Raw genomic sequence first — 40,848 nt, 5'->3', positions numbered from 1 at the left:
CCTCATAAGCCGACGACTCACCAGTGAATCCACTCCGAACTGGCGCGACACCTGAACCTCGAACCAAACAACCTCGCCGGGACAAAACACTCTTTCAGTCCGGGTGGACGACCCCTACCAGCGCAGACTGGGAGATGTCCGGCTTGGCGGGCAGAGCGTCGTGATCCACCTGACGGTCCGGCGTTTCGTCTGCGCTACGGTCGGCTGCCCGCGTCGTACCTTCGCCGAGCCGATCGCTCAGCTGACCGCCGCCGGGCGCCGGCCCGCCCGGCGAGGCGGGATGACCTTGCTGCGCAGGGTCATGGCATTGCCGGACCCGCAGCCCGGCACGCCGTGCGTGCTGGGCATGGACGACTTCGCCACCCCCGGGACCAGACCTATTCCACCGTCTTGACCTGCGGAGATACCCATAGTGTGATCGATGTGCTCCCGACACGCGAGTCCGGACCCCCGGCCGCGTGGCTGGCCACCCACCCCGGGGTGGAGATCATCTGCCGGGACCTGGCAGGCGCGTACGCCGAAGGCGCCCGGCTCGGCGCCCCCGACGCGCTCCAGGTCGCCCACCGTTTCCACCTGTGGCAGGGCCTCGACCGGGCCGTGGAGACCTGTGTCGCCGCCCATCGTGAATGCTTGCGTGCTTCGATACCGCCCAGGCCGTCGGACGGCTTGGAGCCAACCGGTCCCGACCCGACGGTCGGCGGGCCCAGCGCAAGAAGGCGGCGCACGCCCTGGTCCACGAGCTGCTGGCGCGGGGCTGCTCGTGCCGCGCGATCGGCCGTCACCTGGACTGGGGGCTCACCACCGTGCTGCGGTACGCGAGCGCCGCGCACCGGCAGGACACCCTGCGCGACAACCGGCCACGGCCCAGCCGTCTCGATCCCTACAAGCCTTACCTGCAGCGACGGTTCGCCGCGGGAAGCACGAGCGTCACACTCCTCCACGGCGAACTCCTCGCTGAAAGCGCCCCCGTCACCTACCAGATGTTCCGCACCTACATCGCCACCCTGCGCGCCGCCCCACCGCAGGCGCCGCCCCCACCACCGACGGTGCGGCAGGTCACCGGCTGGCTCACTCGCCACCCCACGGCCCTCGGCGAGGAAGAACGCGCCGCCTTGAAGGATGTCCTGGCGCGCTGTCCCGAACTGGACACCGCCGCCCAGCAAAACCGCGACTTCGGCGAGATCCTCACCAACCGCCTCGGTCCCACGCTCCCCACCTAGTCCAACGCCGTCGACGTCAGCCAACTGCCCGGACTCACAGGCTTCGTCCTCCACCACCTGCTCCGCGACCGCTCCCCAAGATCTGTGCCAGAACCGAGTTTTGAAGGCACCTGCTGGTTCCGTCGAGTCGGGTCGGCGGGCAGTGACAGGGCTGTCACGGGCTTCAGAGATCGCTTGACCTTGCCCCAGAGTGAAGGGCGACAGTGTCTCCATCGATCACTTGAGCGGGCAGTGTGTGCTCGCTGGTCAGGCCAGGACGAAGAGGGGAGTTCGCGTGACCGCGACCTGCGTCATTCTCGACATCGGTGGCGTGCTGGAGATCACGCCGAATACGGGATGGGTGCAACGGTGGGAAGAGCGGCTGGAGCTGCCGCTGGGCACTGTAAATGAGCGGATGCACGACGTGTGGCGGGCTGGAAGCGTTGGGAGCATCAGCGAACAAGAGGTGCACGAACAGGTGGCAGCCCGCCTGGGTCTCGACGCGCCCCAGGTTGAAGCCTTCATGGCTGATCTGTGGGCGGAGTATCTGGGGACGCCGAACGAGGAACTCATCGCCTATGTGCGAGGGCTGCGAGGAAGCTGCAGGCTGGGCATCCTGAGCAACAGCTTCGTTGGTGCCCGGGAGCGAGAGACGGCGCTGTATCACTTCGACGAACTGGTGGAGCAGATTGCCTACTCGCACGAGATCGGCGTCGGCAAGCCTGACCTGCGTGCCTTCGAGGCCGCTTGCGCCGGCTTGGACGTGCCGCCGGAGAGCTGTCTCTTCATCGATGATGTCGCAGTCAACGTTGAGGCCGCTCAAGCAGCGGGCATGCAGGCGCATCTGTTCGAGGACAACGCCCGGACGATCACGCGCATCGCAGCTCATCTGGATGCCGGGCCCTTGTTTCCAGGACGCGTCTCGCTCGGATGACGCCGGCCTGGCCGGTCTTCAGCGTTTGCCGGCCAGGCAGTGGAGCGGGTTGGTCAGCCCGCTTCGGCGTGCTCGGCTCGATCTCGGGTGCTGGCGAGCCGGTAGGAGTCGGTGCCGGTCTCGATGATGGTGCCGCTGAAGGTGAGCCGGTCGACGATGGCTATGCAAAGACGGGGGTCGGTGGAGGCGATGGCGACGCTGTTCTTCTCCTCACGCTCTGTCAGGACCCGGAACAGGAACTCAGCGCCGTGCCGATCCAGTTCCGTGTGTTGGGTCGGGGACGGGACGCCGTGCACCGTTTCCGGTGCCGGTTTTCCCGTCCCCGCCCGCCGAACCGGACGTGCCCGTTGGCCGAGCATCCGGCTCTCCACGTGATCCGATGAGTCAGGCGAGGTATTCACTGACCTGGCCGACGAAGGCCACATCGTCGTGGTTCGTCCGGCGGAAGCGTGCTCCGTCGGGATCGACCTCGTCGATGTTGTAAGGCGTGCTGATCCGCGATCCACGAAACGTGTATCGCTGGACCCGCATCTTCGCCGGGTTGTAGAGGACGATCCCGCCCTCGATGATGCGGTCCGCCCCGTAGTAGCGGCGCCGCAACTGTTTTCTGGTCAGGTGGGGGTGTTTGTTGCGAATCCAGAGAAGCATCCTCCACGACGCGTAACAGCCGAGGGAGGAGAACGTCCTCTTGGATGCCCCGTAGCGGAAATAGGCAGCCCAGCCCCGAAGGGCCGGGTTGACCGACCGCAACACCTCCTCCAACGAGAGCGAGGTCGTACTTTCGCCCCGTCAGTCGTCGATGTGGGTGATGTGGGTCTTCTCGACCGAGAGAATCATCTTCAGTCTGCGGGCCAGCAGTTCACCGATCTCCATCTTGAGCGTCCGGACCTCGGACTTGGTGCCGTGCACCAGCACGACGAAATCGTCGGCGTATCGCACCAGACGGTAGTTCGGCAGCCCCTTCCGGCGCCGGGCTCGCCGTTGCCATCCGGGACTCATCTCGGTGTTCCAGATCCGCGAGCAATGCCGGTCCAGAACGGAGAGATAGATGTTGGCTAGCAGCGGGGAGGCGACTCCTCCTTGCGGACTGCCCGTGAGGTCTCCGCGAATCCACCGTGCAACTCGACAACTCCGGCCCGCAGAAACGCGCTGACCAGCCGCAGGACCTTGCGGTCCTTGATGCGCTCGGCCGCCAGGTCCATCAGGACGTGATGGTCGACGTTGTCGAAGCAAGCCTTGATGTCGCCCTCGATGACCCAGTCATAGGTCGACGGCTTGCGGGTGAAGCGATGGATCTCGGCGATGGCGTCCTGGGACCGACGTCCGGGCCGATACCCGTAACTGGACGGGTATCGGCCTCGAAAATCGGCTCCAGGACCAGCTTGAGAGCCATCTGCGCGACGCGGTCCCGCAGGGTCGGGATGCCCAGACAACGGACCTTGCCGTTCTTCTTGGGAATCACCGCCTGCTTGATCGGAAGCGCGGTGAAAGACCCGTCCTTGAGCGATGAGCGAAGCTCCTCCAGGAATGGAATCACTGAAGCTTTCTCATCCTGATCGCCAGGCGGTTTCGATGGCGTGAACGGCGGCGACGGTCCGGCCGATCCGGTTCGGGCTGCAGCGGGCCTTGCGGAAGATCCACCATTGCTTTAGACGGGCGAAGGCTCGCTCGCCGGTGCCCGCAGCTGAGCGTGGTCCCGGTTGAACTGGGCGTACTTCTCGGGTAGGTCGCGGCCGTAGTAGGGGGTGCGGACCGTTGCGCCGGCCCCGCGGTACGCGAGGTCGGCGAGCACCAGGATCTGCCTGGTCAGGCACGCTTGGATCACTCCGTGAGCGCGAGCGGCCGTGAGGTCGTGGGTCCGCCCGGGTAGAGCGCGTGAGAACCACAGCGCAGTGCCGTCCGGGCGGGCCAGGACCTGCACGTTCGTCGACGGCCACGCGGTCAGTCCTGATCAGGGTGCCGTCCAGGATGAGGAGCTCGTTCGGGTCATGGTGGTGCAGCGCGTCCAGCAGGCTGGGAGCGTGATCGGCCAGGACGTCGACGGCCTCGGTCACATACCGGCCGGCGGTGGCGGTGGAGACGCCGAACCCGACTCCCACCTGCTGCAGTGTCTCGTTCTTGCGCAGGTGCACCAGTACGAGGACGGCCTGCTGGAAGCAGCTCAGCCGCCGCCGGCGCGAGCGCAGTTCACGCCTTCGGGCGTACATGAGCCAGGAGACGTACTCGACGACCTCATGTGGGACGTCGAGCATGGCTCGATACGGGACCAACAGGGCTCCTGTGTCCGGGCGTTGATGAGTGAGACCACCAGCCGAACGACCAGGAGCCCTGCCACGTCACGAACCCCCACCAGCCCTTCTCCATCAGCCCCGAACTTCAGGACGAGAAGGGTTTCACTGAGGCGGCACGCCGGGGGCCAGGTGGATCTGCCGCTGGTCAGCGTGGCCTCCACGGCGGGCGGGGCGCTGCGAGAGTCATCGTGCCCGGATCCTGCCGGACTCGACTAGTACTACGTACGACGCAGTATCGTATAACGTAGTAGTCGGGAGGGTGAAGGAGGTGCCTGATGCCGCGTCAACGGGACCGTGTCGGATGGGCGGAACCCGCGTTGCTGATCCTGGCCAGCCTGGCCGACGGCCCCAAGCACGGCTACGCGATCACCAAGGATGTCGAGGAGCAGACGTCCATCAGGCTGGGGCCGGGCACGTTGTATGCCGCCATCGCGCGGCTGGAAGAAAGCGGCCTGGTCGCGCCGCTGGACGAGGACGAGCGTAGGCGGCCCTACCGCATCACCGCGGAAGGCCAGACCGTGCTCGACGACAGACTCCGGGCGATGGCTCGCTTCGCACGCACCGGGTTGACCCGACTGGGGGTGGCAAACGCGTGATCAACATGGCGGCCCGGGTGGCCTTGCGGTCATACCCTCCCTCGTTCCGGGAGCGCTACGGTTGCGAGCTTGAAGCACTGGTCGAGGACACCGGCGCCGGCCCGAGCGTCGTCGCGGACCTTCTTGTCGGCGCGCTGCGGGCGTGGCTTCACCCGGTGATGCCCGAAGAGTCCGCCGAACGGCGCCGGCGCCGCATGCAGGCAAGCGTCGCCACCACCTGGGTCACCTGGTGCGCCGCACTCTATGCCCTGCCGATGCTGGGCTTCATCCTGTCCGAGGAACCCGGGCTGACTCCGGACCTGGTGCGCCGACTGCTCGACGTTGCTCAGTACGCCATGTACGGCGCTGGGCTCATCCTGCTGGCTGGCGCCCTCGCCCTCCTCGCGGAAACCTCCAGAACCGGCAACCGGGCCGCGTGGCGCCCGCTGGTGGCTCTTGTCCCGACGCTGCCCACGTGGCTGATCGCACCGCTCCTCCTGGCGTACGCCTCCATCGATCCGATCTCCTATTGGGTCGGCGCCTTGGCGGTGCTTGGGCCGGCAGCGTTCCTCATCACCATGGCGGTGGCACCGGCCGTCGTCGTCACCCGGTGCCGACCATCTGCCAAGGTCTTGCGGCTGCTTGCCCTGTCCGGGGTTGCGGTGGCGTTCGCCGTGACGACGACAGGCGTCGCCTGCGTCGCGGCGTTGACGATGACTACCGATGACGCGGCCCAGCTGGTCACGATGCCCATACTCGCCGTCACCGTTGCCGCTTCCACAGCAGCCCTGGTCAGCTCCGGTCGCGGTGCCAAGGCCGCACTCCATAGGGAGCACCCGGTGGATCTTGGTGGTGACGTGTGAGTGACGCTGCGATGCTCCCAGTCCAGGGCGTGCTACAAGTCCTTGTCACTTTCTGGCCTGAGACGCCATCCTCCTATCGTTCACGGGATCGTCAGGGGCCTGGCGCTTTCCGGACAAGTGTCTGACCGATACGGGACCAACAGGGCTCCTGCATCCGGGCGTTGATGAGTGAGATCACCAACCGAACGACCAGGAGCCCAGCCGCGTCACGCCCCCACCAGCCCATCGTCATCAGCCTTGATCCACAGGATGAGAAGGGTTCAGTGAGGTGTTTCAGCGAGGCCACCGATCGGGTGACAGCAACCTTGCTCGCAACGCACAAGGCTCCCGTGCCGTCGAGGGAGGTGTTCGAAGTCTCAACCCATCGGCACAGGAGCCTTGTTGGTCCCTCATCCTGCCGCACTCGACCTCCCCCATGCGCTCATCGAGTGGGTCACCATGCTCATCGTCACCCGCGAGGGTGACCGCCGCTGCAAGCTCCCACCGCACCAGCGTGCCCTGGTCACTCTGGTGTACCTGCGCAAGCACGAGCCCCTCGCGCAGATCGCCGCCGGTTTCGGTATCTCGGTCGGCACCGCGCATGCCTACACCAGCGCGGTCATCAAGCTGCTGGCCGCCCGCGCCCCCGGTCTGCTGCGCGCACTGCGCGAGGAGGACCCCGAGTTCGTCCTGCTCGACGGCACCCTGGCCGAATGCACCGCCTCGGAGAAGCCTGGGCCGACTACTCGGCCAAGCACCACCGCCACGGGGTGAACGTGCAGGTGGTCACCGACCCCCAGGGCGAGGTGCTGTGGCTCTCCCCGGCCCTGCCGGGGCACTGCCACGACCTCACCGCGGCCCGTGCCCACCGGATCATCAGGGTCTGCGAGCGCCAGGGGGTGCCGGTCCTGGCCGATCGCGCTTACATCGGTGCCGGCGCGTGGGTGACCACACCGGCCAGACGGCCTGCGGGAGGCGAGCTGACGCTCACCCAACAGACCACCAACCGAGCGCTGCCGAGGGCGCGGGCCCCGGTCGAGCGTGGAGTCGCACGACTGAAGTCCTGGCGGATCTTCCGCAGAGCGCGGTGCAGCCCAAATCGAATGGCGTCAATTGCAGCAGCGGTCCTCACCCTGGAGCGGCAACGCTGAAAGACCTCAGTGAGCCTTTTCTAACCTCACGTTGAGGGTGCGTGATGGAGAAGACCGCAGTGCTGCCTCGCATATGGTTGCCCGACTGCGTCGTGACGTCGGCGGCAGGGCGGCTTCAAGTTCCATGGTTGGGGGGCTGGTTGACGGTTCGTGGTGGTGGGGGTGGGGAGTAGTGCAGGCGCGGGGTTCGTGATCATTGTGGTGTCTAAGGGGCCCGTGGGAGACTTTCACTACGAGGTGCTTTGCCGTGAGCGGCGGATGGAAGCGTAGGAACTCCCATTCTCGCAGGTCAGCGGGTACCTCTTCTCATTTCGCCGTCCACAGGCCGACCGTTACGCGGTGGATCCAGGCTGAACAGCTGCCGCAGTGGCGCGATTCTTCCCATCCCGTTTGGCGCCGATCGTCGCGATGACAGCTCAGTCGCCGACTGGGAGCGACATGTCAACGAGCAACGCCCCTCCCATCGGGCAGGGGCGTTTCTCGAGATGGTCTGTTTCAGGATGCCTTTTGGTCGGCGGGCTTCTCGATCTCGGTGGTCACCCGTGCCCCTCGGAAGAGCACCGGGAGCCACAGGAGACATGCCAGCAGGGGGACCGCGGCGTAGGTGGCCATGCCCACACTGGAGCCCAACCCGTCCATGAGCGCGCCGAGGACGAGATAGCCAGTGCCGATGAGCGCCGACTCCACGAATGCGATCATCGACAGCAGGCTCGCCCGGTGGCGCGACGGCACGGCCTCGTTGAACACGTTGTCCACGATCACGGCGGTGATCTCGGGAATTCCGACCAGGACCAGGAACACGGCGATGGTGACCCAGACAAGGCCGAGGCCGCTCAGGCCGAGCGCCACGGCGAGCGTCAGGAGAGACACCGGGACGATGCCCCGATACCCGATGCGCCGGTCCGCGCGGTCCGACAGCAAGGGAGTGAGTCCGCCGACGAAGAATCCCGCCGATATGACCACGCTGACCAATGCAGTGCCCGCTCCCTGATCGGAGAGGGTCTTCTGCGTAAAAATGATGTACGGCGTCAAAGTCGCATGCATCAATCCGGACACCACGACAAGCGTCACGAGCGCCGGCGTGGCGACCCGAAGCATCGCCCGCCATGCTGTGGCGTCGCCGTGCTCCTCCTCGGCTCCATCCTGCTCGTCCACCGCGTCCGCGCCGCGGATCTCGGGCACCCGTGACATCAGCACCACCACGGCCAGGGTGACGCAAGCCGCCGATCCGACGTAGACGACTCCCCAGGAAAGCTGCTGCAGTTGGCCGCCGGAAACGATGGCGACTCCCGAGGTGACCGTCCCGAGCATGGTGAACCGAGACTTGATCTTGACGTAGCTGGCCGTTGCACCACGACGCACGAGCAGGTCGTACAGCAGGGCGTTGTCCGAACCGGACACACATGCCATGCCCACGCCCTGCCCGATGAACAGCGCCAGGAACACCCAGTAGTTGGAGAACGCCACCTGACCGAGTAGACATCCAGCCGTCAGCACCTGGCCGATCACGATGCTGGCACGCCTGCCGATTCGGTCAGCGATGACTCCCGTCGGCAACTCCGCAAGTCCGCTGACCAGGTAGAGCAGTGTCTGAAGGAGGGCCACTTGCCCGGCGGAGAAGCCTCGCTGCTGAAGGAAGAGGACGAATACGCCACGCTGGAACAGCGAGTTGGCGAGCACGGCGTATACGTAGAACGGGCGCGTGACACTTCGTGCTGCATTGTCGACTGCAGCCGACCCGCCAAGGACCTCCGTGGTGCCGGTCATGCTGCGGGCTCCCCCTGGTGACTCCGGTGATCATTAGTGTTGGGCCTCCGCCGCCGACCGGAACCTCCAGTCCATACTTCGCGCAGGACATTGGGCCGGCGTCCAAGCCCGATGATCATGAGAGTGTCCCGTGCCTGCTGTTGCATCTTCCCCTATCCCTGCCGTGCTGGAGAACCTGGGTCCGCTGGACGAGGGCCGGGTCGCTGACCTGCGCGTTCGCCTCGGGGCGGCTCCGGATCCGCGATCACGGCGCGGGCGGTGGTACCCGCTGACGGCGATCTTGCTGATGTGCGCCTGTGCGGCGGTCTCCGGCGCCAGAAGCATCGAGGAGGTCGCCGAGTTCGGTCAGCGGGCCTGCCGAAGCGTGCCGGCGGCCCTCGGGGTGCGCCGGCATCTGCTGCTCCGGCGCCGCTCGCCGTCGGCGGCGACCATCGGACGCGTCCTCGCTGCCCTCGACGGTGACGCCCTCGACCGGGCGGTCAGCGCCTACCTCGCCGGTCAGCACCGCGCCGCCGAGTCCGCAGCGACCGGCCCTTCGCATCGGGTCATCGCCGTGGACGGCAAGACCCTCAAGGGCTCGGCCCACTCAGCGCCCCGGGCCGGCACCTGCTGTCTGCCGTCACCCACGCCCCCGTCGTGACGATCGCTCAGGTCGAGGGCGGGTCGAAGACGAACGAAACCCGGCACTTCCGCCCGCTGCTGGCGCCCCTGGAACTCGCGGGCACCATCGTCACCTTCGACGCCCTGCACTCGGTCAAGGCCACCATCACCTGGCTCGTGACGGCCAAGAAGGCCCACTACATCGCCGTGATCAAGACGAACCAGCCCACGACCACCGGCAGCTCGCCGCCCTGCCCTGGAACGCGATCCCGGTGCAGCACACCGCCTCCACCGCCTCCACCGCCGCCCACGGCCGGCGCGAGTCCCGCTCTATCAAGACCTGCGTCATCGCCAACAACCTCGGCGGCATCAACTTCCCCCACGCCCGCCTCGCCCTGCGCCTGCACCGCCGCCGACGATCCGCCGGCCAGCGGGAGACTCGTACGACCGTCTACGCCGTGACCAGCCTCGACGCCCACCAGACGAGGCCCGCCGGCCTAGCGAACGCGATCCGCGGACACTGGGGTACGAAAACTCCTCCCCCAACATCCGAGATGTCACCTTCGCCGAGGACGCCTCCCGCGTGCACACCGGCACCGCACCCCGCGCCATGGCCACCTTCCGCAACCTCGCCACCGGCGCCCTGAAGATCCTGGGAGCCGACAACATCGCCAAGACCACACGAGCCATCCGCGACGAACCCGCACGAGCCCTCACAATCCCCGGCATCGCCAACACCCAGACCAATCACGGAACTTGAAACCGCCCTGACGTCGGCGCGGTACCGATGATCAGCTGCGGTCTGCAGTGCTGCTGTCGGTGATCGCCCGGAACAGCTCGCGAGCCCGCTCGCAGAACTGCTCGACCTCCGTGATGTCCGGCTCGTCACCGTCGGCCAGCATCCGGGCCTGCAGTTGCTCGGAGCGCAGCCCGCCGTAGCGGGCCCGCACCTCTGCGGTCACCGGCTGGACCGCGATGTGCAGGTGCTTGCGCGCGTCGCGGCCGTGCGACCACATACAGACGTAGGTCTGCTCGGGTCGGCACAACGTCTCCACGACACGAGCGGTATCGCGGAGCAAGGGGCCGAGTTCCGCCGCTGCCGTGTCGTCGAGTTCCGCAATGGCCACGACGTGCTCCCGCGGACCGACGATCAAGGTGCCGAGATTCATCGGACCGACGACGTGGTTCACCACCCACGCAGCGGTCTCGTGCAGGACGCCCCCGGGCAACTCCCGGCGCCCGGTCAGAAGGTCACACCCAAGACACCCCGTCACATCCACGTGCACCAGCCTATACAGAGCCCGCTGCGATGATGTCGAAGCCCAACTTGGTTAATGTAGCTTTCGGTTGACCCCGCATCGGGCGGCGTTCGGGACTCGGTGGCGCCGGCTGTCCGCCGGCCGCCAGGCGCTGCTGGTCCTGGCGCACCTGCGCCTGGGGCACACCTACGCGCAGCTCGCGGCCGGGTTCGAGGTGGGCGTGAGCACGGTGTACCGGTACATCAGGGAAGCCGTCGGTCTGCTCGCGGTGCGGGCGCCCGACCTCGCCACGGCGGTGACGGCCCCCTCAGCCAAGGTGTTCGTGATCCTGGACGGGACGCTGCTACCGATCGACCAGATCGCAGCCGACCGGCCCTTCTACTCCGGCAAACACAAAAAACACGGCATGAACGTGCAGGTCATCGCCGATCCACACGGGGATCTGCTGTGGGCCTCACCCACCCTGCCCGGCGCCGTGCACGACATCAAGGCTGCCCGCACCCAGGCATAATCGACGCCCTCACCAAGGCGGGCCTGGCCTGCTGGGCAGACAAGGGCTACCAGGGCGCGGGCGGCACCGTGCGGGTGCCCTTCCGCGGCCGGTGGGACCCGCTCTCAGCAGGCCAACGCGCGGTCAACGCCGCGCACGCCCGCATCCGGGCCCTCGGCGAGGAGGCCATGGCGACCCTGAAGACCTGGCGCCTGCGCGCTGCAGCAGCACCCGAATCACCAGCCACGTCCAAGCCGTCCTCACCCTCCACCTGACCTGCTCAAACTGAGGTTGGCAAAGGCTCAGTGAAGGAGGCGGCGGCGAGGCTCGCGCGTCACTCTCTGAGTCGTTCCGTGAGGAAGGCGATGATCTCATCACGGGCACGCACCGTCGGGTGACCCTGCTCGTCCACGAGATGTGCCGTGACGACGCTGTGGGCGCACCCGACGACGTCGCGGAAGAAGGGCGGAGGGTTCGTGTTCGCCACGTCGGGGGGAAGCACGCGGCCGTCGAACGCTTCGCCGAGAAGTGCTCGGTAGGCCGCGAACCGCTGGCCCGTGCACCACCTGTCGTTGTCGAAGCGGTAGGCGAGTACCGTCAATCCGTCTCGTTCGATGCGTTCGGCCAGGGCAACAGCGTCTTCGCCTCCGATCTCCAGACCCCCGGGGTCGTCGAGCGGCAGCGAGGGATGATTGACGACGGGGGCGATGACGGCCGGTTCGAGTGCCATGGTCAGCGCGAAGTTGCCGGTGAAGCACAGTCCGACGGCGCCGACGCCCGGCCCACCGCACTCCGTATGCGCGATACGGGCGAGGCCACGCAGCCATGCGACGACGGGGCTGGTGCCGCCCCCGGCGAACGCACGAAACTCGGCGCTGACGCATGCGCGCCGGACAACGGCCTCGCCTGCCTCGGTGGTTGGGTAGGCGCCGTCGACGCCGAAGAGAGAGGGCAGGTACACGCGGAAGCCGGCATCGCGTACCCAGCGCGCCATCCGAGCGACATCGGGGCTGATGCCCGGCATCTCGGGCATCAGGATGACACCGGGTCCTGTCCCGGTCACGTACACGGTCTTGCTGACGTCATCGACGGTGACGACTCTCCGGGCAAAGTCGTCCAAGGGGTCGTCGCGCCGCGTTCTCGTCGTTGTCATGATCGAGAGTGTGGTGAGACACTCGCCCCACGGGAACCGGCGATATCGCCACATGGTACGGCGATATCGCCACCCTGTGGGGAGCCGGAGGAACCATGAAACCGCTGCGCCTGGGTGTGCTGGCCTATCCCGGCTGCTTCGCCTCGGAGGTGTTCGGGATCCCCGACCTGCTGGCCATGGCCGATCACATCGCGGCGGCGCAAGGGTCGGACCGACCGCCGTACGAGGTGTCCGTCGTCTCGCCCCGGCGACGGGTGGTCGCATCCGGCGGCTCGGCCATCGAGGTCTCGGCGTTGCGGCCCGTCGATGTCCTGATCGTGCCGGGTTTCGAGTTCTCGCCCAGGCTCGATCTCGACGCGACGCTCGCGAACCTGAGGCCCGAAGTGGCATCGGTTCGGTCGCAGGCCGCATCCGGAACCGTCGTCGTGTCGATCTGTGTCGGCGCCTTCCTCCTTGCCGAGGCCGGCCTGCTCGACGGACGCGAGGCGACGACGTCCTGGCTGTTCGCGGATCAGTTCGCCCGCCGATACGCCAACGTGAAGGTGCGTCCCGAGCACCTGGTGCTCACCGACCGAGGCGTGACGACGACGGCCGCCTTCAGTGCCATGTACGACTTCGCACTCCAGTTGATCCGTGAGCACGACGGCCCCCGCGTCGCCCGCAGCACCGCACGTATCGCCCTCGTCGACGACGCACGCTCCACCCAGTCTCCCTACGTCGACCTGGAGCTGATGCCCGCCGTCGGCCGCGAGTTCTCACTCGGTGTGAAGCGGTGGCTCGACCAGAATCTCGGGGCTCGCTACGACCTGTCCGCCCTCGCCGAAGCGTTTCACGTGAGCACGCGAACCATGCTCCGCCGCTTCGGTCAGGAGGCTGGTCAGACCCCGCTCGCGTACCTGCAATCCGCTCGGGTCCGCCGGGCTCGTCATCTGCTGGAGACGACCGACAGGACCATCCTGCGCATCGCCGCCGACCTCGGGTACGCGGACACGAGCACCTTCAGCGCCATCTTCGCCCGTCACACCGGCCAGCGACCGCGGAACTACCGTGCCACGTTCCGCCGTCCTGTTCGCGAAGCGGGCCGCAACAGCGCGCAGGGCCCTGATCACCCAGAGCCCTGACGGACCCAATTCAGATCCCCACCCCCTCCCCACCCCAGATGGTGAACACCAAGGGCCTTTGGACGGTGGCGCGTGGCGCGTGGCGCTCCCAACTCACTGCCACGGACCGCATCCGGAACCAGAGCACCAGCACCACCCGGACCGCCAATCTCGGAATCCCGGAGACCAGGAACCGAGAGGAAACCTCTTGATCACCGATACGAATCTGCCTTTCAGCCTGGTTCGCGATCAGCCGGCCATAACCCGTGAGCCTTCGCCGCCGAGCACGTCGAGGATGTGCGGCCACGCGGCCTTGCCCAGGAGCACGTCGGCTTCGGGTGTGCCCCCGTACTTGAAGTGCGGGGACGCCGATGCCGGGCTCTCGCCAGGAAGGCGTGGTCGGTGGCCGGCGTCGTCGCGGACGATCAGACGCACGGTCGCCCCGGCCGAGCGCCGACGCTGAGCCAGCTGTTCGGCATAGGGAAGCGACGGCCACATCGCGTCGTCGCCCCCAGCGACCAAGACCACATCCGCTCTGGCCGCTTCCACGGGGATCTCCGTCGGCGCCAGCGAGTGAGCGAAGGTCCGCTCGCTCAGTTCGTACCATCCGCGGATGGCGACGGGGCCGCTGTCCGGCTCCGTGGGCGTCCAGGAATCGTCCATCGGGACAAAAGGCAGGGGCCGCTCCCGCCAGGTCCAAGACGAGCGATACGGATGGTGCGCCCCGTCGCGGCCAGGGCCGACGTTGCTCCAGACCCGCGAGGCGGGCGACAGCGCGATGGCCACGTCCACGCGTGAGTCGCGCACCGCCGTGAGCAAGGCGGCTTCAGCGCCCTTGGAAGTGCCGAGGATTCCGATGCGTTGCGCTCCGCCCAGTCGGAGGAGTCGACGGCGGCGGTGAAGGTCTCCAAGGGCACCTCGCAGATTCCTGGGGACTGCCCAGGCCCGCCGAACCAGCGGATCGCCAAGGTTGTGAAGCCTTGCTGAGCGAGGATGCGCGCTCGCTCACGTTCCACGCGCCCGCTGGATCCTGCCAAGACCAGAACGCCGACGTCACTGCCGCAAGCGGGAGCGAACAGAACGCCTTCCCAAGGATCAGTCAGCTCGCGCTCACTGATGTCCACCCGCTTCATCGAATCTCCTGATCGTCTGCAATCGGTTCGAGTCGTGCCCCCTGTCATCGCTCGGTGGGTGTCTCCGAGGTGAAGCAGTGGCCGAGTTCGGGGGCGAGGCTTTGATAGTGGCGGAAGTTGAAGATGAGCGGGCTCCAGCGGGTGGGGTTGATGTGCTGGGTACCGGGCACGACGATGCGACGGTCGGCGTGGACGCGTGCGACCGCGCACTCCACGATCAGGAAGTGGCCCTCCGCGTCCGGTGAGCTGCGCCGAACCTGGGCCTCGAGTTGGAGCGGGCACTCGGCGACGCGCGGAGCGCGTACCGTCTCGGACGGTACGGGCGTGAGGCCGGCCGCGGCGAACTTGTCGGGCTCGTAGCGGTAGCCGCGTGCCCGCTTGGCGGCCGGCACGGGGGCGGCTCGGTGAGCGGGGCGAGCCGCTCCACCGCGTCCCAGAGGCCGGGCGAGGGAAGGTTGATCACGAGTTCCGGCCGGGTGGCCAGGTTGGCTGCGGTCTGGCTGTCGGCGCCGAGGCCGAGCACCACGGTCTGCCCGAGCGCCCAGGCAGAGGAGACCGGGGCAAGGTTGGCCGAGCCGTCCTCGTTCTCGGTGGTCAGCAGGGCCACGGGGGTGCCGAAATAGAGGATGCTCGGGGTTATCGCGGTGTGCGAGGGTACGTGTGACGCCGTTGTCATGGACCGGAACCCTAGGGCCCGGACCCTTCGTCGGCGGCCGAACTGTTGCCGGGCGAGACTGTAGGGGTGACCAGCTTCGACGGACCTTATGCAGACGGCCCCGACCTCGCCGGGTTCGCGGGGCTGCTGGCGGACCGTACCCGCGCGGCGTTCTGTCTGGCGTTGCTTGACGGCCGTGCTTGGACCGCAGTGCAGTTGGCCCGCACCGCGGGCGTCGCCCAGTCAACCGCCAGCGCGCACCTCGACCGGCTGGTGCGGGGCGGTATCCTGGCCGAGGAGCGGCAGGGGGGAATCGGCTGCTACGGCTGGCGACCGCGGACACCGCCGAAATGATCGAGAGCCTGGCCGCCCGGTCCCCGTTCCGGCCGACCCCGGTGCGCTCGCTGACTGATTCCAACCGCCGCACCCTGGCGCACGCCCGTATCTGTTACGACCATCTCGCGGGCGCGCCGGCCGTGGCGATCACCGACGCGATGACCGAACTCGGGCTGCTGGCCTGGGACTACGGACCGGCCCTCACCGCGGCGGGCCGGGACTGGCTGAGTGAGCTCGGTATCGCCGACGACCGCCCGGACGCCTCCTGGCGACCCCACGTCCGTATGTGCCTGGACGGGACGGAACAGCGCCCGCACCTGGCCGGCGCAGTGGGCGCGGCGCTCTTCCGGCACGCGCTGGGCTCATCCTGGCTGGTGCACCGGAGCACGACCCGGATGGTCACCGTGACCGATGCGGGCCATGCCGCGCTGCGCACACGGCTCGCCCTCACGGATGATGTGCTCGCCTGCTCAGCGGCGCGGGCCGGGGTGCCGAAAGGACAGCGGGCTTCCCCCGGGCAGCCCATAGCGGTTCGCCGAGCAGGGCCTGGCCGGGCTGGACGACCGCAAGCGGTGGGCCGCCCGCCCGCGTTCACCGCGCTGCAGGCCGCCCGGGCCAAGGCGCTCGCATGCCAGCTGCCTGCCAAAACCGGCGCCCTGCTGGCCGGCTCGTCATGCCCGGAACTGGCCGCCGAACTCACGGCGCGCGGCATCACCGGCCCGATCGCGGCCTCCACCGTGCGGCTGTGCGAGGACGCGCTCAAGCCCGGCAGCACCGCTCCTGGATCTTCATCACCGACCCGGACTTCCAAGCCCAAGCGTGAGTTGGGGCTTTGCCTGACGGTACGGTCACCGGGTGGAGTCGAAGAGGTCGAGCGAGTGCCCATCGCACGGAGCTGGTGTGCGCCCTGATTACCTGGTCGGGCGGTGTCTTGTGGCGTGTGGTCGCGTCGTGGCACCTGTCTGGTACGGAAGCTCCGTCCGGCCCGCTGGATGTGTGGCTGATCGACAGGGAGGAGGTCGCCACCCACATCACGACCGGGTCGGACTGGTGCCTGGTCGTGGACCCATCGGCCCCTTTCGAGGGGTACGAGATGGCTGAACTGGGCCGCGTCGAGGTGGCACCGGTCAACGGCGAGACACCGTTCGCTGACCACCTCGGCGAGAGGGTCCTGGCGGTGCGCGAAATAGCGGCCTCGGATACCGGCCGGCTCGCGCTGGAGATCACCTTCGACTCCGGCCGCGTGCGGTGCAACACCTGGTCCGGTGAACTCCGCCTGTCCAGCAAGTGATCGGCGCACCAGTACCTGCGGGAACCGTGTGCGGATCTCGCCGTGGCTGGTGTGATCACGACATCGCAGCCTTCCTGGACACCCCGTTCACCGGGCTGAGCCCCCGCACTGCTTCGGCAAGTTGGTGACGATGCTGCGGCGTGAAGGGGCGAACACGGTCCGCAGGGGTCGGCCGTGGAGCCTGATGTTGGAAGACCGGGTGCTGCTGCTCGCGGCCTACTGGCGCACCAACTTGACGCTACGTCAGCTCGCCGACTACCGGTACTCGACGAATCACCAGGTCGTCATCGACGCCGACAGCCGGCTCGTCGTTGTGGTCGGTCAGCCGGTGCCCGGCAACCGTAACGACTGCAAGCCATGGGATCTCCTCGCGGAAGTCGCGCTGTTCGTCCTCCGTCAAACGCCCCAGCCCCGCGTACTTGATCAGCTTGCCGACCGCGCACCACCTCAGCGCAAAAGCGTGACTTGTGCCCGCAAAGGCCGTGTGCGGGTGATCCCGTGTGGTGATTGAGCAGGCATGTTGTCGCGGACCACCTTTGCCACGCAGGCAGCCGGAGGTGTTGCATTCCGAGACCGTCGATGTGATGTGGATCACTCGCCGACTGCTTCGGGTCGGTCGTGCGTGATCATGATTGGAATGGACACTCGTTTCGTTGGCATCACTGAGCTGGTCGAGGCCCCGTCCGTGGCGGTCGTAGTCGACGTCATGCGTGCTTTCACCGTGGCTGCCTGGGCCTTTGCCCAGGGGGCGGAAAAGATCGTTCTTGCTGAGTCGTTGGACGACGCTCTGGCCCTCAAGGCTCGCCACCCGGATCGGGTGGCGCTCAAAGACGGTCCGCCCGCGCCTGGGTTCGACATGGTCAACTCGCCGGGCATGCTGCGGTCTGTTGACCTTGGCGGACGGACCGTTGTGCAGAAGACCACGGCAGGGACGGTCGGCGCCCTTGCGGTCAAGGATGCGTCGCTGGTGCTGTGCGCCGGCTTCGTAGTGGCGGAGGCAACAGCTCAGGTCTTGCGGACACGCAAGAGTGACAGTGTCACGTTCGTGGTCACTGGCGAAGACGGACAGGCCGATGAAGATCTGGCGTGTGCTCAATACATCGCTCGCAGAGCCACCGAGGCTGGGACGGATGCTGCTGAGTTCCTCCGCCGCGCTGCCGAGTCGCGCGCCGCCGCCGAGCTGGCGGAGGGTGTGCGCCGAGGAGTCCATCCTGATGACGTTGCACTCTGCCTTGAGCTGGACCGGTTTCCCTTTGCCATGGTGGCGGCCCCAGAAGACTCGCTCATGGTCCTGCGTCCGTGCGCCGTGCCTTCGCTGGCCGACGAGGCTTCGATCTGATACGCGAGAGCCGGCATCCGGTCGGGTATGCGGCATCAGCTGCCTGGAGACGTTGCTCGAATTCGACGCGGAGGTGCGGGTGCCGTAGAAGGCGGTGCGGTCGACGCCCGCTTCGCGGGCGAGGGACTTGACGTCACACCTTCCGCCAGGCGGAACTCTCGCCCGCGGAGGAGCGTGCACTGATGATCGGCACTCCGGCGCAGACACCGCCCCCCAGCGTCGGAGGCGATGTTGTCGTCCACCGTCGAACCGGAAAGCGTGCAGTCGCTACGGTCAGGTTCTGTCGGGCCGGTTGCGGGCCTTGTAGTGCCAGTGAGCGGACACGCGGTGGTCGTCTTCGAAGCCGGGACCGAGCGGACCTATTTGTTCGTACGCGCCATCAGTGCGCGGGTCGTTGCGGACGGCGAGGGCGTAGGCCGCCTCCAGCCGCAGGTTCTGATCCTCCTCGTCCAACAGGGCGGCGAGAGCATCCATGACGGCGGCCGTCCGGTCGTGGGAGCCGGAGAGAGATGCGGCGGCACGGCGCCGGACGTCGGGGTCCGGGTCCCGGAGCAGGGTGAGCAGGGTCTCCCGGGTCGCCGGGGTCAGATCGCGCGGGTAGGCGAGGACCTGGGCGACGACGTACCGGACCCCGGAGTCGGGGTCCCGCGCCAGGGCGAGCAGGGTGGCGGCGGGCTCGCTCCGTGGGGCCCGGATCAGGCAGTACGGCACCTCGCGGCGCACGCGCGGGTCCGGATGGTCGGCGTAGCGGAAGCCGATGGCCTCCTGGTCGGGGTGGTCGTATTCCGTATAGACGTCCAAGACCCTGGCGAGCACCTCGCCATCCGGCTCGTCGAGCGCCCACTCCGCCAGGAACCCGACGTCCTGCGCGGTGTCTGGACGGACGTGGTGGTTCGCCAGGAAGTGCCGGGACCACAGGACGCCGGTGAGCAACCGACGGTGGACGGGAGCGGGGTGGTGGCGCAAGCCCGCCAGGTCCGACCAGGCCTGCGGGCTCTTGCGGAAGGCGAGGGCGTAGCTGACGGTGGACCAGTTGGCGTGCAGCTCGTCCGGGTGCGGGACGGCTCGTGCCACCAGTTCCGCCACCGGCGGCAGGAGGCCGAACGCCCGCTCCAGGTCGGTGAGGACGCCGCTGTGGCCCGCCCGGACGGTGAGCCCGCCGAGGGAGACCTCCTCGATGTCCGTGTACTCGTCGTCCTTGACCAGGCACCGGGTGGCCGGGCCCGAGGCCCCCGTGCGGCGGCGTAGTTCCTCCGCCTCCCCCGTCTCGTACCAGTCCCGAGCGAGGTCGAGCAGCCGCTTTCGCTCGGCCTCAGCGATCCGCAGCCGCGGGTCCTTGCCGAGCACGGCGCCGACCAGCGCCGGGGAGCCGAGGTCGACGGCCCGCAGGAGCGGTGTCGTACCGTCCGGCAGCACTACGTCCGAATCGGCGCCGCTGTCCGTCAGGGCGCTGGCGGTCTCGTGGTCGAACCCGCCCACAGCGGCGCAGAGCAACGGCAGGCCGTCGGAGCCTGGAGTGTTCGGATCGGCGCCGTCCTGGAGACATGCCTGTACCGCACGGGAGTCCTTGGCAATCACGGCTGCCACAAGCTGGTCATTCACGTCGTTCGGGTTGCGCAGGTCGTGCTGCGGTGCGGTCATCTTCCCCCCTGGTGATCCGTCGGACAGCACGCTATCCGGCGCCGGGCCCAGGCTGAGCCGATTACTTCGGCAGCGATCTTGCGGAGGCTGACACCACACTCACGAGATATGCACGCATGACACTCGCCCGAACGGGACGGCAGGCACGGGCCACCCCAAGCGGTCATCCGCGACCAGCATCTCCGGTCAGTGGCAAGGGTCAGTCCCTGCTGAAGTTGGTGCGGCAGCTGATCGAGTCGGCGAACGACACCCTCAAGGGCCAACTCGATCTGGAACAGCACGGCGGCCGGACGACTCGAGGGCGTCGCCATACGCGTCCCTCAGCGCGTGCTCGCGCCGGCCGCGGCGATCTGGCCCAACCGCAAGACCGGACAGCTCCAGCCGCCGCCGGATCGGTCGTGCGGTCCCTAGGGTCTGTCCGGTGGGTCGGCAGGGTCCCCTCTCCTGCCTTCTAGCCTGGCGCCATGGACAACGGGCTCGCTCACGAGGGAAGCGCCTTCATCAACTTTCGACACTACGTCCGGGATCCGAAGGAGCACGGGTTTCGGTGGGTCGACATCAAGCAGCTCCGCTTCCCTGCGGAGTCCCTGGACGACAGAGGGCTGCTTGCCGGACTGATTGGGCATGAGCAGTTCCGGGACGACTATGCGGGTGGTGGAGTGCTGCCGGACGGGCCCCGGCACGGTCCGTATTGGCTGCGGTTGATCACTCCCGACCTCTACGAGGCCATCAGCCAGGAGAGGGCCGTGCAGATCCTGCGGGAGTGGGTGGATCCGCTCTGGGACCCGCCCGCCGAGCTGGAGGCAGATCTGCAGCGGGAGGTGTTCAACCGCCTGGCTGCGGCCGATGGCATCCACTACCTCGGCGAGCTCGGAGATGAGGCGATTCATGACTGGGGACGTGTGCACGACTGCTTCCACGAGTTCGTGCTCATCGACCGCTCGGCTGGGCAGATCACCCTCGTCGTCGCGGCCGACGACTGAGCCGACCACCGGGGCATCCGCTGCGGTGGCTGAGGTCAGTAGCGGAGCCACAGCCGAACCGCGGCAAGAGTGACCGTGCCGTGGAAGACGTAGGCCCTCTTGTCGTAGCGAGTCGCCCCTGCTCTGGAGCCCTGGAGCGCGTTGAAGCAACGCTCGACTTCGTTCCTCCTTTCGCAGGTAGTGCTCTCGAAGCCGGTCGGCCGCCCCCCGTGGCTACCGCGCCGCCGGCGGTTGACGTGCTGATTCCTCGGCTCGGAGATGGTGTGCTTGATCTGGCGTCGCCGCAGGTAGCGGCGGTTCCGGTGGGAGCTGTACGCCTCATCGGGGCGATGTTCGGCCAGGCGGCGCCGACGCCCCAGCACCCGGGGCAGGCGGTGATGAGCCCCCGCCGGATGCTGATGGGCGCGGCAGACCGTCGAAACCCGCCGAAGCCCTGCGGCTACTCAACCCGCCGACGAGAACCATCGACCCGAAAGCGCTCTACCTGGCCACGACTGCCGAACTGAGCCGACGATTCGCCCGGATCTACATCACCCTCGGGACGCAGGACCCTCACCAAGGATTCCTCTGCCTTCAAGGCCGTCGCCCTACGGCGACGCGACAGCCACAGCAAGCTCAAGGCTCGCTCAAATCACGCGTATCCCCCGGCCAACAGGCACATACTCCCTGACAGGCACAAGCACGTACGGGGAGAACGCGCATGACGACCTTGCTCACTTTCATCCGGGACATCGTCTCCGGCCGTCGGCTACTGGCGAAGTACGGCGACCCCGAGGCCCACCGACGCAGCCACGACCGGGATGCCGGCCTCGCCCGCCACTACATCCCGGCGCAGCAGTTCCCCACATCAGGGCCCGGCGGTCTGTAATCGGAGCGTTGGCAGGAACACCCGAGCCTGCCACGAGGGCCAGATCGCTCAAGCCCACGGGTAGGTGGTCATCCACGTACGGCCGCCCTTGACTACGGGATGCTGTCCGTGCGGCTGCGCCGTCACCTGATTACGCCGTCGACCTCGGCCAAAGTGCAGGCCACACGGGCGGTGGTCTCGGTTGCATACGCCTGGGCGAGGTCGCGGCGCGGGATGCTACGCCGACAGTCGGCGTCGGATCGTAGGCGATGACGCTCCATAGGCCCTCGCCAGGGCAGCGAGCGTCTCGCCCGCTTTACGTCGACGCCGGAACGTCTGGTCAGGGAGCGCGATCGGCCGCTGTCCGAACGGAACGCGAACCCCGACATCACGGAGCCGACTGGAGATGGTCCTCCTCCGGCTGACTCCCGGCTCCACGGCGATGTCCTGCAGCAGGTGCCGCCTGCCGCGCCCCGGGCCCGTGCAGCGAGCCGGCGCTCTCGCGAAGGCCAAGGCCGAGGGGTGTTCCGGTGTGCGGCGGGAACAGCCGGTCCGGCCCACGCTGTTGCACCGGCCAGGAGACCGGCGCCACGCGGGCGGGGAACACAGAGACCGAAAGGCCGTCGCGACGTGATCCGGGCTCCTCGGGTCCGCGGTACGCCCGGTCATCCGACATCCGATATTGAGGGGTGACCGCTCATACGTCCGCCGCAGACTCGGACCGAGGCCTTTTCACATAGGAGGACTGTTTCATGAATGACCGGCCCTTGACGCTCATGGCGGTACACGCCCACCCCGACGATGAGGCCACTGGAACAGGAGGTGTCCTCGCGCGGTACGCGGCGGAGGGCATTCGCACGATCCTCGTGACGTGCACCGACGGCGGTTGCGGTGACGGACCGGGGGGTGTCAAGCCGGGCGACCCCGGACACGATCCGGCGGCCGTCGCCTTGATGCGGCGTCAAGAACTCGAGGCAAGCTGCGAAGTCCTGAAGGTCAGTCATCTGGAGATGCTGGACTACGCCGACTCCGGGATGATGGGCTGGCCGGCCAATGACGCCCCCGGCTCCTTCTGGCAGACACCTGTGGAGGAGGGCGCTGCCCGGCTCGTGGAACTCTTGCGGCGCTACCAGCCCGATGTGGTCGTCACCTACGACGAGAACGGCTTCTATGGCCACCCCGACCACATCCAGGCCAACCGCATCACGATGGCGGCGCTGGCGATGACCGCGCAGACACCGAAGGTGTACTGGACGACGGCGCCCCGCTCGATGATGCAGCGGTTCGGGGAGGTCATGCGCGAGTTCGGTGCGGACGTGCAGGAGCCGGATCCTGCTGAGGCCGCCGCGATGGCCGAGATCGGACTCCCTGACGAGGAGATCACCACCTGGGTGGACACCACCGCGTTCGGCGGCCAGAAGTTCGATGCGCTGGCCGCACACGCCAGCCAGGGCGAGAACATCTTCTTCCTCAGGATGGGCCGGGAGAGGTTCACCGAGTTGATGGGCGTCGAGACCTTCGTACGGGTCCAGGACACCACCGGAGCGGTCGTGCCCGAGAACGATCTCTTCGCCGGACTGCGCTGATCCGCCCGCCCACCGGGGGTCAGAGAGCCCATGGATGGTCCGTGCGGCTCGGTGACGTGCTCGCACACCCGGAGGCTTGTTCACGTGGGTTCCGCTCCGGCGGCCCTTGATCATCAGAGTGGCCCTGCTCGGTCGCGTGGCGGTTACGAGAACGCCAGTTTCCCCACCCGAGCAGGGCTGTTGAGCGGGAACGTTCGACAGGCCGGGCGGGGATCAACCGGATGGGCTGGTGGCCGGCGTCCACACCGAGCTGCGTGCCGCCGCCCCGCACAGCCCGTCCCCGGAGCAGACGCGGGCGCCGGGTCTGTACCGATCAGCAGCGCTGGTGTGGTGACCACCCATCCGACGCGCAAACCACATGCCGCGCTCACGCACGCATCCGCCGATCGGCAAGATCGCCAGTTTCACGCGCGTGAGCCGGCGCATTCGCCTCACCGCCACCCTGGCCGACGGCAGTGTGCTGGTGACGGACTTCGCCACCTCCGCCGAGACCGTGAAGGACCCGATCGTGCCCGCGGTCACCGTCCCCTGGTACGACCTCACGGTCTGCGGGCTGGACATCGTGCCCTTCGGCCGGTTCCACGTGGAGCCCGACCACGGCCTCGACCAACTCCAGGGCGCCGGCACCGTGATCGTCCCCGGCTGGGCCGATGTCGACGTGATCCCGCCCGCCGAACTGGTCGACGCGGTGCGCGCGGCCCACGACGCGGGTGCCCGCGTGGCCTCCCTGTGCACCGGCGCGTTCGTCCTGGCCGAAGCCGGTCTGCTGAACGGGAAGCGCGCCACCACCCACTGGGAGCACACCGCCCTCCTGGCCGCCCGCTACCCCGAGGCTGAGGTTGACCCGGACGTGCTCTACGTGGACAACGGGAGCGTGCTCACCTCCGCCGGCAAGGCCGCTGCGCTGGACCTGTGCCTGCACCTGGTCCGCCTCGACCACCGCTCGTCGATCGCCAACGCCGTCGCCCGCCGCCTGGTCGTCCCACCGCACCGGCCCGGCGGCCAGGCCCAGTTCGTCACCGCCCCGGTGCCCGCCCAGGACGACCATCCGCTCACTGCCCTGTTCCCCTGGATCATCGAGCGACTCGACCAACCGCTGACCGTGGAGAACCTGGCCCGCCAGGCCCGGATGAGCTCTCGCCACCTGGGCCGCCACTTCCGCGCGGCAACCGGCACCACTCCCCTGCGGTGGCTGCTGGCCCAGCGGATCCGCCACGCCCAGGAACTGCTGGAGAAGACTGACGACAGCATCGACACCGTCGCAGCGGCCACCGGCACGGGCACCGCCACGGCACTGCGCCGTCACTTCAACCGCACCCTCGGCGTCCCACAGGACACCTACCGCCGCACCTTCCGCTCACGAACCCAGTAGGTGCTGTTCGGGGTTCGGATCTGGGTGGAGTCAAGCGTTTCCCGTTCGGTTGGTTTGACCACCTGTTAGCGTGCGGAGATGGAAGATCTGGGAACCGTGGCTTGGCCGCCTGAGCCGATCAGGACCGAGAGGCTCGTGCTCCGTGAGCCCGAGACCCGGGACCGTGCGGCCTTCATCGAGCTGCTCGCCTCGCCAGAGGTACACACCTACCTCGGCGGCCCACGGGCGCGTGCCGAGCTTGAGCGCGAGACGCCTGAGGTGCCCGAGCGGTGGCCCGGGAGCTTCGTCGTTGATCTCGACGGGTCGATGATCGGCCAGATCCTGCTCAGGAGAGCAACGGGGCACCGTCGCCCGGCTGCCGCAGGGAAGGCCGATCTCGGCTACCTGTTCCTGCCGCGGGCGTGGGGCTGCGGGTACGCCGCCGAGGCATGCGCGGCGGCACTCGGCTGGCTCGCCGGCGCACTTCCCGGCGAGCCGGTGGTGCTCACCACCCAGACCGCCAACGTCGGCTCGATGCGTCTCGCGGCGAAGCTGGGGTTCACTGAGGTAGAGCGGTTCGAGGCCTGGGGCGCCGAGCAGTGGCTCGGCATGAGGTCCCCGGTCACGCCGTCCAGTTGAGCCCCCGCCCCGACGGAACCGCCGGGGAGTACCCGCCCATCCACGCGCGAGCGGCCTGCAACCGCGACTTGCCCGCGCGTATGCCGGGCGTCACCTCCAGGCGCTCTCGTTTGGATCACCGGGCGGACCAGAGGAAGATAGGTGCTCCGGCCGTCTCGCACCATGACGCGTCTCAGCCGACGACAGGGAAAGCGGGTGGACATCAACTCGCTCAGAAACGATCAGTCAGTCGGCGAAGGTGCCGACCAGCCGCTGCGGGGTGATCCTGACGATCACCCGCACCACCTCCGGCGGTAGTTCCAGGTACTCCTCACCCGCGTCGGGCCCCTCGTACTGCTCGGCCAGTGCGACGGCCAGCTTCCGGCCCAGATCTTCGGCCACCGTCGCGGTACCGCGTACCTCCAGGTATCGCAGCGGGTTGGCCCGGTCGTAGACCGTCAGGCTGACCCGTGCGTCGCGCTCCACGTTGGTGACCTTGCGACGGCCGCCTGCCGAGGAGATCAGCACGTCGTCGCCGTCCCGGGCGACCCAGACCACTGAGGTCTGCGGGCTGCCGTCGGGGTTCACGGTGGCCAGCACCGCGGGATTCACATCGTCAAGGAGCCTGCGGGCGGCATCGTTCAACTTGATCGTCATGCCCGCGACCCTAGCCAGGTCGTCAGGCGGCGTCGACCGACATTTCCCCTGCCGGCGCACACGCAGGGCACCCCCGCTGACCGAGATCGCAAACCGAGGTACCCGGGCTCGTCTCATTCTGTAACTATCAGTTAGTCAGAGAAAACCACTTCAAGGACATCAGCGACGGCCGCACCGCCGATGTAGCCGCCTGGGTCAGCGCCGCGACCCCGGACCTGATCGGGAGTCACGACCTGACCGTCCTACAGCGTGCCGCCGACGCGGCCCTGTACGACGACAAGCGCTCCGGCCGTGCAGCCATCGTCACCGCTGCGCACGTCACGGTGAGGTCCATCAACAGCCGCCGCGCCGGGCGCCATGGCAGGGCCGTGTGTGTTGGGGGGCGAACCAAGTGAGCGTCCTCACCCTGCCTGAGGGAGATCGTGTATGCGGAGGCGTGCTGACCTGGGGGGGGGGACATTGACCGGCGTGTTCCCTGGCCGCTTGCCGACGTTGCCCGCTGTTCCCCGCCGCTTACCCTCTCATCGGGCACGCCGGGGGCACGTGGTCACTCGTAGTGCCGTGCGGCGCTGAGCGCGCGGGCGAAGAGCGTCCAGTCGCCCTCGGCCGGCAGAGTCTGCTTGTGGTTGGCGTACCAGCCGGGCGCAGACGAGAGCCAGGCTTCCAGGGCCTCCAGGAAGGAGGCCAGTGTCTGATTCTCCCAGTGATCACCGCTCTCGTCGTACTCAGCTCGGAGGCGTGCCAGGAAGGCGCACAGGGCCTCACGATCGGCGATGTGATCGTGGGGTGTGAGGTGATTGGGCATGGAGAAGTCCCCGCCTAGACGAATAGTTCCGAACTACTGAGGGTTGATCACAAATCTCTGTCGAGCCGGTGGCCCAGCTCTGCAAGTGCCATTTCTGCTGCGACGGCTACGGCTGGGTTGGGGTCGTCGAGAGCCGAGCGGATCAGGTTGGCGTAGTCACTCTCGCCTACGGCTCCGAGCCCACGCACCGATGCAGCTCGCACCCGGGCAACCTCGTCCGTCACCAGAGCCGCCAACAGCTCGACCGACTCGGCCAGTTCGTGGATAGTTACCAGCTTCGCCGCTGTTTCCCGCACCCGCCAGGAAGAGTCGGTCAAGGCTCGTCCGATCGCCGGAGCGGCCTCGGGTGTCCATGCATAGCGCAGTGCTCGGACCGCCCACACACGCGGCCAGTGACTCTGATCGGGGCGGCCGAGCCGCCCTGATCGCAGCGCGGCCGCGGCGGGATTGCCACCGATCCAGGCCAAGGACGGTTGGCAGGGATCGTCGGGCGCGATCCGCTCCTCCAACAGGGACACACACCACTCGGACACGGTCTCACGCCCCAGCTGCGCGCACGCCTGGGCGACCAGCACTTTGGGGTGTAGCTCCACGTCGACGGGAACGGGAAGAGTCACAGCCACCGTCCTTCACAGCCATGCGTAGCAAGTTCCAACCCTTCCTGAGCCGCTGATCGGACACGTCTGCCAGTGGTCAGCCGGGGTTCGGGAGAAGTGCGGCGATGCTCCCGCCTGATCGCTGGTCTGGTGGTTGGCTCTTGCTCAGTTTGGCAGTCAGCTGGATCCAGCAGCTGAAGTCCCTGGCCTCCCCTGCGTCGAGCGGCCCCACAGGACAGGACGCGGCACCTCGTGATCAGTCTCGGCCCGGACGACCGGCCAGCGTACGACCTCAGGCAAGAAGCGTGGACAGGCGTGCCGCCTGCCGCTCGACCGTTCCCGGCGGATTGCGGGGATGGTGAGCGTCGTCCAAGGACAAGAGGAACAACCACACGAGCGCCAGCAACCTGCGGCATTCCGGCAGCCGCGCGCGTTCGGCGGCGGTCAGGTCGAACAGATCGAGAAACGCCTCCGCATCGAGGGGCGAGCCTACCCAGCTGGCCACGTGTTCCGTAATCTCCGCCAGCTCGAAGGGCCGGTCACTGAGACCGGAGTCCTCGAAGTCGACGACATGCACGCGAGTGCCGTCCCACAGATAGTTGGCGAGATTGCCGTCCCCCGGACCGAAAACCATCGGGACCTCTGGCCGGCTGGTTCGTTCCATGCCTGAACGGGCCAGCCATGCAAGACCGCGGTCCATGGCCTCGCCCACCTCATCACTGACTCGCGGGCGAACCTGCGGCACCCAGGCGTGGATCTGGGTGATGAGTTGATGCTGCTGGCCAGGCCGGACCGGGACCTCAGCCAGGACTTCCGCCGGCACAGCCGCATACAGCTCGCTCGCCGCCGCGGCCAGAGCCTTGAGCTGCCGATCGCCGAGCGGCACTCCTCGCAACGGCTCACCAGGCACGCGCGACATCACCACCATCGGCTCCTCCGCCGCAAAGTCCACGCTTTGAGGGACCGGGGCCAAGCCCGGTGCATACGCGGCGAGCAACGTCAGCGCGCGCCACTCCCGCTCGCACACTCCGCGACTCTCAGGCCGGAACCTCTTGATCACGCTGTTGGACCGGAGCTCGACAGAGTGAGTACTCCATGCAACGGAAGTCATGAGACGCGATCCTCCCAGCAGGCGCATGGTCACAGGCGCCTTACAACGGCCAACACAATGAGAAGAGTGGGAGCTGGTCACCGCGTCTGGCGCGGGAGTTGGGCGTTCGATCTGGTGTGGGGACGTTACCGTGGATCGTGACGGATGAACTGTGGTACCGGTCAGCCGTTCATCGTCGGCTCGGAGGGGCGGCACCTGGTACTGCGGTGCCTCACACTCGCCGGGACCCCTGGGGCAACAAGCGACCGTCACTGACGTCACCCGCGGGACGGGTGCTGGCGAACGGACGTTACACTCCGTGGCCCGCGAGAGTCCTACGTTCGTCGTTTGATCGCCTGGGGGGCCATGCACCGTACCGCCGCTATCGTCTTCGTCACCGCCGTCTGCCTCGCCATTTCGGCCTGCACGACGGAGACACCAGGCGCCCACACCCCCGTACAGCGGACAGACGCAACAGCCTCTCCTGGCCCCGAGGCGAAATTCACTGTCGGCAGCGGCAGCAGTCATGGGAGCGCGCCCGTTCCGGACCTCGCGGGTCAGAATCTGCAAGCTGCCCTGGACGAAGCACGAGCTGCCGGCTTCCAGTCGATCCGCACGTACGACGTCCGAAGTCGTGGGCGCAAACCGTCCGTTGCTCGAAGCTGGAAGGTCTGCACCCAGGTGCCCGGAGCGCTGGGGAGGGCCAGCACCGACACCGCGATCCTTCTCGGTGTCGCAAAGCGCGAGGAAAGCTGCTTCGACGACAACTAACGGCCTACAACGGCTGGCACAGTGAGCCGAGTTGCTGGTGGGCGCATCAGGCAGCAGGCGAGTTCGAGGAACGCTTCGTGGATGTCGGTTCGCCGTTCCGCGCGGGTGCGCAGGCGTCGGAAGCCGTGCAGCCGGGCGAAGGTGCGCTCGGCCCTCTAGCGGTAGGTGCCCGGCGAGTGCCGTGCCGGGTCCCGCGGCGGGCGATTGCGGCACGATGCCGCGGGCGCGGACCTGGTCGCGGTAGACGTCGTGGTCGTAGCCGCGGTCGGCGGACAGGGCATCCGGCCTGCAGAACGGACGGCCGATGCGGCAGGGAACGGACGGGATCGCGTCGAGCAGGGGCAGCAGCTGGGTGATGTCGTTGCGGTTGCCACCGGTCAGCAGGATCGCGAGCGGGGTGTCGTGCCCGTCAGTGATCAAGTGGTGCTTCGAGCCGGCCCTGCCCCGGTCGACCGGCGACGGGTCCGTGCAGCTCCCTCCCCCTTTCAACGCCCTGACGTGGGAAGCGTCGACCACACAGCGGGATCAGTCGAGCCGGGATGCGGCGTTGGGCTCGGGCCGGAGCACCTCGTGCAACGCTGCCACATGTCGGCCTCGCCGCAGCACGTAGATGATCCCGCACAGCACCTGCCGCTCCGGCAGCCGCCTGCGGCCTGGGTACCGGAAGCGCCGCTCCCGCTGCGGCAGTAGCGGCTCCAGGTCAGGTAGTCCCACAGCTCATCCGACACGATCCACGGCGACGTCCCCTCACCCGAAGCGCACCCGCCATCGGCGGCTCCATCGTCTCGCTTCCAGGAGACGGCTGCCCCGCTGACCGTACGCCGGCGCGCACATGAATCAGATCAGTCCCAGTCGGACGACGGGCTGTTGAGGCTCCTTGAAAACGGCTCTGGCCGCGCTTGCGTGAGCGCCCCTGTATGTTCTCCCGGACTCGCGGAGGGCGAGTCGTCGGAGGTTCAAAGGAGTGATCGTGGCTGATGAGCGGCTTGAGGCCGAGTGGGTCCGCGGCTGGTGCGAGCAGACGGAAGCGGCAGTCACGGAACTGATGCGGTCCTTTGAGGCGCGCCATGGCTTCCCGCCCGGCAGGAGCGTGGTCGGGCTCGCAACGCCTGCGAGTCACAAGGCGACGGATGCCCTTGTGGAACTGACGCCGATCCCTTCGGACCTGACCACGATGTACTGGGTGATTGACGAGGTCTCCCTGCCCGATGTCGACAGCGGCTACTTCGTCCACCCGGCCTCCACGGTCGCAAGTCATTTCCGTGAGTACGGGGCCATCGAGATCGAAGGGGAAGAGCCTGCTTTGGTGTTCGCCAGCGACGGGGGTGGCCACCTGTTCGCGCTGGCAGGCTCCGGGCGAGTTTGGAGGTCCGCCACCGCTTCGTGGCTCGCTCAGTTCGACCTTGCTGCCGCCGGCCTGCAGGAGTTCTTCGAAGGGTTGACTCAACGGATCAGCCAACAGCGCTGATCTGCAGTCAGGAGAGGGCTGGATCACGACTCGTCTTCCCATCTGGAAGTGTCCATGCCTCGCCGGCCACCGGGCGAGATCAGAACCGAGCAACTCCGCCGCAGGAGCGCCAGAAGCCGACAGGACATCCCTGGTTTGTCCGCTGCGACGAACCGGCAGATCGCACAGTTCGAAGCTCAGTACCGGTTGCCTTCCGGTCACGTCGCCCACGCCTTCCGGGCATGGGCTCTGGCGCTTCACTCATGGCCGAACCACGGACCCAATCACGGGTGCGGAACCACCGTCTGGAGGGACAGGCACGCCCGAACGCTGCTGCAAGGTGCGGCCTCGGCCATGAATCGCAAGGCACGCCGTGAACTACTCGGAGCGGTCGCACCCCTCGACGACCGCTTCATGGCACGAACATTGCCAGATCCGTTCTCGCCACCCACAGATCCCTGGTGGAAGCGCCGCCTCGCGGAGTGACCCCTCTCGACGATTCAGTCACACGGGCTGCCAGAGCTGCCAGAGCTGCCAGAGCATTGAAAGCGGCCACCGCCGCTCGCCATCCCCACTTGGTTACGGGCTCAACCAGGGGGGTGTCCACCTGACAGCCAACTGATTTGGGGTGTCGGTGCCATGTCGGAGCACTATCGGTCGGATGTCGGTGGCTCGTCGGCGGGGGCTGGCACTTTTCCAGAGACGGCCGGCCGGAGCTCACCGGGCGGCCCGATCCCGAAGGAGCCACCATGCACACCCCAGTCACAATCATCGGCGCCGGACTCGGCGGACTCACGCTGGCCCGCGTCCTGCACGTTCACGGAATCCCGGTCACGGTCTACGAAGCGGAGTCATCCCCCTCGGCGCGCGCACAGGGCGGATTGCTCGACATCCACGACTACAACGGGCAGCTCGCACTCAAGGCGGCCGGGCTGATGGACGAGTTCCACGCCATCGTTCTGGAGGGTCGCCAGGCGATGCGGGTCCTCGATCGGGACGGGACTGTCCTGCTCGACCAAGCCGACGACGGCACGGGCGGACGCCCCGAGGTGCCGCGCGGCGACCTGCGCAAGATCCTGCTCGACTCACTCCCGGCGGGCACCGTGCGGTGGGGGCACAAGGTCAGCCGCACCCGTGCCCTCGGCGAGGGTCGCCACGAGGTGACGTTCGCCGACGGCGGCACCGTCGTCACCAGCATGCTGGTCGGCGCGGACGGCGCGTGGTCGCGGGTCCGGCCGCTGCTGTCCACCGCCACACCCGAGTACATCGGTAAATCGGTCGTCGAGACCTACCTGTTCGACGCCGGCACACGGCACCCGGCCGCCGCGACAGCGGTCGGCGGCGGGATGATGATCGCGCCTTCTCCGGGCAGGGAGATCTTCGCTCACCGGGAGAAGGACGACACTCTGCACGCCTACGTGGGGCTGTCCGAGCCGCAGGACTGGTTCGCCGCCATCGATTTCGCCGATGCCGCCACGGCCACCGCGCGGATCGCGCAGGAATTCGACGGCTGGGCGCCGGAGCTCACCGCGCTGATCACCGACAGCGACGTCGCGCCGGTCCTGCGCCCCCTCTACGCTCTGCCGACCGGGCACCGGTGGGACCGGGTGCCGGGGGTGACCCTGCTCGGCGATGCCGCCCACCTCGCGGCTCCCAACGGCGAGGGCGCCAACCTGGCCATGCTCGACGGCGCCGAACTCGGTGAAGCCCTCGCCGCGCACCCCGACGACATCGAGACGGGGCTCACCGAGTACGAGCAGGCCATGTTCCCCCGCAGCGCCGAGACCGACGAGATGCCCGGGATCGACTCCGCCGACAACACAGCCCACGGCCTGATCAACATGTTCACCGAGAAGGGCGATTGAGCCACTCAAGCCCCAAACTGATGCCCTCCTTACCGCCCTCCCGCCCTCCCGGCCGCCTGAGCGCCTGAGCGCCTGAGCGCCTGAGCGCCTGAGCGCCTGAGCGCCTGCAGGATCTCAAGAAACCATCGCTTTCTGCGGATGGTCCTGCGAGGCCGTCCGGGCCCCGCAGGGGCTCCTCGAACCCCTTCCGCACCCTCGAAGGCCGGGCGCATCCGCTTCGCCGACGTCAGCCACGTCCCTGAGTGGGGAACAAGAGCAGGTCTGGGGCAACGGAGCCGATCGGGGGTGGGGAAATTCAGGGCTCTGTCCGCAGTTCCGTGATCGGGTAACGCCTGCGTCCCTCACCGACTCAGTAGGCTGGCTGGGTGACTGATCACGGCATTGAGTTGCCCGCTTTTCGTCTGCATGTTGTGCCGGCGGTCCTCTCTCTGGCGAGCCCCTCATGGCAACGCGAAGTGTGGCTGCAGCCGGAGGAGTTCGACGACCTGGACTACGTGGTCAACGTGCTTTTCGACGACTTCTGCAGCGCGGACGACCCGGCTCCGTGGCTGGGCAAGAGCCTACGGACCGAGGAGGAGGTCACGCTCATCAAAGAGCTGGGCACGGCCTACTCGGCAGTGCAGGAATCCGTGGGTCGCGGCGCCCCGGATGAGGCCTATCTCGATCATCCGGGGTGGGGTATCGTGATCACCATCGCGGCCAGACTGGCCCAGGTGATGGTGACCAATGACCTTCGAGCTGCGGCTCTCCTACATGAGCAACGTCAGCGCGCCTGACAACCAGGGCCGTGCTGCAGCGGAACCGACGGCTGGGTGAGAATGCAGGTCCAGAGGAGCTCGAACAAGGCCCGACCATGAGCATTCACGGAAGTGCGGCCAGAGCCAAATTCAGGAATCCTCATCAACATCGGCGGCCATCCGCAGAGAGATCCACACTTGCCGGGCTGCTGGGGCGAGCGTGCCGGCCAGGCCGATCGGCGGCTGCGGTGGACTGTCCAGCGCCCCGTCGAGCACCCGCTCGTCGCGGATCACCAGCGGTGGGGGGTGACCGCAATTGGCCCAGCGCAGTGCTCCGGTCTCTGCATCGAGCCGACACAGCACGCCGGTGCAGAAGTGGTCGGGCAGCCATTGGGCGAGCGCCTGGTCGACGGCGCTGACGACGTCGACCAGGTCGCCACCGCCGCGACGGGCGACATGCTCGCGGTGCGGGTGCGGGCGGCGAGCCAGTCGCTGTAGGCGCGCTTGGAGGTGATCAGCATGACGAACAGATGAGCCAGCATCCGGGTGCGGCGCATCCGTATCCCGTCGAGCGAGGCGGTCCGCACCTCCAGCACGCCCAGCCGCGCCGCACCGTCGATCAGCGGCATCCAGGCGATCAAGCCGTCGTCGGCCTCGGCCACCCGCGGGGAGACCGTTCGGTACGCCCAGCCGGCCGACGAACGGTCCACCGGCAGCGGATCCAGGGCCTCGTCGAGCGGGATGAGCAGCCGTTGTTACAGGTCGACGAGGTAGACCAGCGCGGTGCCCAGGCCAAGGGCCGAGGCGCACCGGTTCGCCAGGGTGGGCAGTTCGACTGGCAGGGCAGTCTGCGCCTCGATGATCAGCTCTTCCAGCCGATTCTCGTCGACGGCAGTGTCGGGACCGGAGGACGCGTTCGGTAGGTCCGACACAGGGATCACCCCTTCCATGCCCAGTCTCACACCGATCCCGTCCGCTCTCACGTCAGGCACGGCGGCGGCCGGGGCGAGAGCGGCGGCCAGGGTGGTCAGTTCAGCTCGATCGACCGGGCACACCTCATGCGCCATGCACTCGATCAGCCGATCCTCATCACCCCGTGGAAAGGAATCGGACTCCATGTCGGTGGTAGCCATCAGCCGGTGGTGAGCTGCTTCGGCGCGCGGGGCCGGGCATTCAGGCGGAAGAACTACTCCAGCTCGCACTGGATCCGTCTGCGGACCACGAGCCCGATCGAGTGCACCTTCGCCGCCGTCAGGCTGCGGACCAAGGTCATCCGCGGCGCCGGCTCCCGTACCGCCGCCCTCACCATGGTCTTCAAGCTCGTCGAGTCGGCCCAGCGGCGGTGGCGAGCCGTGAACGCACCTCGCCTCGTCGCCCTCGTCCGCGCCGGAGCCCGCTTGAAGCGTGGTCTCTTCTGGCACGGCTGCCACTTGAGCGCGTGAGTACACACGAAGCGGCCTCCGCTGCCCGGACCAGTCGGTCAGCGGGGGTCGCTTGGTTGTTTCTGGCCGGCGTCGTCGAAGAGGGCAACTGCGCCGCGATTGTGGACGGTCGGCGGCGGGCTGTCACCGCGTGCGCGGCTCGGCGTGCATCAGCAGCGGGCCTGGAGTGAGCGTGGTGAAGGCGCGTGGGCGGACGGTGTGGGGCGGCTCCGGACGCAGGCGCCAGCGGGGCAGGATGGTTGCCAGGGTCAGGTGGACTTCGGCGAGGCTGAAAGCGTTGCCGATGCACTTGTGCGGGCCCGCGCCGAAGGGCAGGAAGGCGGTGCCGGTACCGGCGTACGACAGCTCTGCCTCGGGCCGGTCCGGATCGAAGTCGTCCGGGCGGGTGTGGTGGCCGGGTGAGTGGTGGAGGGCGTAGGGACTGTAGAAGACGTAGGCGCCCTCCGGTATGCGGTGTCCGCCGAGTTGAGCGTCGGTTGCGGCACGGCGTGGGATGAGCCAGGCCGGTGGGTACAGGCGCAGGGTCTCGGCGACGACCCGGCGCAGGAGGCCGAGACGGGGCAGGTCGTCCAGGGCGGGGGGCTTGTCGCCGAGTTCGTGGCGGAGTTCGGTGTGGAGGCGTTGGTCGACGTCGGGGTGCGCGCCCAGCAGGTGCAGGGTCCAGGCGAGGAGAGCAGCGTTGGTGTCGGTGCCCGCGAGGAGGAGGGTCATGACCTCGTCGTGGATCTGCTGTTGGGACAGGGGCCGGCCAGTGTGTTCGTCTCGGGCTGCGAAAAGCGCGGTCAACAGGTCGGGGCTGGGAGTGGGGTCGTTCCTGCGGTCGTCTATGAGTTGCGCCACCAGGGCGTGCAATCGGCGCACGGCGGTGGTGTAGGCGCGGTTTTCGCGGGTGGGCAGTGCGTGGAGCCAGCTGATGGGCAGCGCAGCGCGCTTGCCGACGCCGGCAAAGGCGACTGGCAGGTGCGTGGTGATCTCGTGGACCGCGTCGTCGGGCAGGCGTACCGAGTACAGACAGCGGGTCAGGGCGGTGGCGGCGATCCGGTACATCTCCCGGTCGACGCGCAGGCGCTGGCCGTGGCGCCAAGCGGTGCTGCGTTCCTCGGCGACAGCGGTCATGATCTGGGCATAGTGCTCCATGCGGTGGGGATGGAACAGCGGCTGGAGCGTGCGGCGCTGTCGCATGTGCGTTTCGCCCTCGCTCGTACCCAGGCCGTTGCCCGCCAGGACACGCACGGTCTCATACAGCGGGCTGCCGGCCTTGGTGAACTCCCGGTTCCGTACGACGAGCAGCTCGTGGACCAACCTGGGCTCGTTGACCAGGTATCCCGGGATCGGGCCCAGCCGAAGGGCGACCAGGTCGGCCTGTCCGCGCAGGGAGTCGAGGAACCGCAGCGGACGGAAACGCAGTTGCCAGGCATGTCCGAGCAGGGGGAGACCCCCGGGGGCAGTGGCCAGCGTCGCGGGGCGGTCCCGGGGCTCGGTATCAGTGGTGGAAGGCGCGGCAGTCATCGTCGAAATGCCCTTTCTGTGCATCGTTCACTGGGTACGCCGCCGAGCTGGGATGCCGCGCTGTCGGTTGTCCGAGCGGCTACGCACGGCCCTGCGGCGCGCTGTCGTGCACGTATGGCGGTGCCGTGGGATCCGCCCACGCGGCGATCTGGTAGCGGGTCGAGCGGTAGTGGAACCAGTGCACCGACGAGATCCAGTTGCGCATGTTGTACAAACACGACTGCACCGCCTCCCGTTCCAACTCCGGGAGCCGCTCGGCCAACAGACACACACCCTGCTCGGCACGCTCGAAGTCCCGCACCCGCGCCCGCAGACACGCCGCCAGCAACCTGGCACCCTCCCGTAGGGAGACCCCGGCCTCGCGGGCCAGCAGGATGCCCAGGTTGTGGACATCGCGGACTGCGGCCTCCTTGGCCATCGAGTGCAGGTCGTTGAACCATGCCGCGAACTCCTGACATGCCCACCCGGCCTCCCGGTACGGCTCGCTGAGCCGAACCGTTTCCGGCAGTACCCGGTCAGCGGCGAGCTCCAGGCAGTCCAACCACACACCCATGCCGAACGTGTGCCGACGCAAGGACAGGTACTCCGCCACGCTGGGGATCCGGCCGCTGGTGCGGTTGTGGAACTCGCGGCCATATGCCGCGATGGTCCGGCAGAAGTGACTGGCGAACCGCTCCGCCCACCCTGATCCCAGACGCTCCTGGAGGCGCAGGACACAGTCTGCGAAACCAGCGACCAGCGGCTCGTCGTGACCCGTGTGACGGTCCGGCGCCCGCAGCGTTTCTCCGAGAGCGTACTGCAAGGCGTACCAGGCCGCGGTCCGCCCATGCACTGCGTCGCGGTCGTGCCGGTCGTCCCACGCGAAGAACCACACACTGAAGTCGTTGATCGCGCACAGGGCCGGCAGCGGCGCCCCGACGTAGTACCCGGTGATCAGGTCGGTATAGCGCAATCCGTCAAGGTGGTCGCGGGCCGCGTCGGCTGTCATGATCCCCCGCTCGACTGCCCACTGATATGTACGGTTGCGGACGTGGTCGTAGTCGGGGTGCCGGTTGAGGGGAAACGGCACTTGGATCTCAGGGACCTCGATCGTGGATGACCTCTGTGCTGACATCGAGCGCGTCCTTTCCCTGTCGTCCGCCCAAGGACAGGCGACGCGTCCAACGTGCGGGACACGGCATGACGAACACCATCACCCGCTGCAGCGACCCCGAAAGGTGCCGCGCACAGCGCACAGGCGCACGCGAAGGGCACCGCGTGCGACCCGACGGCTCCGTCCAGGAACCGGATCCATCTGTGTCTGCGATCCATCTGTGTTTGCGCCCTGAGGCCTCGCGTGAGCGGGAGGTGGAACGGCTGGTGGGCCTCGGTGCGTAGCGGACCCCGACCTCGGCGCTGCCGGCAAGGTCGAACGCTTCAACCGCACTCTGCTCGACGAATGGAATTACGTCCCCTACACCAGCAACGACGAGCGAACCCAGGCCCCGGCTTCCGGACATCGCCCGGGACGCCGTCACGGACGGGGCGGAAGTACCGTGAGGGCGAAGGTCCATAGCATCGTCGGAGAGGTGTGTACAGCGGTCACAATGCGTCGCTGTCCGCCGGCGCCGCTGTCGTCGGTCCTCCTGCTGGAGACGGAATCGGGCTGCACTGCGGTGAGGTGGATGTCCTGACCGGCGTAATCGGCGGTGACAAGCATGGAGTCGGCCGTTCACATCTTCACTGAATCATCACGACGTTCAACTCCGGGTTTCCCACATACGAGTTTCCGGCTACTTCTCTCGTTTGGCGGGGCGCACGCCTCGCTACAGCTCGCTATGCTGCGGCTCGGTTTTTCTGATCCGAGAAGGATGCAATGTCGACTCGCAAGCTGGCAGCGCTCGCCGTTGGCACTCTCGTACTGGTCACGGGGTGTTCGGACAGCGACGGTGACGCCAAGGATGCTACGCCGTCCACCAGCACGGAGTCGTCATCGATCGCCTCGCAGCCCAAGTACACGAAGTTCGCCGACTTTCCGGGCAAGGACTTCGTGACGACCGAACCGGGGATGCCGCTCGGCGTGCGCGTGAAGCCCGTGGAGACTGGCTGGACACCCGAATTGGTGGGCAAGTCGGCCGACCCCGGGAAGCACTTTGTCGCCGTCTACGTCGCTGTGACCGGCGAGCTGCCCGACCGTGGGGTGGAAAGCGTCGAACTCAAGTATCTTCGGCTGAAGTTCAAGTCGACGGAGCAGCCCTGCGATGTCGGGCAGAGCGGCTACTGCTTCTACGAGGCGTATCCCAGCAGCGAACTCGTCGACCTCGACGATGTCCAGGCGGACGCGGGCAACGAGTGGCCCAACTACAGCTGGAGCGAAACCCTCCTCGGAAGCAAGGTCGAGCGAGGCGAAACCCAGATGGGCGTGGTCGGATTCAGTCTGTCGGACACGGAGCAGGCCACGTCGTTCGAGCTGTGCGGTCCCACGAGGGACGCCGAAGTGGACGCCGACAAGTTCCCCTGTGTCCCGATCAAGACTCCTAGCCGGGCCTAGGGTCTGTTGGGAAAGTGCCGGTCACAGCCACTCGTTGAGGGCTGCGACCAGCACGGTCGCCTCGTAGCGGACGGCTGGCTTTTCGTACCTCGTGGCCACGGCCCGGTGGCGCTTGAGACGGTGGTCCGGTCGCCTGCGAGGCCGGCCGGGGCCGATCGCGGGCACCCGGATCGCCGCCCGCCCCGGAACGTCCGACGCCGTGGTCGTCCGGCTCGACGGCGACGCCGCCGGGCGGCCTACCGGCTCCTTTTGCAGGTCCCCCTTTTCGCCGCCCCAGCGGCGTGCGGTGTGCGGCGCTCATCTCAGGGGCTGGCGAATCGGCCCGAAGGACGGCTTGTGCGGTGCGCGGCTTCGTTCTCTGGAACTACCTGACCTCCTACGGCCCGGACACGACGCAGACCGTGTTCCGCCTCCGCGGCCACCTCGTCCCGCGCGCCGTCCGCGACGGCCTCACCCTTCCTGGCCGGCGCCACCCGCGCACAGGCCGCCCGATGATGCGCTGCTCCTTCCGGCGCTGCGGCGAAGCGCCCGGCTCCCTCTCCCCCGCAGACCGGGTCGTCGTAGACGCTAGATGGGTGCGGCCACCGTTGATCATCATGAGCTGTGTGGACTTACGGTGAGCCGGTGGCCGCAGGCCACAGGACAGATCCCGTCCGCTGGCGGGAAGCGTTTGAGGCGGCCATAGGCCGGATCGCGGGTCGGTTCGCGCCGGTCGAACCCCGCCTGCGGGCTGGGCGGTTGGTGCTGGGCCTGCTGTCCGACCTGCCGCGCAAGAACCGCTGGACGACCGCGGAGTGAGCCGGGGAATCGACCCCGCACGGCATGCAGCACCTGCTGTGCCGGCCTCCTGGGACGCGGCTGCGGTCCGTGATGACGTGCGCGAGTACGTCGTCGAGCACCTCCACGACGAGGCCGCGGTGCTGGCCGTCGACGAGACCGGTGACCTCAAGAAGGGCACCCACGCCGTCGGGGTCCAGCGCCAGTCCACCGGTACAGCCGGGAATCGCGAACTCCCAGGCCGCTGTCTACCTCGTCTACGTCGGCGAGCGGGGACACGCCGCGGTGGACCGGGAGCTGTACGTCCCGCGCTCCTGGACGTGCGATTCGCAACGCTGCAAGGCCGGTGCCCCAGCGAGCCTGGCAGAAGCTCTCCTCCGGACCCGGCGCGAAGGGACAGCGGTTCTACGACTGGGCCGTCATCGACCTGGCCGATTCGACGCCGGGCCACCGCCAGCTGCTGATCCGCCTCAACCGCACCACGGGTGAGCTCGCTTCCTATCCGACCCACACCCGACGGCCTGGTCCCACTGTCCTGCAACGAGATGCAGCGCCTGTTCATCACCTCGTCGTCCAGCCGCTCCACAACGCAGCCCACCGGCTCGGCTGGTCCGACTGGCGCCGCCGCCATCAGCAGCGATCACGCACAAGTCATTACCGGCGACATGCCGCATCCCAGACATGAAGATCACGATCTACAGCTGGAGTACTAGTAGTGCTTCGTTAGGTTCTGGCTCTGGTTCTGCTTGGGGTGAGGGGGCGGCCGCAGGTGGTGCAGGTGCCGGTCCAGCACCTCAACAGGTCCTGGAGGACGTCGAGGACCTGGTAGAGAGTGAGGCCGGCGTGTGTGCTTTTGGGTCGAGCCGCCGAAGGGTGAGGAAGGCCTGGGCGGCGGTGACGAGGGTTACGTGGTGGTGCCAGCCGCGCCAGGTGCGGCCCTCGAAGTGGTCCAGGCCCAGACCGTGTTTGAGTTCGCGGTAGTCGTGCTCGATCCGCCAGCGCATCTTCGCCCACCGCACCAGGTCGGCGATCGGCGTGGTGGCGGCCAGGTTCGATATCCAGTAACCGGTCGGAGCGTCCTGCCCGACAGGCCATTCCACCAGCACTGTGTAAGCGGGCAGGACACCGTCCCACCGGTAGTGCCCACCGCCTGCCCCCTGGGCGGCGGCCAGGGCCTGCTTGCCCGCCGGACGCACGGTGAGCACGGCGAACCGTGAGGTCATCCGCCCTTTGCTGCCCTGCCGCCAGGTCACCTCGACGAGCATGTCCGCAGGGATCTGGGCTGCGTGCTGGGACAGGGCTCGTGGCGGGGTTCGATAGCGCGGCAGGGTCGGCGGTCCCAGGCCGCCGTAGTCGGGCTGGTGAGGCTCGGCCTGTTCGGGGTGGTGTCCCCGTACTCGTCTGAGTGCACCACCAAGTACAGAGTTATGTGCACCACTGCTCAGGCCACGTCGGTGTCCCGCTCGATGGCCTGGAGGCGG

Annotated in this window: 36 protein-coding genes and 14 pseudogenes; 27 read left to right on the top strand and 23 right to left on the bottom strand. The window is 67.8% G+C overall.

Going from position 1 to position 40,848, the window contains the following annotated elements:
- Positions 1–333: 333 nt before the first annotated feature.
- The 3 genes and pseudogenes from ACFY3C_RS44185 to ACFY3C_RS44175 form a co-directional block, all read left to right on the top strand.
- A pseudogene (locus ACFY3C_RS44185) lies at positions 334–567 on the top strand (hypothetical protein); the annotation flags it as partial.
- Between the two features lie 59 nt (positions 568–626).
- On the top strand, positions 627–1,220 hold the full coding sequence (locus tag ACFY3C_RS44180; protein WP_390774954.1) for a hypothetical protein: 594 nt from the start codon (positions 627–629) through the stop codon (positions 1,218–1,220).
- A gap of 274 nt (positions 1,221–1,494) precedes the next feature.
- Positions 1,495–2,133 carry an HAD family hydrolase gene (locus ACFY3C_RS44175; RefSeq protein ID WP_390774948.1) on the top strand — a complete coding sequence of 213 codons (639 nt, stop codon included), beginning with the start codon at positions 1,495–1,497 and terminating at the stop codon, positions 2,131–2,133.
- 53 nt (positions 2,134–2,186) lie between these two features.
- On the opposite strand, the pseudogene ACFY3C_RS44170 reads toward ACFY3C_RS44175, so the two are convergent.
- From ACFY3C_RS44170 to ACFY3C_RS44150, 5 genes and pseudogenes are all read right to left on the bottom strand, one after another.
- Positions 2,187–2,402, bottom strand: a pseudogene (locus tag ACFY3C_RS44170) (ATP-binding protein); the annotation flags it as partial.
- A 115-nt stretch (positions 2,403–2,517) separates the two neighbouring features.
- A pseudogene (locus ACFY3C_RS44165) lies at positions 2,518–2,901 on the bottom strand (group II intron maturase-specific domain-containing protein); the annotation flags it as partial.
- A gap of 21 nt (positions 2,902–2,922) precedes the next feature.
- The gene (locus ACFY3C_RS44160) at positions 2,923–3,168 is read right to left on the bottom strand and encodes a hypothetical protein (RefSeq protein ID WP_390774952.1); all 246 of its coding nucleotides are present in this window, start codon (positions 3,166–3,168) and stop codon (positions 2,923–2,925) included.
- Between the two features lie 20 nt (positions 3,169–3,188).
- Complete coding sequence (locus ACFY3C_RS44155) at positions 3,189–3,566, bottom strand: reverse transcriptase domain-containing protein (protein ID WP_390774947.1); 378 nt, start codon at positions 3,564–3,566, stop codon at positions 3,189–3,191.
- Between the two features lie 114 nt (positions 3,567–3,680).
- Positions 3,681–4,385, bottom strand: a pseudogene (locus ACFY3C_RS44150) (transposase family protein).
- Between the two features lie 314 nt (positions 4,386–4,699).
- On the opposite strand from ACFY3C_RS44150, the gene ACFY3C_RS44145 reads away from it, so the two are divergent.
- From ACFY3C_RS44145 to ACFY3C_RS44135, 3 genes and pseudogenes are all read left to right on the top strand, one after another.
- The gene (locus ACFY3C_RS44145) at positions 4,700–5,020 is read left to right on the top strand and encodes a PadR family transcriptional regulator (RefSeq protein WP_069782265.1); all 321 of its coding nucleotides are present in this window, start codon (positions 4,700–4,702) and stop codon (positions 5,018–5,020) included.
- A complete protein-coding gene (locus ACFY3C_RS44140; protein ID WP_390774946.1) occupies positions 5,017–5,862 on the top strand; it encodes a hypothetical protein in 846 nt (281 codons plus the stop codon). The genes ACFY3C_RS44145 and ACFY3C_RS44140 overlap by 4 nt, the downstream gene beginning before the upstream one ends.
- A 381-nt stretch (positions 5,863–6,243) precedes the next feature.
- Positions 6,244–6,992: pseudogene (locus tag ACFY3C_RS44135) on the top strand (transposase family protein).
- Positions 6,993–7,487: 495 nt separating this feature from the next.
- Here the strand turns inward: ACFY3C_RS44135 and ACFY3C_RS44130 are convergent.
- Positions 7,488–8,759 (bottom strand): MFS transporter, encoded by a 1,272-nt coding sequence (locus tag ACFY3C_RS44130; RefSeq protein WP_390774945.1) that lies wholly within the window; start codon positions 8,757–8,759, stop codon positions 7,488–7,490.
- Between the two features lie 163 nt (positions 8,760–8,922).
- Between ACFY3C_RS44130 and ACFY3C_RS44125 the strand changes: the two genes are divergently transcribed.
- Complete coding sequence (locus ACFY3C_RS44125; protein ID WP_390774944.1) at positions 8,923–9,399, top strand: transposase family protein; 477 nt, start codon at positions 8,923–8,925, stop codon at positions 9,397–9,399.
- A gap of 543 nt (positions 9,400–9,942) precedes the next feature.
- Positions 9,943–10,119, top strand: a complete 177-nt coding sequence (locus ACFY3C_RS44120; protein ID WP_390774943.1) for a hypothetical protein — start codon at positions 9,943–9,945, stop codon at positions 10,117–10,119.
- Positions 10,120–10,150: 31 nt separating this feature from the next.
- Here the strand turns inward: ACFY3C_RS44120 and ACFY3C_RS44115 are convergent, their stop codons facing one another.
- The gene (locus ACFY3C_RS44115) at positions 10,151–10,528 is read right to left on the bottom strand and encodes a hypothetical protein (protein ID WP_390774942.1); all 378 of its coding nucleotides are present in this window, start codon (positions 10,526–10,528) and stop codon (positions 10,151–10,153) included.
- Positions 10,529–10,703: 175 nt separating this feature from the next.
- Here ACFY3C_RS44115 and ACFY3C_RS44110 point away from each other — a divergent pair.
- Positions 10,704–11,397 (top strand): annotated as a pseudogene (locus tag ACFY3C_RS44110) (transposase family protein); the annotation flags it as partial.
- Between the two features lie 45 nt (positions 11,398–11,442).
- Here ACFY3C_RS44110 and ACFY3C_RS44105 read toward each other — a convergent pair.
- Positions 11,443–12,261, bottom strand: coding sequence for a dienelactone hydrolase family protein (locus ACFY3C_RS44105; protein WP_390774941.1), 819 nt, complete (start codon positions 12,259–12,261; stop codon positions 11,443–11,445).
- Positions 12,262–12,356: 95 nt separating this feature from the next.
- Between ACFY3C_RS44105 and ACFY3C_RS44100 the strand changes: the two genes are divergently transcribed.
- A complete protein-coding gene (locus ACFY3C_RS44100) occupies positions 12,357–13,382 on the top strand; it encodes a GlxA family transcriptional regulator (protein WP_390774940.1) in 1,026 nt (341 codons plus the stop codon).
- Between the two features lie 228 nt (positions 13,383–13,610).
- Here the strand turns inward: ACFY3C_RS44100 and ACFY3C_RS44095 are convergent, their stop codons facing one another.
- Both ACFY3C_RS44095 and ACFY3C_RS44090 read right to left on the bottom strand, forming a co-directional pair.
- Positions 13,611–14,168 carry an acyl-CoA thioester hydrolase/BAAT C-terminal domain-containing protein gene (locus ACFY3C_RS44095; RefSeq protein WP_390774951.1) on the bottom strand — a complete coding sequence of 186 codons (558 nt, stop codon included), beginning with the start codon at positions 14,166–14,168 and terminating at the stop codon, positions 13,611–13,613.
- 370 nt (positions 14,169–14,538) lie between these two features.
- A pseudogene (locus tag ACFY3C_RS44090) lies at positions 14,539–15,170 on the bottom strand (flavin reductase family protein).
- A 66-nt stretch (positions 15,171–15,236) separates the two neighbouring features.
- Here ACFY3C_RS44090 and ACFY3C_RS44085 point away from each other — a divergent pair.
- From ACFY3C_RS44085 to ACFY3C_RS44070, 4 genes and pseudogenes are all read left to right on the top strand, one after another.
- A pseudogene (locus ACFY3C_RS44085) lies at positions 15,237–15,943 on the top strand (ArsR/SmtB family transcription factor); the annotation flags it as partial.
- A 635-nt stretch (positions 15,944–16,578) separates the two neighbouring features.
- Positions 16,579–16,776, top strand: a complete 198-nt coding sequence (locus ACFY3C_RS44080; protein ID WP_390774939.1) for a hypothetical protein — start codon at positions 16,579–16,581, stop codon at positions 16,774–16,776.
- Between the two features lie 42 nt (positions 16,777–16,818).
- A pseudogene (locus tag ACFY3C_RS44075) lies at positions 16,819–17,140 on the top strand (IS5/IS1182 family transposase); the annotation flags it as partial.
- A gap of 273 nt (positions 17,141–17,413) precedes the next feature.
- Positions 17,414–18,115 carry a 2-phosphosulfolactate phosphatase gene (locus ACFY3C_RS44070; RefSeq protein ID WP_390774938.1) on the top strand — a complete coding sequence of 234 codons (702 nt, stop codon included), beginning with the start codon at positions 17,414–17,416 and terminating at the stop codon, positions 18,113–18,115.
- Positions 18,116–18,388: 273 nt separating this feature from the next.
- Here ACFY3C_RS44070 and ACFY3C_RS44065 read toward each other — a convergent pair whose 3' ends face one another.
- Positions 18,389–19,756, bottom strand: a complete 1,368-nt coding sequence (locus tag ACFY3C_RS44065) for a HEAT repeat domain-containing protein (protein WP_390774937.1) — start codon at positions 19,754–19,756, stop codon at positions 18,389–18,391.
- 218 nt (positions 19,757–19,974) lie between these two features.
- On the opposite strand from ACFY3C_RS44065, the pseudogene ACFY3C_RS44060 reads away from it, so the two are divergent.
- A pseudogene (locus ACFY3C_RS44060) lies at positions 19,975–20,167 on the top strand (hypothetical protein); the annotation flags it as partial.
- A gap of 53 nt (positions 20,168–20,220) precedes the next feature.
- On the top strand, positions 20,221–20,739 hold the full coding sequence (locus ACFY3C_RS44055; protein WP_390774936.1) for a hypothetical protein: 519 nt from the start codon (positions 20,221–20,223) through the stop codon (positions 20,737–20,739).
- 35 nt (positions 20,740–20,774) lie between these two features.
- Here the strand turns inward: ACFY3C_RS44055 and ACFY3C_RS44050 are convergent.
- Positions 20,775–21,158: pseudogene (locus ACFY3C_RS44050) on the bottom strand (IS5/IS1182 family transposase); the annotation flags it as partial.
- 281 nt (positions 21,159–21,439) lie between these two features.
- On the opposite strand from ACFY3C_RS44050, the gene ACFY3C_RS44045 reads away from it, so the two are divergent.
- From ACFY3C_RS44045 to ACFY3C_RS44030, 4 genes are all read left to right on the top strand, one after another.
- Complete coding sequence (locus ACFY3C_RS44045; RefSeq protein WP_389180507.1) at positions 21,440–21,607, top strand: hypothetical protein; 168 nt, start codon at positions 21,440–21,442, stop codon at positions 21,605–21,607.
- Positions 21,608–22,338: 731 nt separating this feature from the next.
- The gene (locus ACFY3C_RS44040) at positions 22,339–23,172 is read left to right on the top strand and encodes a PIG-L family deacetylase (RefSeq protein ID WP_390774935.1); all 834 of its coding nucleotides are present in this window, start codon (positions 22,339–22,341) and stop codon (positions 23,170–23,172) included.
- A 460-nt stretch (positions 23,173–23,632) separates the two neighbouring features.
- Positions 23,633–24,544 (top strand): helix-turn-helix domain-containing protein, encoded by a 912-nt coding sequence (locus ACFY3C_RS44035; RefSeq protein ID WP_390774950.1) that lies wholly within the window; start codon positions 23,633–23,635, stop codon positions 24,542–24,544.
- Between the two features lie 78 nt (positions 24,545–24,622).
- Complete coding sequence (locus ACFY3C_RS44030; RefSeq protein ID WP_390774934.1) at positions 24,623–25,162, top strand: GNAT family N-acetyltransferase; 540 nt, start codon at positions 24,623–24,625, stop codon at positions 25,160–25,162.
- Between the two features lie 225 nt (positions 25,163–25,387).
- Here ACFY3C_RS44030 and ACFY3C_RS44025 read toward each other — a convergent pair whose 3' ends face one another.
- From ACFY3C_RS44025 to ACFY3C_RS44010, 4 genes are all read right to left on the bottom strand, one after another.
- Positions 25,388–25,798, bottom strand: coding sequence for a PPOX class F420-dependent oxidoreductase (locus ACFY3C_RS44025; RefSeq protein WP_386581818.1), 411 nt, complete (start codon positions 25,796–25,798; stop codon positions 25,388–25,390).
- Between the two features lie 547 nt (positions 25,799–26,345).
- The gene (locus ACFY3C_RS44020; protein WP_390774933.1) at positions 26,346–26,603 is read right to left on the bottom strand and encodes a hypothetical protein; all 258 of its coding nucleotides are present in this window, start codon (positions 26,601–26,603) and stop codon (positions 26,346–26,348) included.
- A gap of 47 nt (positions 26,604–26,650) precedes the next feature.
- The gene (locus ACFY3C_RS44015; RefSeq protein ID WP_390774932.1) at positions 26,651–27,220 is read right to left on the bottom strand and encodes a HEAT repeat domain-containing protein; all 570 of its coding nucleotides are present in this window, start codon (positions 27,218–27,220) and stop codon (positions 26,651–26,653) included.
- A gap of 271 nt (positions 27,221–27,491) precedes the next feature.
- Positions 27,492–28,310 carry a phosphotransferase family protein gene (locus tag ACFY3C_RS44010; RefSeq protein ID WP_390774931.1) on the bottom strand — a complete coding sequence of 273 codons (819 nt, stop codon included), beginning with the start codon at positions 28,308–28,310 and terminating at the stop codon, positions 27,492–27,494.
- Between the two features lie 345 nt (positions 28,311–28,655).
- Between ACFY3C_RS44010 and ACFY3C_RS44005 the strand changes: the two genes are divergently transcribed.
- On the top strand, positions 28,656–29,060 hold the full coding sequence (locus tag ACFY3C_RS44005) for a hypothetical protein (RefSeq protein ID WP_390774930.1): 405 nt from the start codon (positions 28,656–28,658) through the stop codon (positions 29,058–29,060).
- Here the strand turns inward: ACFY3C_RS44005 and ACFY3C_RS44000 are convergent.
- Positions 29,057–29,791, bottom strand: a pseudogene (locus ACFY3C_RS44000) (IS5 family transposase). The gene ACFY3C_RS44005 and the pseudogene ACFY3C_RS44000 overlap by 4 nt on opposite strands.
- Positions 29,792–30,030: 239 nt before the next feature.
- Between ACFY3C_RS44000 and ACFY3C_RS43995 the strand changes: the two are divergent.
- The 3 genes from ACFY3C_RS43995 (at position 30,031) to ACFY3C_RS43985 (ending at position 33,148) form a co-directional block, all read left to right on the top strand.
- Entirely contained in the window at positions 30,031–30,528 is a 498-nt protein-coding gene (locus tag ACFY3C_RS43995) for a hypothetical protein (RefSeq protein ID WP_390774929.1), read from the top strand.
- Positions 30,529–31,256: 728 nt separating this feature from the next.
- On the top strand, positions 31,257–32,372 hold the full coding sequence (locus tag ACFY3C_RS43990) for an FAD-dependent oxidoreductase (RefSeq protein WP_390774928.1): 1,116 nt from the start codon (positions 31,257–31,259) through the stop codon (positions 32,370–32,372).
- 365 nt (positions 32,373–32,737) lie between these two features.
- The gene (locus ACFY3C_RS43985; RefSeq protein WP_386581829.1) at positions 32,738–33,148 is read left to right on the top strand and encodes a hypothetical protein; all 411 of its coding nucleotides are present in this window, start codon (positions 32,738–32,740) and stop codon (positions 33,146–33,148) included.
- 111 nt (positions 33,149–33,259) lie between these two features.
- Here ACFY3C_RS43985 and ACFY3C_RS43980 read toward each other — a convergent pair whose 3' ends face one another.
- From ACFY3C_RS43980 to ACFY3C_RS43970, 3 genes are read right to left on the bottom strand one after another with little or no spacing between them, the layout of a single operon-like run.
- Positions 33,260–33,496 (bottom strand): SpoIIE family protein phosphatase, encoded by a 237-nt coding sequence (locus ACFY3C_RS43980; protein WP_390774949.1) that lies wholly within the window; start codon positions 33,494–33,496, stop codon positions 33,260–33,262.
- Complete coding sequence (locus ACFY3C_RS43975; protein WP_390774953.1) at positions 33,400–33,819, bottom strand: hypothetical protein; 420 nt, start codon at positions 33,817–33,819, stop codon at positions 33,400–33,402. Before ACFY3C_RS43975 ends, ACFY3C_RS43980 begins: the two co-directional genes overlap by 97 nt.
- Before the next feature lie 45 nt (positions 33,820–33,864).
- Entirely contained in the window at positions 33,865–34,242 is a 378-nt protein-coding gene (locus ACFY3C_RS43970) for a hypothetical protein (RefSeq protein WP_390774927.1), read from the bottom strand.
- A gap of 54 nt (positions 34,243–34,296) precedes the next feature.
- Here ACFY3C_RS43970 and ACFY3C_RS43965 point away from each other — a divergent pair.
- Positions 34,297–34,551: pseudogene (locus ACFY3C_RS43965) on the top strand (hypothetical protein); the annotation flags it as partial.
- A 123-nt stretch (positions 34,552–34,674) separates the two neighbouring features.
- On the opposite strand, the gene ACFY3C_RS43960 reads toward ACFY3C_RS43965, so the two are convergent.
- Positions 34,675–36,060: a cytochrome P450 gene (locus ACFY3C_RS43960; protein WP_390774926.1), complete on the bottom strand. Its 1,386-nt coding sequence runs from the start codon at positions 36,058–36,060 to the stop codon at positions 34,675–34,677.
- A 79-nt stretch (positions 36,061–36,139) separates the two neighbouring features.
- Entirely contained in the window at positions 36,140–37,174 is a 1,035-nt protein-coding gene (locus tag ACFY3C_RS43955) for a multidrug MFS transporter (RefSeq protein ID WP_390774925.1), read from the bottom strand.
- A 741-nt stretch (positions 37,175–37,915) separates the two neighbouring features.
- On the opposite strand from ACFY3C_RS43955, the gene ACFY3C_RS43950 reads away from it, so the two are divergent.
- Positions 37,916–38,590, top strand: a complete 675-nt coding sequence (locus tag ACFY3C_RS43950) for a hypothetical protein (protein ID WP_390774924.1) — start codon at positions 37,916–37,918, stop codon at positions 38,588–38,590.
- Positions 38,591–39,271: 681 nt separating this feature from the next.
- Positions 39,272–40,052 (top strand): annotated as a pseudogene (locus ACFY3C_RS43945) (transposase).
- Between the two features lie 109 nt (positions 40,053–40,161).
- On the opposite strand, the gene ACFY3C_RS43940 reads toward ACFY3C_RS43945, so the two are convergent.
- Positions 40,162–40,632, bottom strand: a complete 471-nt coding sequence (locus ACFY3C_RS43940; protein ID WP_390774923.1) for a transposase — start codon at positions 40,630–40,632, stop codon at positions 40,162–40,164.
- Positions 40,633–40,848 lie beyond the last annotated feature (216 nt).

It is taken from the genome of Streptomyces sp. NPDC001410 (assembly GCF_042895235.1).
Taxonomy (GTDB): domain Bacteria; phylum Actinomycetota; class Actinomycetes; order Streptomycetales; family Streptomycetaceae; genus Streptomyces.
Note: the sequence above shows the minus strand (reverse complement) of the source record. Positions and strands in the feature narration are given on the sequence as shown.

What these genes read in the sequence shown, in the direction of transcription:
- ACFY3C_RS44180 (WP_390774954.1), top strand. Translation starts at nt 627, where the DNA reads ATGCTTGCGTGCTTCGATACCGCCCAGGCCGTCGGACGGCTTGGAGCC.
- ACFY3C_RS44145 (WP_069782265.1), top strand. Translation starts at nt 4,700, where the DNA reads ATGCCGCGTCAACGGGACCGTGTCGGATGGGCGGAACCCGCGTTGCTG.
- ACFY3C_RS44130 (WP_390774945.1), bottom strand. Translation starts at nt 8,759, where the DNA reads ATGACCGGCACCACGGAGGTCCTTGGCGGGTCGGCTGCAGTCGACAAT.
- ACFY3C_RS44115 (WP_390774942.1), bottom strand. Translation starts at nt 10,528, where the DNA reads ATGAATCTCGGCACCTTGATCGTCGGTCCGCGGGAGCACGTCGTGGCC.
- ACFY3C_RS44105 (WP_390774941.1), bottom strand. Translation starts at nt 12,261, where the DNA reads ATGACAACGACGAGAACGCGGCGCGACGACCCCTTGGACGACTTTGCC.
- ACFY3C_RS44100 (WP_390774940.1), top strand. Translation starts at nt 12,357, where the DNA reads ATGAAACCGCTGCGCCTGGGTGTGCTGGCCTATCCCGGCTGCTTCGCC.
- ACFY3C_RS44080 (WP_390774939.1), top strand. Translation starts at nt 16,579, where the DNA reads ATGGCTGAACTGGGCCGCGTCGAGGTGGCACCGGTCAACGGCGAGACA.
- ACFY3C_RS44070 (WP_390774938.1), top strand. Translation starts at nt 17,414, where the DNA reads ATGGACACTCGTTTCGTTGGCATCACTGAGCTGGTCGAGGCCCCGTCC.
- ACFY3C_RS44065 (WP_390774937.1), bottom strand. Translation starts at nt 19,756, where the DNA reads ATGACCGCACCGCAGCACGACCTGCGCAACCCGAACGACGTGAATGAC.
- ACFY3C_RS44055 (WP_390774936.1), top strand. Translation starts at nt 20,221, where the DNA reads ATGGACAACGGGCTCGCTCACGAGGGAAGCGCCTTCATCAACTTTCGA.
- ACFY3C_RS44045 (WP_389180507.1), top strand. Translation starts at nt 21,440, where the DNA reads ATGACGACCTTGCTCACTTTCATCCGGGACATCGTCTCCGGCCGTCGG.
- ACFY3C_RS44040 (WP_390774935.1), top strand. Translation starts at nt 22,339, where the DNA reads ATGAATGACCGGCCCTTGACGCTCATGGCGGTACACGCCCACCCCGAC.
- ACFY3C_RS44030 (WP_390774934.1), top strand. Translation starts at nt 24,623, where the DNA reads ATGGAAGATCTGGGAACCGTGGCTTGGCCGCCTGAGCCGATCAGGACC.
- ACFY3C_RS44025 (WP_386581818.1), bottom strand. Translation starts at nt 25,798, where the DNA reads ATGACGATCAAGTTGAACGATGCCGCCCGCAGGCTCCTTGACGATGTG.
- ACFY3C_RS44020 (WP_390774933.1), bottom strand. Translation starts at nt 26,603, where the DNA reads ATGCCCAATCACCTCACACCCCACGATCACATCGCCGATCGTGAGGCC.
- ACFY3C_RS44010 (WP_390774931.1), bottom strand. Translation starts at nt 28,310, where the DNA reads ATGACTTCCGTTGCATGGAGTACTCACTCTGTCGAGCTCCGGTCCAAC.
- ACFY3C_RS44005 (WP_390774930.1), top strand. Translation starts at nt 28,656, where the DNA reads ATGCACCGTACCGCCGCTATCGTCTTCGTCACCGCCGTCTGCCTCGCC.
- ACFY3C_RS43990 (WP_390774928.1), top strand. Translation starts at nt 31,257, where the DNA reads ATGCACACCCCAGTCACAATCATCGGCGCCGGACTCGGCGGACTCACG.
- ACFY3C_RS43970 (WP_390774927.1), bottom strand. Translation starts at nt 34,242, where the DNA reads ATGGCTACCACCGACATGGAGTCCGATTCCTTTCCACGGGGTGATGAG.
- ACFY3C_RS43960 (WP_390774926.1), bottom strand. Translation starts at nt 36,060, where the DNA reads ATGACTGCCGCGCCTTCCACCACTGATACCGAGCCCCGGGACCGCCCC.
- ACFY3C_RS43955 (WP_390774925.1), bottom strand. Translation starts at nt 37,174, where the DNA reads ATGTCAGCACAGAGGTCATCCACGATCGAGGTCCCTGAGATCCAAGTG.
- ACFY3C_RS43950 (WP_390774924.1), top strand. Translation starts at nt 37,916, where the DNA reads ATGTCGACTCGCAAGCTGGCAGCGCTCGCCGTTGGCACTCTCGTACTG.
- ACFY3C_RS43940 (WP_390774923.1), bottom strand. Translation starts at nt 40,632, where the DNA reads ATGCTCGTCGAGGTGACCTGGCGGCAGGGCAGCAAAGGGCGGATGACC.